The following is a 56,696-nucleotide window of genomic DNA, read 5'->3' as shown; positions in this document are numbered from 1 at the left end:
CTCCTGCCGGACGACGTGCTCTACAACCCCCGCCTGCGCCGCCGTTACCCGATCATCGACACCATCCCGCAGCTCCTCCCCTCCTCCGGTGAACAGGTCACCGAAACCGAACACGAAGCCATCCTGCGCCGCCTCCCCCCGGACGAACGGCCGTCCGACGAGCCGTGACGAGCCGCCGCGAGTCCTGGCAAGCCCCGTCCGCACCCGTCGGCCCCGCCGGATCCGCGACCATGTCCATCATGGACCCGACCACTGACAACGGATCTTCCGACGGACCCGGCGACGGCCCCGGCAGCGGACCCGGCGACCGCCCCGGCAACAGCCCCAACGGCCCCGGCGACGCATCCGGCGACCCCGTCAACGCATCCGGCGGCGGCCCCGACAACAGCCCGGACGCACCCACCGACGGCCCCCTCGCCTTCCAGCTCGTCCTGCTGCGCCGGATGGCCGACCACCAGCCCGGCCTGGTCGAGGACGCGCTGCGTACGCTCGGCGCCTCGCGTGCGGACCTGCGGGAGGCCAACCGCCGCTGGCAGGCATGGGCCCACTCGCCGCGCTCACGCGGCGCGGTGGGACGCTACCGCTCGCTGCTCGGCCGCCCCGAGTCCGTCACCACCCGCCGTATCGGCGACCTGACCTGCGAGGCGCTGACCTGGCCCGTACCGCTCTGGCCCGACCTGCGCTTCGAGGTGCTGACCGGCCCGCAGGGCACCGCGTGGAACGCGTGGCTCGTCCGGGCGCCGGGCGCCCCCGGCCCCGACCTGCGCACGACCGACGACCTCGTCCCCTGGTCCTGCACGGTCGACGAGGTGGCCCGCGCCTTCGCCCCGGCCCGCCCCATGGAGGGCACCGCCCCCACCCGCTGGCGGCTCGCCTTCACCGCGCCCGACGCGCAGGGCGAACGGCGCGCCACCGTCGCGGAGTTCACGTGGGGCCTGCTACAGCGCACCATCGAGTAGCGTCCCACGCAGTGAGGCCCGCAGGCATGCGGCGGTCGCCGAGCCGCGCGCGGCCACCAGTTCGCGCGGCGTCCCGGCGAACACGATCTCCCCGCCCCGCCGGCCGCCGCCGGGCCCCAGGTCGACCACCCAGTCCGCCCGCTTCACCACGTCCAGGTCGTGCTCGATCACCAGGACGGTGTTGCCGCCGTCCACCAGCCGGTCCAGCAGGTCCAGCAGCCCGTCGACATCGGCCATGTGCAGCCCGGTCGTCGGCTCGTCCAGCACGTACAGGCTCCCCGTACGGTGCAGCCGGGTGGCCAGCTTGAGCCGCTGCCGCTCGCCGCCGGACAGGGACGACACCGACTGCCCGAGCGTCAGATAGCCGAGCCCGACCTCGACCAGTGCACCCAACTTGCGCACCATCGTGAGCACTTCTGCGGCGTCGGCCACCGGCCCGGCACCGCCCGCGCCACTGAAGAACTCCCTCGCCTCCGTCCCCGTCATCTCCAATACGTCCGCTATCGACCGGCCGCCCAGGGTCAGCCCGAGCACCTCGTCCTTGAAGCGCCGCCCCCGGCACGCCTCACAGGTCGTGGTCACCGGATCGAGGTACGCCAGGTCCGTGTGGATCTCCCCGCGCCCCCGGCACACTTCGCACGCCCCGGCCGAGTTGAAGCTGAACAGCCCCGCCCGCACGCCGTTCGCCCGCGCGAACAGTGTCCGTACCGCGTCCATCACTCCGAGGTACGTGGCCGGTGTGGACCGCGCGGACACCCCGATCGCCGACTGGTCCACCACGACCGCCTCCGGATGCGCGCCCACGAACGCCCCGGACACCAGCGTGCTCTTGCCGGAGCCCGCCACGCCCGTGACCACCGTGAGCACCCCGGTGGGTACGGAGAAGTCCACGCCTTTCAGGTTGTGCAGCGTCACGTCCCGTACGGTCAGCCAGCCGCCGGGCGTACGGGGGTCCTCCTTCACGCCCGTCACCCGGCGCAGCCCCCGACCCGTCGGCGTGTCGGCCGCCGCCAGCCCGCGCACCGTCCCTGCGAAGACCACCTCGCCACCCTGTGTCCCGGCTCCCGGGCCCATGTCCACCACATGGTCGGCGATGGCGATCACGTCCCGGTCGTGCTCCACGACGAGCACGGTGTTGCCCTTGTCGCGCAGCCGTATCAGCAGGTCGTTGAGCCGTCGCACGTCGCTGGGGTGCAGCCCGGTGCTCGGCTCGTCGAAGATGTACGTCATGCCCGTCAGGCTGCTGCCGAGGTGGCGCACCGTCTTCAGCCGCTGCCCCTCACCTCCGGACAGCGTGTCGGTCGGCCGGTCGAGGCTGAGGTAGCCGAGGCCGATGTCCGTCAGCCGGTCCAGCGCGGTGACGGCCCGGGCCGCGATGACCGCGCCGACCGGGTCGTCGGCCGGGTCGATGCCCCGGAGGACCGCGCTCAGCTCGGTGACCTCCAGGGCTGCCATCTCGGCAATGGTCAGCCCGGCGACCTGCGACTTCAGCGCCGCCTCGGTCAGCCGGCCGCCCCGGCACCGCGGGCAGGTGCCGTCCTTGACGAAGGCGCGCACCATCTCCCTGGTCTTCTCGGGGAGCGCCTCCAGACCCCGCTTCACGTACCGCCGGTCGAAGTGCTCGACCAGTCCCTCGTACGTGTTGTTGTAGGCGCGCTCACCGCGCTTGACCTTGAAGCCCTTGCCGTACAGCAGCAGGTCCCACTCCTCGGGCCCGTACCGGTCCAGCGGCTCGTCCGGGTCGAAGAGGCCCGAGGTGGCGTAGATCTGCCAGCCCGCGGTGCCGACGGCGAGCGGCGGGAAGCGGATCGCGCCCTCGTTGAGGGAGCGGCCGGTGTCCAGGAACCGGTCCAGGTCGATACGGGTGGTACGGCCCAGCCCGGCGCACTCGGGGCACATTCCGGCGGGGTCGTTGAAGGAGTACGCGGTGGCCTCGCCGGCGGACGGTGTGCCGCAGCGCGAGAACAGCACCCGCAGGACGGCGTGGATGTCGGTCATCGTGCCGACGGTGGAGCGGGCGCCGCCCCCGACGGGCCGCTGGTCCACGACGATCGCCGGGGTGAGTCGCTCGATGGTGTCGGCCTTGGGCCGTTCGTGTTTGGGCAGCTGGTTGCGTACGTACCAGGTGTAGGTCTCGTTCAGCTGGCGCTGCGACTCCACCGCCACGGTGTCGAAGACCACCGAGGACTTCCCCGAACCGGACACCCCGGTGAAGACCGTGATCCGCCCCTTGGGGATCCGGATGTCCACGTCCTTGAGGTTGTGCTCGCGAGCTCCGGTGATGGTGATGCAGTCGATCCCTGTGGTGGCCGTGGTGTCGGCGGTGCCAGTAGCGCCGGCGGTACTCGTGCTTCGGTCGGCGTGCTCTGCTCCCATACCGGCCACGCTAGGAACGAATTAGGTCAGAACCCGGCCGCTTTCTGCGGCACCCTGGACGGCATGAGCGACACCCCGGCCCGCCTCCTGAAGCTCCTCACGCTGCTGCAGACCGGCCGCGAGCGGACCGGCACCGAGCTGGCCGACCGGCTGGGCGTCAGCCCCCGCACGGTCCGCCGCGACATCGACCGGCTGCGCGGCCTGGGCTATCCCGTGGACGCGGCCCTCGGCGCCATCGGCGGCTACCGCCTCGCCTCCGGCACCGCCATGCCGCCGCTCCTCCTGGACGACGAGGAGGCCGTCGCCATCGCGGTCGGCCTGCACGCCGCAGCGGGCGGCACGCTCGCCGACGTGGCGGAGACCTCCGTACGGGCCCTGGCCAAGCTGGAGCAGGTGCTGCCCGCCCGGCTGCGGGACCGGGTGACCGCCCTCCAGGAGGCCACCGTCCCGCTGTACGGCCTGCTCACCGGCGGCGGCGACGCCCCGGTCACCGACCCCGCCGTACTGACCGCCCTGGCCACCGCGTGCCGCCGCCGCGAGCGGGTCCGCTTCGCGTACGCCGCGGCGGACGGCGCCCCCAGCAAGCGGCACGCCGAGCCGTATCGCCTGGTCAGCGCGGATCGCCGGTGGTATCTGGTCGCGTACGACCTGGACCGCGCCGACTGGCGTACCTTCCGGGCCGACCGGATCGGCGCGCCGCGGGCCACCGGTGCCCGCTGCGTACCGGACCGGCGCCCGCCCACCCCGGACGCCGCCGCGTTCGTCGCCGAGTCCATCGTCAGCCATCGCGCCCGGTACCGGGCGCTGGTCACCCTGTGCACGCCCCTGGAGGACGCCGCCCGCCGCCTCCCCGCCGGCACCGGCCTCCTGGAACCGCTCACGCCGGGCTCCTGCCTGCTGCGGACGGGCGGTGACGCGCTGGACTGGCTCGCGTACCGGCTGGGCTTCCTCGGCGTCCCCTTCGAGGTGCACGAACCGCCGGAACTGATCGCCTACTTGCGCGACCTCGGCACCCGCCTCGTGGACGCCTCGTACGGCACCCCGGAGCCCCGCGGCCAGGAACCGTGACCACGGGCGTCCCCCAACCGGACCCTCCCAGCGCGCACCTGACGGCCCGTCGGCACACGATGGCTTTCGAGTGGCCTCCCACGGCCGCTCGTCCCGTACCGACGAACGCTCCTCGGGGAGGCCCCCTCCATGACCGCCAGCCTGGCCCAGCTGCACCGTTGCTCGGTCGCCGTCGACCTGGGCGAAGCCCGCACCCGGATGTACGTCAAGAACCAGGGCGTGGTGGTGAACCAGCCGACCGTCGCGGCCGTCAACATCCGCACCGGCGCGCTGATCGCCGTCGGGGACCACGCGGAGGTGATGGACGGCCGCACGCCGGACCATATCCGCGTGGTGCGCCCGGTCTCCGGCGGCACCGTCGTGGACATCGACATGGCGCAGCGGCTGCTGCGCAACCTGGTGGACGACAAGCTGCGCAAGGCGTGGCGGCGCAGACCCACCATGCGGGCCGCGATCTGCCTGCCGTACGGCAGTGAACCGCTGGCCCAGCGGGCCGCGGTGGAGACCCTGAACGGGATCGGCGCCCGCCGGGTGGAGATGGTGGATACCCTGGTCGCGGCGGCGGTCGGCTGCGATCTGCCGGTGGAGCAGCCGGAAGCCACCATGATCGTGGTGTGCGGCGCGGGCACCACGCAGATCGCAGTGCTCTCGCTCGGCTCGATCGTCGCGGCGGAGACCGTCCCGGTGGGCGGCAACGCCATCGACCACGCGGTGGTGCAGCACCTGAGGCTGCATCACAAGCTGATGCTGCCGGGCCAGTCCGTACGGCCGCTGCACCTGATGCTCTCCGGCGACGGCGACCTGGTGGCGGGCCCGACCGAGGTGCACGGCCGGGACGTGGTGAGCGGGCTGGCCCGCTCGGTCATGGTGGAGACCGAGCCGGTCCGGCGCGCCATCGCCTCACCGCTGACCGGCATCCTGGACGGGATCGGGTCGGTGCTGCGCCGCTGCCCGCCGGACCTGGTGGCGGACCTGGGCGAGCGCGGCATCATGCTGGCGGGCGGCAGCGCGCTGATCCCCGGCCTCCAGTCGATGATCCGGCAGGCCACGACCATGCCGGTGCACATCGCGGAGCGGCCGGACACCTGCGCGGTGCTGGGGCTGGGCGACATGATCGAGGGCAAGGTGGAGCCCCTGCACCTCGATCCGATGGCGACCTGAGCGGGCGCGCCGGGCGCGCCCTCGGGGGCGCACGTGCGAAGGCGCGCCCGCCCCGCCTACAGCGTCCGGGTGTTCCAGCCCACCACCGCGGGCCGCCCGTGCTCCTCGCCGAGTACGCCCACCGTGCCCGTCTCGAAGGTGAACAGCGCGCCCGCCGAGGCAGGCAGCCCCAGCCGACGGGCCGTCAGCACGCGCTGGAAGTGCCCGTGGCCGACCAGCACCACGTCGCCGTCGGCCGTACGCAGCAGCTCCTCGATACGGGCCAGCACCCGGTCGGCACGCGCGCCGACCTGCTCGGGCGACTCGCCCGGGTGCTCCGGCGGCCCGGCGGCCACGCCGTCGGTGAACAGGAACCAGTCGGGGCGGGTGCGGTGGATCTCGTCGGTGGAGATGCCCTCGTACCCGCCGTAGTCCCACTCGCTCAGATCGGCGTCGACCCGCGGGGCCGGGAGTCCGGCCAGCTCGGCGGTGTGGCGGGCCCGCTGGAGCGGGCTGCTGAGCACCGCGCCGATCTTCCGGTCCGCCAGGACCGGCCGCAGGGAGCGGGCCTGCTCCTCACCGCGGGCGGTGAGCGGCAGGTCGGTCCAGCTGGTGTGCTGCCCCGACCTGCTCCACTCCGTCTCGCCGTGGCGGATCAGGAGCAGATCATTCACCGGCGGCCTGCCCGTCCTGCTTCTGGGCCTCCTCCACGGAGGCGCGCACCTCGTCCATGTCCAGGTTGCGGGCCTGGCCGATGACGTCCTCCAGTGCGGCCTCCGGCAGCGCGCCCGGCTGCGAGAACACCGCGATGTTCTCGCGGACGATCATCAGCGTCGGGATCGACTGGATCTGGAAGGCGGCGGCCAGCTCGGGCTGCGCCTCGGTGTCCACCTTGGCGTAGACCAGGTCGTCGTTCTTCTCGGACGAACGCTCGAAGACCGGGCCGAACTGCTTGCACGGACCACACCACTCGGCCCAGAAATCGATCAGGACGAAATCGCTTCCGGAGACGATGTCGTCGAAGTTGTCCTTGGTGAGCTCTACCGTGCTCATGCGTACTTCCCTGCTTCCGGTTCCGGTCTGCTGTCGGTCCCGCTGCGGTAACGGGTTCATCGCATCACCTATTCCGCACGCCGGACCGTCCCGCACCCCTGCCCAGCAAACGCCGTCCTATCCATGCGAATTTCCCGGGCCGTCCGACGGCCTCCGGGACGCCTCGCCGGCCAGGGTCCGCCACACCCGGTCCCGGGTCAGCGGCAGCCGGGTGAAGCGCACCCCGGTGGCATCGCGGAGTGCGTTGGCCAAGGCCGGCGCGACCGGATTGAAGGGGCTCTCGCTCATGGACTTCGCGCCCGCCGGACCGATCGTGTCCGCGGTCGGCGTGCACCGTACCTCGGTACGGGGCACGTCGGCGAAGGCGGGCAGCCGGTACTCGCGGAACGCGGCGGTACGCACCCGGCCGCGCCCGTCCAGCCGTACGTCCTCGGACAGCGCCGATCCCAGGGCCTGGGCCACCCCGCCCTCGATCTGTCCCCGGCACTGCATGGGATTGATCACAGTGCCCGCGTCCGCCGCGTGCACGCTGCGCAGAATCCGGATCTCGCCGGTGTCCGGATCGACCGCGACACGGAACCAGTGCGCGTTGAAGGCGACGGTGCGGGGGGTGCCGGTGGCGTGGCCGTGGCCGGTGAGGGGGCCGTGGCTGGTGAGAGGATCGTGGTCGGCGAGAGGGCCGTGGTCGGCGAGAGGCCCGTGGTCGGTGAGAGGCCCGTTACGGGTGGCCCGCTCCCGGATCAGCGCGGCCAGAGACCGGGCCGCGCGCACCACGGCCCGGCCCGCCACCACGGTCCCGGCCGAGCCGAAGACCCCGGTGTCGTGCCCGACCGCATCGGTGTCGGCCTGCCGTACGGTGATCCGCTCCTCGCCGATGCCCAGTTCGGCGGCGGCGAGCTGGCGGTGCGCCGTGGTGGCGCCGCTGCCGGATTCGGTCGTGCCGACGGCCAGTTCGTACGCGCCGTCGGCGGTCAGCGTCATCCGGGCGTCGGCGAAGTGCCCGCCGGGCCCGCCTGCGGCGATCATCGTCAGGGCACTGCCCTCGCCCACCAGCCAGCCGTCCGGAGCGGCGGGCTCCCCGGCGCCTTGGGACGCGGATGCCGCACGCAGCACCTCCAGGCAAGCGTCCAGCCCGTAACTCCCGATACGCAGGTCGCTTTCCGCGCCGACCACCGTCTCCAGCTCGTCGCCGGGCCGCACCACATTGCGCTCCCGCACCGCCAGCGGATCGAGTCCCAGCTGCCGCGCCAGCTCGTCCAGCGCGCTCTCCAGCGCGAAGACGACCTGCCCGAGCCCGTACCCGCGGAAGGCACCGGCCGGGACGGTGTGGGTGTACGCGGCGAAACCGTCCGCCTTCTTGTTGGGACAGCGGTAGAGGGCCAGGGCGTCGCCGCAGCCGTGCATCAGGACGCTGCCGGCGTGGTTGCCGTACGCGCCGGTGTCGGACACCACGTACAGCTGGAGCGCGGTGAGTGTGCCGTCCCGGCGTGCCCCCACCTTGACCCGTACGGTGAACGGGTGCCGAGTGGTAGCGCCTGTGAACTGCTCCTCGCGGGTGAACTCCAGCTTCACCGGCCGCCCGGTACGCAGCGCCGCCAGCGCCACGACATCCTCGACGAGGAGCTCCTGCTTGCCGCCGAAGGCACCGCCGACCCGCCCCGCGACGACGCGTACCGACTCGGGCGGCAGGTCCAGCAGCGCGCAGAGGGAACGGCGCACGAGAAACGGCACCTGAGTACTGGTACGGACAACCAGCCGCTCTTGCGGCCCCGCCGACTTCTCCCCCGGCTCGAAGTACGCCAGCGCGCCGTGCGTCTCCAGGCTCGCGTGCTGCGCCCGCTGCGTTCGGAAGGTCTCCTCGTACACCACATCGGCCGCCGCGAACCCACGCGCCACGTCACCGGTCTCCCCGTGCACCTCACCCGCCACATTGGCACCGGGCCGCGCGATCCCCGCCCACTCCCCCTTGTCGTGCACGACCGGGGCGCCCGGCCGCATGGCCTCCTCCGCGTCCAGCACCGCGGGCAGCACCTCGTACGTCACCACCACCCGGCGGCAGCCCTCCTCCGCCGCCGCCTCACTGTCCGCGACCACCGCGGCGACCCGCTGGCCCACATGGCGCACCGTGTCGTCCAGGAGCCGGGTGTCGGACGGGTCGTCCTCCGGGTGCTCGTGCTGGGCGGTGGAGAAATGGCGGCCGGGCGCGTCATGGTGGGTGAAAACCGCGTGCACTCCGGGCACGCGCAGCGCGGCGCGCGTGTCGATGGCGGTGATCCGGGCGTGGGCGTGCGGCGAACGCAGCAGCTTCATGTGCAGCAGGCCGGGCAGGGCAGCGGTACCGAGGTCGATGTCGAAGGTGTAGCGCGCCCGGCCGGTGACCACGTCCGGAGCGCCGGGCGCGGGAACGTTACGGCCGACACCGCAGCCCGCCGCCGCGTCCTCCGTATGCCGGACACCTCGTACGGCATCCTCGATGGCCCGATAGCCGGTGCAACGGCACAGATTCCCCTTGAACGCGCGCGGCAGGTCGGCTGACAGATCGGCGTCGAGCGCCGCCGTGGTCATCAAAAAGCCTGCCGTACAGAAGCCGCACTGAAAGCCCTGCGCCTCCAGGAACCGCCGCTGCACGGCGTGCAGTTGACCGCTCACCGGATCGGCCAGCCCTTCCACCGTGGTGACCTTCCGCCCGTCGGCCCGCAGAGCCGGATACACGCAGCTGTGCACCGGCTCCCCGTCCACATGAACCGTGCACGCCCCGCAGTCCCCCGCGTCACACCCCTTCTTGACACCGCACCAGCCGCGCTCGCGCAGGTAGGTACGCAGACATTGGCCGGGGCGGGGTGGGGTGGGGGTGGGGGTGCCGTTGACTTCGGTGCGGAAGGGGGTGGGGGCGTCGTTGGCTGCGGTACGGAAGGGGGTGGAAGCACCGTTTGTTTCGGTACGGAAGGGGGCGGGGCGCGGGCGCGCGGGTGGGGACGGCGACGGACCGAGCGTCGCCTGCGGGACCACCGCACTCCCGCCCGCCAGCGTGACCAACGCATTCCCGCCCACCTGCGCCCCCAGCTCCTCCCGGATCTCCTCCCCCATCCGGTACGTCATGTGCCGCCGCCACTCGGGCAGCCCGTGGACGTCGTCGAACCAGCCGCCGTCCGGCACCGCCCGCCCGATCGCCGCCCGCAGGGCGCCGGCGTCCGGGAGGGCCGGGAAGCGCAGCCGGACCGGCCGTACGGTGGCGGCGGTGATCGTCAGGGTGAACGCGCCGTCCAGCGGCTCCCGCGTCCCGATCAGCAGCGCGGCCGAGCGCCCGAGCCCGTGCAGCGATGTCTGCCGGAATGCCGTACGGCGTTCCAGCGCTCGGGCCGGCAGCGTGACCGAGCGCAACAATTCGCCTTCGGCCAGGGCGTTGCGCCCAGCCCCGACGACAAGGTCAATAACCGGCAGCCGCCGGGCGGTTCCGTCGCGGGCCAGCAGCAGGCAACTGCCGTCCAGCGCCGCCGCCAGCGAGACCATCGGGGCGGCAGGCAGCGCGAGGCAGACGTTTCCCCCGACGGTGGCCGTGTTCCAGATCTTGAACGAGGCCAGGAAGGCGCGGCAGCACTGCTCGAAGAGCGGCCCCGCCAGCCGTCCGAGGCCCCGGCCGAAGCGGGACACCTCCGCGATGGTGCACGTCGCCGCGATCTCCAGCGTGCCGTCCGGCCGCCACCGCAGCGGCTCCCAGCCCGTCCGGCCCAGATCCAGCAGCCGCCGCACCCCGGGCTGCGGCTCGGAGAAGAGGTACGTACCGCCGCCGAGCCAGGCGTCCCCCGGCCGCCATTCCGGCCGTTCCCGGGCGTCCCGGACCTCCCGCACCGTATTCAGGTCCATGCACCGAGTGAAACAAGCACGCCCTCCGTACGGCCGCCGCAACGCACGGAAAGTCATCCCCCCGTAGGTCCACCCTTCCTGGCATCAGCGTGACTACCCCGCCCAATCCCCTGGCATTTACGATGCGATTCCGCGCTCTCACCTGGTGAGTGCGCACGGCCAAGCCCCGGGCCCGGCGCCCGGGACGGTACGAGGAGCACGTCCCATGCCGCACACCACCCCGCCGCTACCCGGGGAGGGCTCCGCCCCCGCCACCCTCGAACGGCTGCTCGCCGCCGTCCCCGCCGACGTGCGCGCCGTCTTCAGCGCCCGCACCCTGCGCCCCCTCCTCCCCGAACACGACCGGACCGGCACCCTGCTGCACACCCTGGAAACGTTCCTCCACCACGACGCCTCCTGGTCCCGCACCGCCGCCGCCCTCCACCTCCACGTCAACACCGTCCGCTACCGCATCCAGCGCATAGAACACCTCACCGGCCGCGATCTCACCCGCCTGTCCCACCGCCTCGACCTACGGGCGGCGCTGCTCTGCCGGGCGGGGGCGGGAGAGGGGGCGGCGTAAGCGCGGCGGGTATGTCGTGTTCGGGGGCGAGCTCACGCCAGGGCCGCTCACCGCGGCACCACATCGGGGGCAACCGGCCGACGGCACGTTCGAATCGGCATCCGGTCACGGCCGCGCCGAGCTGCCGGCCGAGTGCTTCATCCCGGGGGCGTGGCCAGGAGGCGGCGCCTTCACGGGTGCCCCTGTCTGCGGAAACGTCCCCGCGCTGGCTGAATCCGCCGGAACGGGTCCCGGTCATTGTGTGCCGCTTCAGGTGCGGCTCGGGGCCGGTCCGCGGGATACGTCGGGGGCGAGGGGGAGCCATGGGGCGGGCGGGGCGGTAATGCGGTGCTCATACGGGGCGCGTGTGACGCGTTTCGTCATCTGATGCGCGGCGGTACGGCTCCGTACCCGTGGCAGGGAACCACGGGCCCACACGTGAGCCCCTTTCACACGCTCCCCGTCCCGGGTCAGCCTTGTTCGACGCGGCGCACCGCATCATCACTTGTCCGCGGTCACATACGTGGTCCCGTACCGCATCGGACACATGGCGGGGACCGCGTCACATACCGGGCCGGGCACCCGCCAGGGCCAGACCTCGCGCAGGCCGCCCACGACGCGCCACCGGCAGCCGCCCCGGTGCCCGCCACGATCGCCACCCATCGAGAACGGACGCCACCAACCGCCAAGGAGCCGACCATGACCACTCCCGCGACAGCCGCCCCGGCCGACAGCACGGACCCGGAATGGACCGGCATCCGCACCCTCGGCCACGCGAACCGCTTCGCCGTCTGGGACAGCGAGTTCCGCTATGACGGGCGGATCCGCGTCCCGATGGGCGTGAAGATCAGTACGGTGCGCTACTCCTACACCGGCAACGGCCAGGCGGGCATGAACGCCGTCGAGGTCAAGCGCGGCCGCAGCGGCGTCGACCAGGAGTTCGAGGTCATCGACCTGACCTTCCTCGCCGACTCGGACCTGCTCACGTTCACCCTGCGCGGCGACCTCAACGTCGACGCCGACCCCCGCCCGGCCTACAGCCGCCGGTACCAGATCCGGGTCGACGTCACGCTCGACAACGGCGACGTGCGCACCGCGAACCCGGAGATCGAGGTGCTGGCCGGCGCTTGGGCGCGAACCGACCCGGAGAAGGTGGGACGGCCGTTCGTCCGGCTGCCGTACGACAACAACTGGGGCGGTACTCCCAACAGCCAGGCCGGATTCGGCTACGTATCGGACAACGGCCGTATCCCCGGCGACAAGTTCATCATCGATCTGGTCAATCTGCGCCAGGGCGAGCAGGACGTACCAGGCAACAACAGCGACCACGTGTACTACCAGCTCGTCCACGAGGACGGCACGCCGTCCCACTTCACCCCGACCCCGCAGCTCCAGAAGGCGGAGGGCCACCGCGACGCCGGTACCGGCCGCAAGGTGACGCTGCCCGCGATCGACCTGCGGCAACTGGGCGACAAACCCGGCTACTACCGGTTCCTGGTCTGGCCGCAGGCCGCCAACCCGGACGGCTCGCCCAGCTACCTCAGCTGGGACCCGGCCAAGGCCGAGGACGCGTTCCAGCTCGGCAGCGTCTACTACCGCTACACGGCGGGCCGCCGCCAGGGCCAGTTCGCGGTGTCGCCGGGCGGACCGGTGACGCTGGTACGCGGCGGCGAACCCCGCTACGCGGGCGTGGAACTCCAGGCCGTCGAGGACGGCGCCGTACCCCCGCAGCGCGTCCGCGTCACCCTCCCCGAGGGCAAGGGCCTGCGGCTCGGTGACCGGCTGATCGTAGGGGTCGTACAGAATTCCGAGTGGAAGGAAGTCGGCTCCTACAAGGGAACCCTGTCGCCGGACGGCCGGACGCTCACCTTCGACAGCGTCGACCTGGCCCTGGTCGGCAAGGGTTCAAAGTCCGGCGCCCTGGTCGAGGTGACCGCGTCCACCGCGGCCCCACTGGGCGACACGAGCCTGGGCTTCCAGGTGGGCGACCACACGTCGGCTTCGTCGCTGATCCGGGTTACGGAGATCTGAGCGGGGGCGCCGGACGGCGGTCGCATCCCCGCACGCTCCCGCGAGGCCGTACGGCGCCGTAGCCCCGCGCCCTCCCGCGCGGTGGGCAGCCCCCTGCCCACCGCGCGCCCGCACCATCCCCGACCGAAGGGAGTCCTCGCACGTGGACACGGTGGCATCCCGCCCGCTCAGGCCGGCCGCACCCCGTACGTCACGGCGCATGTCGATCACGGCCCGGGTCTACGGATACCCACCGGCGCACAACGCGGGCTCCGAGTGGATGCTCCACTCGATGCTCCGCCCCCTGGCCGAACGCGGCCACCGCGTCACCGTCTGGCTCTCCCACCCTGGCACCATCGACCGGACCTACGACATAGACGGCGTACGCGTCGTCCCCTTCCAGGAAGGCGCCGATTTCGCCGCCGAGGCGCAGCGGGCGGACGTCCTCCTGTCCCACTTCGAGAACGTCCCCCTCATCACCGGCCTCGCCAAGAGCCGACAGATTCCCGTAGTTGTCATCTGTCACGACAACTTCGCCACCAGCTTCCACAACGCGGCAGGCGCCGACCTCGTCGTCTACAACAGCGAGTGGATCCGCCGCGACGGCGAGATCCACTACGCCCGCTACCCGGCCGAGTTCCTGCCCCGGCGGTCCATCGTCGTCCGCCCGCCCGTGCTCGCCGAGGAGTACCGCACCGAGCCGGGCGACTGCGCGACCCTGGTCAACCTCAACCCGGACAAGGGCGGCGAGCTCTTCTGGCAGCTCGCCGCCTGGACCCCCGAGTGGCACTTCCTCGGCGTCCGCGGCGCCTACGGACAGCAGGTGATGCCCCCGCCCCGCCTGCCCAACTGCGAGGTCCTCGACAGCGTCACCGGCAAGGAGATGCGCACCCACGTCTACGGCCGCTCCCGCGTCATGCTCATGCCCAGCCTCTACGAGTCCTGGGGCCGCGTGGCGGTCGAAGCCTTCGCCTCCGGCATCCCGGTGATCGCCCACCCCACACCCGGCCTGGTCGAGTCCCTCGGCGAGGCCGGCATCTTCGCCTACCGCGACGACCTCAACGCCTGGACCCACGCCCTGATGTCCCTGCGCGACCCCGCCAACTGGGAACGCGCCTCCGCCCGCGCCAGGGCCCGCTCCGACGAACTGACCAAGAACTCCGATCTGGACGAGTGGTGCGCGGCGGTCGAAGCACTCGGCGAGGAGCGGCCCCGGACGTCCTTGCGCGTACGGGGACTCGGCAGCCTCGTCGAGGCCGACGCCATGGGCGGCGGCCCCGAGGACGGCATACGGCGTACGGGGGGCGAGCGCCGCGCGTGACCACGGCACGTCCTCGGCATGGGGTGCCACGCCCGCCCGGCCCCCGATGGGGGAACGCCCACGCACCTGCCGTTTCGGCGGACGCCGCACGAACCATGATGGAAGAACACGAATTCCCGCGGTCAGCAAGGAGAGGTCGTGTCACACCGCGCCACCCCCCGCTGCTATCTCATGTGCCGGCCGACCTATTTTGATGTCACCGACTCGGAAACGCCGTGGATGGATCCCGATGAACCGGTGAACACCGCCGAGGCCGTTTCGCAATGGGAGCGCCTGCGGGACCGCCTGCGCGGGCTCGGACACACCGTGGAGGAATTGCCGGCCCGGCCCGGGCTGCCGGACATGGTCTTTTCCGCCAACGGCGCCACCGTCATCGACGGCCGAGTGCTGGGCGCGCGCTTCTCGTACCGCAGCCGCGCACCGGAGACAGCCGCCCACCGCGCCTGGTTTCTGTCCCACGGAGTCGCCTTCCACGAACCGGAACACACGAACGAAGGCGAGGGGGACTACGCGGTCACCGCCTCCCACCTGCTTGCCGGATACGGATTCCGCACCCCCCTGGCCGCACATGCCGAGGCGCAGGAATTCTTCGGCCGCCCCGTGCTCAGCCTCGAACTCGTCGACCCCCGCTATTACCACCTCGACACGGCCCTGACGGTCCTGGACCGCGCCGCGGACGAGATCGCCTACCACCCCGACGCCTTCGCCCCGGCCAGCCGGGCGAAGCTGCGGCGGATCTTCCCCGACGCGCTCCACGCGAGCGCGTCCGACGCCGCGGCCCTCGGCCTGAACGCCGTCTCCGACGGCCTGCACGTCCTGCTGCCGCACACCGCCCACGGCCTCTTCCCGGCGCTGCGGGACCGGGGATACCAGCCGATCGGCGTGAACGTGAGCGAACTTACCAAGGGCGGCGGCGGAGTGAAGTGCTGCGTATTGGAACTCCGCGGTCTCGACCTGCACAAGAACACCGGGTGAATTCAGAACCCATCATCGGAACCCATCAGGTCGCTGACCTCATCCGCTCTCCCGGCACGGCATGATGACAGGCGTGACCCGGTCCCACGTAGTCGATTTGACGCATGCCTTCGCCCCCGGACAGCCGCACGGACCGCAATTCGACGACGAGCAGCGGTACTGCGGAATGACCATCGAACAGGACGGTTTCGACACGGCCTATCACCGCATCGCGGGCGCGTGGGGAACCCACGTGGACGCTCCGGCGGAAATGGTGGCCGGCGGCCGTACCATCGACGCCATCCCGGCCGGGGAACTCGTCCTGCCCCTCATCGTTTTCGACATCTCCGCGGAAGTCGCCGCCGACCCCGACCGCTGCCTCACCCTGCCCGACGTCCTGCAATGGGAACAACGGCACGGCCACGTCCCGGCGGGCTGCTTCGCCGCATTGCGCACCGACTGGTCGCGCCGCTGGCCCGACGCCGCGGCCATGCACAACCGTGACGCCCAGGGCATCTCCCACACCCCCGGCTGGACCCTGGAGGCGCTGCACCACCTTCTCGACGCCCGGTCGGTCACCGCGATCGGCCACGAGACGATCAACACCGACCCCGGCATGTGGACCACGGCCGAGCCCCCGGACGGCGGAACCGGCCCGGACAGCGCCCGGCGGCTCCACGCCTGCGAGGCATACGTCCTCGACCACGACCGCTACCAGGTGGAAATACTCACCAACCTGCACTCCCTCCCACCCACCGGAGCACACATCGTGGTAGGCGTCGGCAACGCCCAACAGAGCACCGCCTTCCCGGCACGCGTGCTTGCGCTGCTTCCTTACGACCGGCCGGCCGATCACCACTGAGGTAACGGGGAGTGTGGGACGCAGCGATCAGCCGCGAGGAGCTCACGTGACGGAGGCCACACGCACGGGCGCAGTGCGGCGCCGGGATGTGGCCAGACGGCCGGACCCCGGCGTTCCCGCAGCTCAGATCGATTCTTCTGGTGGGGCGGGTGGGACTCGAACCCACGGCCGACGGATTATGAGTCCGCTGCTCTAACCGGCTGAGCTACCGCCCCGAAACGGCGCGCCGCGCACATTTGTGCGCGCCGTCTGCCGCAGCATAGCCGCTCATACGATCTGCTGCGCGGGTGGGTCCTCGTTGGGCCGCCATGCTCGTCCAAGAGGACTTGGATCACCGGGCGTTCGGTTCCCTCCGCACAGGAAAAAGGCCCCCGAGGGGGCCTTCTCCCGTCCTGCTCCCCCGACTGGACTCGAACCAGTAACCCTCCGGTTAACAGCCGAATGCTCTGCCAATTGAGCTACAGGGGACCGAGCTCCCCCGACTGGACTCGAACCAGTAACCTGCCGGTTAACAGCCGGCTGCTCTGCCAATTGAGCTACAGGGGATTGCTCTGTGTGCCTCGAATGCACTCCGATCCGGGGCTCCGGACGGCGTGCGCTCGCTGCTGCACATACATTAGCGCAAGCGGGGGGGTGCTCCGCCAATCGGTATGCCTGCGGGCGGTCCCGGATGATCTTCCGGTCCGCGGGTAGGCGGGCAGCACCGACCGGCGGACCGGCGGGGAGACGTGCTGTACGGCCCGGCCGGTCCACGGGCGGGCGCGCAGTACAGACCGGCGGACCGACCGCACAGCGCGCGCGAGCGAGACCGACGAGAGGGAAGGTGGAGCGACGATGCGCTACCGGCTCACGTTCATGACGGGACTGGCCATCGGGTACGTGCTCGGCACCAAAGCCGGCCGGGAGCGGTACGAGCAGCTCCGCAAGAGTGCCCGGCGGATCACGCAGAACCCGGCCGTACGGAACACCGCCGAGTCAGCGGCGCTCGGCGGCCGCGAGGTGGCCACGAAGGCGTTCGACAAGGTGTCGGAGAAGGTCGGGGACCGGATGCCGGGGCCGGTGGCCGCGCGCATCCGTTCGCTGCGCGAGCAGCGTGGCGGCGATGCGGACGACTGGGGCACCAGCAATACGTGATCACCGGGGCCGGGCGGCCGCCGGGTTCCCACCCCGTACACCCCGGGAATCGGCCGCCCGCGCCCGCCTCCCCCGGCCACGGGGGTGTGAACCTGACGGCCGTCGCGTCCCGCGCATGGGGCATCATCTGGGGGCATGGGGATAGTCGCCGGGCTGGACAGTTCGTCCGAAAGCACACGGATCGTGGTCTGCGACGCGGACACGGGTGCCGTCATCAGGCAGGGGTACGCGCCGCACCCCGCCGAAAAGGGACACGAGATCGACCCGCAGGCGTGGCTGATGTCACTCGGCGAGGCCGCGGGCAACGGCCTTCTGGAGGGCGTACAGGCGATCGGGGTCTCCGCGCAGCAGCACGGGATGCTGCCGCTGGACGCCGACGGCGCACTCGTACGGGCCGCACTGGTCGGCAACGACAAGCGGGCGCAGAGCGCGGCGGCCGACCTGACCGACGCGCTCGGCGGGCGGGCCGCCTGGACGCAGGCCGTGGGCGCCGTGCCGCACGCCGCCCAGCCGCTGACGAAGCTGCGCTGGCTGGCCCGTAACGAACCGGCGAACGCGGCGCGCGTCGCGGAGGTCCTGCAGCCGCACGACTGGCTGGTGTGGCAGCTGCTGGGGCGGCCGGCGCGGCGTACGACCGACCGGGGCGGGGCCTCCGGGACCGGGTACTGGTCGGCGGCCGCCGGCGCGTACCGGCCCGATCTGGTGGAGCTGGCGCTCGGGCACCAGGTGCGGCTGCCGGAGGTGCTGGGTCCGTCCGGCACCGCCGGGTTCACGCCGGAGGGGCTGCTGATCTCCGCCGGTACGGGCGAGACGATGGCCGCCGCCTTCGGGCTGGGCGTCGGGGCGGGCGACGCGGTGGTGTCGCTGGGCGCCTCCGGCTCGGTCTTCGGCATCCACCACGAGGCGCTGGCGGACTCCAACGGCACGATCACCTCGTTCGCCGACGCGACGGGGATGCATCTGCCGGTGGTGCACACGAGCAACGCCGTACGCGTGCTGCGCGGCACTGCGGAGATGCTGGGCACCGATCTGACGGGGCTGTCCGAGCTGGCGCTGAAGTCGACGCCGGGCTCGTACGGGCTGGTGCTGCTGCCGTATCTGGAGGGCGAGCGGACGCCGCACCTGCCGCACACGGCGGGATCGCTGCACGGGCTGCGCCGCGAGAGCATGAAGCCGGAGCATCTGGCGCGGGCGGCCTTCGAGGGCATGCTGTGCGGCCTCGCGGACGCGCTGGACGTGCTGCGCGGGCGCGGTGTCGAGGTGCGCCGGGTGTTCCTGCTGGGCGCGGCGGCCGAGCTGGGCGCGGTGCAGGCGGCGGCGCCGGGGCTGTTCGGCGCGCAGGTCGTGGTGCCGCAGCCGGCGGACTACGCGGCGCTGGGCGCGGCACGGCAGGCGGCGTGGGCGCTGGGCGCGGCGCACGGCACGCTGGCGCCGCACGAGCCGCCGCGCTGGCCCGCGGCGGCCAGCCAGGTCTTCGAGCCGGGCGAGGACCTGCCGGTCGGGCAGGCGGTACGCCAGCAGTACATCGCGGTGCGGGAGGAGAGCTACGCCGGGGCGTTCTTGTCGAGTCAGTGACCGGCGGGGCAGGGACCGGCGGGACGGTGACCGGCAGGTCAGTGACCATCGGGCAGTAACCGTCGGGCCGGTGAGCCGCCCTCCATCTGGTGGCCTGTCCGCCCGGCGGCCACCGGCCCGGCCGCGACGACCTCGCCACCCCGCCGTCAAACCGTCCAGCCGTCCAGCCGCCAACCCGCCGACTAGTCCAGATATCCCCTGAGTTGATCGGCGAACGCGTGATCGCGCAGCTTGTTCAGCGTCTTGGACTCGATCTGGCGGATGCGTTCGCGGGTGACGCCGAAGATCCGGCCGATCTCCTCCAGCGTGCGCGGGCGGCCGTCGACGAGGCCGTACCGCAGCTGGACGACCTTGCGTTCGCGTTCGCCGAGGGTGGAGAGCACCGCTTCGAGGTGTTCGCGCAGGAGCAGGAAGGCGGCCGATTCGACGGGGGACGCGGCGTCGCCGTCCTCGATGAGGTCGCCGAGCGCGACGTCGTCCTCCTCGCCCACGGGGGCGTGCAGGGAGACCGGCTCCTGGGCGAGCCGCAGCACCTCGCTGACGCGTTCCGGGGGCAGGTCGAGCTGGGCGGCGACCTCCTCGGGCGCGGGCTCGTAGCCGCGCTCCTGGAGCATCCGGCGCTGTACCCGCACCACGCGGTTGATCAGCTCCACGACGTGTACGGGGACGCGGATCGTACGGGCCTGGTCGGCCAGCGCGCGGGACATGGCCTGGCGGATCCACCACGTGGCGTACGTGGAGAACTTGTAGCCGCGGGCGTAGTCGAACTTCTCCACGGCGCGGATCAGCCCGAGGTTGCCCTCCTGGACGAGGTCGAGCATGGTCAGGCCGCGGCCGACGTAGCGCTTGGCGACGGAGACGACCAGGCGCAGGTTGGCCTCGATGAGGCGGCGCTTGGCCATCCGGCCAAGGACGACGAGCTTGTCCAGGTCGAGGGCCAGCTGGGAGTCCAGGTCGGGGGCGAGCCGCAGCTTCTCCTCGGCGAACAGCCCGGCCTCGACGCGGCGGGCCAGTTCGACCTCCTCCACGGCGGTCAGCAGCGGTATCCGGCCGATCTCCCGCAGGTACTGGCGGAACAGGTCGGAGGAGGGGCCGCCCGCCTCGGGACGCGGCGGCGGCTCCGGGGCGATCTCCTCCACGAGGATTTCGGGCGCGGGCGGCTCGGCCTGCTGCGGCACGGTGGCCGTCTGCGCGGCCGGCGCGTCGGCGAGGGTCCGGGTCTGCACGGGGGCGACCTCCAGTGTGAACGCTGCTGAGGCGGCGGAAAGGCCGGGAGCGTCTGCGGCCGAGCCGCTGTCCGTCCCGTACATCAAGAGCGGTTCCGCGGGGGATTCCGGTTCGGTACACCCGGACCCGCCGCGCTCCGAGGACTCAGGCACCGCTCCTCAGTGTGGAGTACGACACACGCCCGCCACGAGGGGCGTGCGGGCACTTTTTGGGTCCGCACGGTGACCGAGCGGCTACGGCGGGGTAAGGACGGCCGGGTGCGGGCGGCCGGGACGGGACCGGACGGGCGGTACGGGCGCGGTTACGGCGAGGCGGACGCGGTCGCGCCCAGCGGGGGCGCCGAGCGCCGCCACAGCCCGCTACAGCGCCGCGTACCCCCGCTCGCGCAGCGCCTGGCCGTACTGCTGGAGGACCCACAGCTCGTTCTGGACGGCGGCCAGGTGCTGGGGGTCAGCGTTCGGGCCGAGGCGCTGGAGGGCGCCGCGGATCTCCGTGACGCGGTGGTTGACGGCGGCCAGCCGGACGGCGACCAACTGGACGCCGGCGTACGCCTCGTCGGGGTCGCGGCGGGTGTGCAGCGGCTCCACGGCCAGCTCGGTGACCAGGGAGCGGACGGTGTCGTCGGGGGCGGCCTCGCGGACCCGGGCGAGGTAGGTGTTGTCGCCGGCGGCCGACTGGACCCCGCCGGCGTCCTCGATGCAGCGGCGGACGGTGGCGTACGGGGGCGCGGTGAATTCGTCGGCGCCGTACGCGTCGAAGGCGGGCGAGACCAGGTCGGGGCGCTGGAGGGCGAGCTTGAGGAGTTCGCGCTCGACGCGGTGGGCGGGGCTGCGCAGGTTCAGCGCGGGGCCGCGCGGGCCGGCAGGCGGCTGGGTGGCTTCCGGAGCCTGCTGGGCGGCACGGCGGCCCGTACGGGACGGGTCCTGGCCGTCCCGGCCGCGCTCGCGCGCCCAGCGGGCGAGCTGGCCGACCCGGCGGACCACGAACTGGGTGTCGAGGATGCCGAGCATGCCGGCCAGCTGCACGGCGGACTCGTGCTGGATGGAGCTGTTCTTGATGTTGGCGACGATGGGCGCGGCCTCGTCCAGGGCGGCGGCGCGGCCCACGGTCGTGTCCAGGTTGTGCCGGGCGACGACCTGGCGCAGCGCGAACTCGAAGAGCGGTGTACGCGACTCCACCAGGTCGGCGACGGCCGCGTCGCCCTTGGCCAGGCGCAGGTCGCAGGGGTCCATGCCGCCGGGGGTGATCGCGATGGAGGTCTGGGCGGCGAACTTCTGGTCGTCCTCGAAGGCGCGCAGCGCGGCCTTCTGGCCGGCCGCGTCGCCGTCGAAGGTGAAGACGACCTCGGAGCCGGAGTTGTCCATCAGCAGCCGGCGCAGGATCTTGATGTGGCCCTCGCCGAAGCTGGTGCCGCAGGTGGCGATGGCGGTGGTGATGCCGGCGAGGTGGCAGGCCATGACGTCGGTGTAGCCCTCGACGACGACCGCGCGGTTGGTCTTGGCGATCTCCTTCTTGGCGAGGTCGATGCCGTACAGGACATGGGACTTGCGGTAGAGGGGGGTCTCGGGGGTGTTCAGGTACTTGGGGCCGTTGTCGTCGTCGCGCAGCTTGCGGGCGCCGAAGCCGACGACCTCGCCGGCGATGTCGCGGATCGGCCACATCAGGCGGCCGCGGAAGCGGTCGATGGGGCCGCGGCGGCCGTCCTGGGAGAGGCCGGAGAGGATCAGCTCCTTGTCGCTGAAGCCGCGGCCGCGCAGGAAGCGGGTGAGGTGGTCCCAGCCGGCCGGGCTGTAGCCGACGCCGAAGTGCTGGGCGGCGGCCTGGTCGAAGCCGCGGTCGGCGAGGAAGCGGCGGCCGATCTCGGCCTCGGGGCTGTCCAGCTGCTCCACGTAGAACTGGGCGGCGGCCTTGTGGGCCTCGACGAGGCGGGTGCGCTCGCCCTGCTGGCGGCCGGGGGCGTAGCCGCCCTCCTCGTAGCGCAGGGTGATGCCGGCCTGGGAGGCGAGGCGCTCGATGGTCTCGGCGAAGGAGAGGTGGTCGAGCTTCATGATGAAGTCGACGACGTCGCCGCCCTCCTGGCAGCCGAAGCAGTGGTAGAGCCCCTTGGCCGGGCTGACGTGGAAGGAGGGGGACTTCTCGTCGTGGAAGGGGCACAGGCCCTTGAGGTTGCCGCCGCCCGCGTTCCGCAACTGGAGGTACTCGGACACGACGGCGTCGATCGGGACCGCGTCCCGAACCGCCTTCACGTCGTCATCGTTGATCCTGCCTGCCACGCCTGAATTCTACGGGTGGGGTACGACAGTCCCGTCCGGACCCGTGCGGCGGGCGGGGCCGCCGGGCGCCGCGGGGACGGACCGGCGTGGCGGGAGCGCCTGGTCGTCGCCGGGGCGTACCGGCGCGCCGCTCACCCCATCAGCTCCAGGAACCGGTCCAGTCCGATGTTGCCGCCGGAGATCACCACGCCGACGCGGCGCGGCAGCGGCTCGACGGCTCCGGCCAGCAGGGCGGCCAGCGCGCTGGCCCCGCTCGGCTCGGTGACGATCTTCAGTCGTTCGAAGGCCAGCCGCATCGCGGCCCGGATCTCGTCGTCGCTGACCAGCACCACCGAGTCCAGCAGCCGCCGGTTGACCGCGAAGGTCAGCTCGCCGGGTTCGGACAGCGCCTGCCCGTCGGCGATGGTGTGCGGTACGGGGATGCGGACCCGCTCGCCGGCCGCCAGCGAGCGCCGGGTGTCGTCCCCGGCCTCCGGCTCGACGCCGATCATGCGGATGCCGGGCGACAGCGCGGTGGCGGCGAGCGCCGAGCCCGCCATCAGCCCGCCCCCGCCGACCGGTGTGAGCAGGGCGTCCAGCGGGCCGGTGTCCTCGATCAGCTCCAGGGCCGCGGTGCCCTGCCCGGCGATGACGTGCGGGTGGTCGTACGGCGGGATCAAGGCCAGGCCGCGGTCGGCGGCCAGCTGCGCGCCGAGCGCGGCCCGGTCGCCGGTGTAGCGGTCGTAGGTGACGATCTCCGCGCCGTACCCCTCGGTGGCGTCCCGTTTGGAGCGCGGTGAGTCCTCGGGCATGAGGATGACGGCGCTGCTGCCCAGTTCCCGGGCGGCCAGCGCGACCGCCTGGGCGTGGTTGCCGGAGGAGAACGCCGCGACACCGCGTGCCAGCTGCTCCGGTGCCAGCCGGGAGACGGCGTGGTAGGCGCCGCGGAACTTGAACGCGCCGACGCGCTGGAAGTTCTCGCACTTGAGGTGCACCTCGGCGCCGACCAGGCGGTCGAGGGTGCGGGACCGCAGCACGGGGGTGCGGTGGACGACGCCCTTGAGGCGGGCGGCGGCTTCCCGGACGTCGTCCGGCGTGACGGTGGCTTCGGGCATGGCTGGTTCTCTCCCTGGCGTCGGCTGCGCTACGGGTACCCCGTGCGGCGGGCGGATACGGCCGCCCCGCCCGCCGCACGGCGTACCGGACGCCCCGGGCTCAGAGCAGCGAGTCCAGCGCCACCTCCGGGTCGGCCAGCGCGTTCGGGTCGAGGACCCGGCCCGAGCGGATGAGCTTCTGGATCGGGTCGGTGACGTCCCACACGTTGACGTTCATGCCCGCCAGCAGCCGCCCCTCGGACAGCCAGAAGGCGATGAACTCGCGCTTGCCGACGTCGCCGCGGCACACGACCTGGTCGTAGGAGCCGGGGGGCGCGTAGCCGGAGTACTCCAGCCCGACGTCGTACTGGTCGGAGAAGAAGTACGGGATGCGGTCGTAGGTGACTTCCTGGCCGAGCATGGCGCGGGCGGCGGCGGGGCCGCCGTTCAGGGCGTTGGCCCAGTGCTCGACGCGCAGGACGGCCGGCTCGCCGTTCTCGGGGGCCAGCAGGGAGTACGGGAAGGCGGCGACATCACCCGCCGCGTAGATGTTCGGGTCGGAGGTGCGCAGCGCGGCGTCCACCGCGACGCCGCCGCCGTACGCCGGGTCGACCAGGGTCAGCCCGGCCTGTTCGGCGAGGGCGGTGCGCGGCGCGGCGCCGATCGCGGCGAGCACGTCGTGGGCCGGGTGCTCCTCGCCGTCGTCGGTGCGCGCGGCCAGCACCACACCGTCCTGTCCGGCGATCTCGGTGAGCCGGGCGCCGAAGTGGAAGCGGACGCCGTGCTCGGAGTGCAGGTCGGTGAAGAGGCTGCCCAGTTCGGGGCCGACGACGCTGTGCAGCGGGGTCGGCTCGGGCTCGACGACGGTCACCTCGGCGCCGTACGAGCGCGCGGCGGCGGCGACCTCCAGGCCGATCCAGCCGGCGCCGGCGATGACGAGGTGGCCGTTGTCGCGGCCGAGGGAGTGCAGGACGCCGCGCAGCCGCTCGGCGTGTGCGATGCGGCGCAGGTGGTGGACGCCGGCCAGGCCCGTGCCGGGGATCTCCAGGCGGCGCGGCTCGGCGCCGGTGGCGAGCAGCAGCTTGTCGTACACGATCAGGGTGCCGTCACCGAGCCGCACGGTGCGGGCCGCGCGGTCGAGGTGGACGGCGGGCTGGCCGAGGTGCAGTTCGATGTCCGCGCCGGCGTACCAGGCGGGCTCGTGGACGAAGACGCTCTCGCGTTCCTCCTTGCCGAGCAGGTACCCCTTGGAGAGCGGGGGGCGCTCGTACGGGTGGTCGCGCTCGTCACAGATCAGTATCACCCGGCCGGTGAAGCCTTCCGCACGAAGGGTCTCGGCGGCCTTTGCCCCGGCCAGGCCACCCCCGACGATGACGAACGTCTGGTGTGCGTCGACCACTTGCTTCCTCCTCGCTGCGGCGCGGTGCGTCCGCGTCCGTGAACGCCCCCCGATCGGTGTCCCCGTTCTACCCCCCGCAGTGCCGGGCGGCGTGCTGCCGCCCGCGTGTCCCCGCCCGGTCGTGTGACGCCGGGCGGGACACCCCCCAAGGCCCTTCGGGCACTGGAGGACATACCGCGTTCCGCGTCCGTCCACCCCGTTGTGCCCCTGATTTGTTTCCCTGGTTCGAAACACTCAAGCCCGAGCGTCCCGCACCCGGCGTGCCGCGGGAAGGGGGCCGGTTACCCAGGAGTCGCACAGGCCCCGCAACAAGCGGCGGCGCCGCTGGTCAGAGCGTGCCACGCGGCCGGGTGAGCCGGGCGTGCAGGGAGCGTGCCGAGGCGTCGGTCAAGGCGGCGATCTGGTCGATCAGGGCCCGCATCCGCGCGGTGTCGTCACCGGCCGCCTCCGCCCGGTCGTACAGGGCGCGGAACTGCGGGTCGAGGCCGTCCGGGGCGCGGGCGATGAGCGCCTCGGCGAGTTCGGCGATGACCACGCGCTGGTCGGCGCGGAGCGCTTCCTGGTCGGGGCGGCGCATGACGTACCGTTCCGCCACGGCCTTCAACACGGCGCATTCCAGCCGGGTTCCGGGCGGTACGACGAGCCGGGCGCGGTGCCGGGTCAGGCGGCCGGTGCCCCACTCGGCCCGGGTGGCGGTCTCCGCCGCGAGGCAGAAGCGGCCGATGAGCTGGCTGGTGGCGTCCTTCAGGCGGGCCTGGGCCACGGCCGTGCCGTCGTAGCCGTGCGGCCACCACTCCTGGTCGAGCAGGCGGTCGAGGGCGGCGCCCAGTTCCGCGGGGTCGGCGCCGGGCGCGTAACGTTCCGCGGCGATCGCGAACACTTCGGCACGTTCGGGCTCGGCGAGCAGGCAGTTGGGGTCCAGGTAGCCGGCGTGCAGCCCGTCCTCGACGTCGTGCACCGAGTACGCGACGTCGTCGGCCCAGTCCATGACCTGCGCCTCGAAGCTGCGCGCCGCCTCGGGAGCACCCTGCCGAAACCAGGCGAAGACCGGCAGGTCGTCCTCGTAGACCCCGAACTTGGGCGAACCGGGGTCGGTCGGGTGGCCGCCGCGCGGCCAGGGGTACTTGGTCGCGGCGTCCAGGGCGGCCCGGGTGAGGTTGAGGCCGACGCTGACGTCCGTACCGTCCGGTTCGGGCACGAAGCGTTTCGGTTCCAGGCGGGCGAGCAGCCGCAGCGACTGCGCGTTGCCCTCGAAGCCGCCGCAGGGCGCCGCGACCTCGTTGAGCGCCTGCTCGCCGTTGTGCCCGAACGGCGGGTGGCCCAGGTCGTGGGCGAGGCAGGCGGTCTCGACCAGGTCCGGGTCGCAGCCGAGGGCGGCGCCGAGTTCCCGGCCGACCTGGGCGCACTCCAGGGAGTGGGTCAGGCGGGTGCGGGGGCTGGCGTCCCACAGGTGCTCGGTGGTGCCGGGCGTGACCACCTGGGTCTTGCCGGCCAGCCGGCGCAGCGCGGCGGAGTGCAGCACCCGGGCCCGGTCGCGCTGGAAGGCGGTGCGCCCCGGGCGTTTGTCGGGCTCGGGGACCCAGCGTTCGGTGTCCGCGGGGCCGTAGCCCGTGCCGTTGTGGCCCGCTTCGCGGCCGGCCGTCGTTCGTGTGCCCGTCATACGGCGACGGTAGCCGCCCCGGTGGGGTCGTGGTCGTATGCGCTGCGCGCAGCGAGCGCCTGGTCGTAGCGGTGCAGCACCAGCCGGGCCAGCGCGGGGTGGTCGCCGAGCGGCGCGGCGGCGGGCCCGGGGGCCGCGGCGGCGCACTGGGCGGCGAAGCGGCCGGGCGCGGTGAAGCAGGAGGCGACGGCCGGGCGGTGGTGGCCGCGGGCGGCGAGGGCGCGCAGCGCGGCGGGGACGGAGAGCGGGGTGCCGGGCGGGCCGCCTTCGGGAGGCGCGGAGGCGTAGGCGGGCAGGACGGGTACGCCGCCGAGCCGGTCGGACAGGAGGCGCGCCGTACGGGCCGTGTCGGTGGCCGATTCGGGGGCGCGCGATCCGGCGGCGGCGAGGACGACGGCACTCGGCCGCCGGGCGCCGGCCTCTTCGAGGCGCGCGTGCAGGGCTTCGGCGAGCAGGGGGTGCGGGCCGAGGGGGCGGGCGAGGCAGGCCGTGAGGTGGGGCGCGTCGGCGAGCGCCGCGGGGATGTCGTGGCCGACGTGGTGGCCGCGGGCGAGCAGCAGGGGGACGGCGACGGCCGGGCCGTTCAGGCGGGCCAGCGTGTCGGGGAGCAGGGGCGCGTTCAGCTCGATGTGGCCGAGGCGGACGGTGAGACCGGGGCGCAGGGCGCGTACCCGGTCCAGGAGAGCGGTCACGGTACGCAGGGCGCGGGGGTCGCGGCTGCCGTGCGCCACCGCGACGAGCGGGGGTGCCTGCCGGGCCGTTGCGGCGCCGGGAGCGGGGCGGGGTGCGGCCGGGCCGCGGCGGGGCAGGCCGTGCAGCCGGACCCGGCCGAGCCGTTCGCCGAGCTGGGTGGTGATCTCCGTCATGATCTGCGCCGTACTGTCGAAGGGGACCTCGGTGCCGGAGGGGCCCGCGGGCGGTGGGGGCGGTGTCGACGCCGTCATGGAGGGAGCCTGGCAGCCGGTCGTTGCGGTGCCGTTGCGCGGACGTGACGGCGGGTTTCCGGTGGCTGTCGGGGCGCGCAGGCCGTACGTGAAGTACGGGCCGGGCTCCTCACCTCCTCGGTACGGGCACCGTGAGGCGCGCTTCCCCGGCCCGTAACGCCGCCCCGGACCAGCGGAAACACGCGCGCCGCAGGCTGGTCGCATGACTGCCGCCACCCCCCGCACCGCCCACGCCCCGGCGGCCCCGCCGCAGGAAGCGCACGCGAGCGCGCCCGTGGAGACGCACTGCCCGTACTGCTCCCTCCAGTGCGGCATGGGCCTGCGCCGCGCCCCGGCGGGCGCCGCCGGTCCCCCGGCCGAGGTCGTGGAGCGCCCGGCGTTCCCGGTCAACCGGGGCGCCCTGTGCGGCAAGGGCCGCACCGCCGCCGAACTGCTCGCACCGGGGGCCCGGCTGACCGAGCCGCTGGTACGGGACACGGCGACCGGCCGCCTCGTACCGGCGGACTGGGAGACGGCGCTGCGCCGGGTGGCCGACGGCCTGGCCCGTACCGGCGCCGCGTACGGCAAGGACGCGGTGGGCGTCTTCGGCGGGGGCGGTCTGACGAACGAGAAGGCGTACGCGCTGGGCAAATTCGCGCGGGTGGTGCTCGGCACCTCGCAGATCGACTACAACGGCCGGTTCTGCATGTCCTCGGCCGCCGCCGCGCACCAGCGGGCCTTCGGCCTGGACCGCGGCCTGCCGTTCCCGCTGGCGGACATCGCCCGTACCGGCTGCGTGCTCCTCGTCGGCTCGAACCTTGCCGAGACGATGCCGCCCGCGCTGCGCTATCTGACGGAGCTGAAGGAGAACGGCGGCCGGCTGATCGTCGTCGACCCGCGCCGTACCCGCACCGCCGAGCAGGCGGACCTGCACCTGGCGCCGCGCCCCGGCACCGACCTGGCGCTCGCGCTGGGGCTGCTGCATCTGGTGGTGGCGGAGGGGCGTACGGACGAGGAGTTCATCGCGGCCCGTACCAGCGGCTGGCCCGCGGCACGGGCCGCCGCGATGGCGCACTGGCCGGAACTGGTCGAGCGGATCACCGGCGTACCGGTGCCGCAACTACGTGCCGCGGTGCGCCTGTTCTGCGAAGCGGACGGCTCGATGGTGCTGACGGCACGCGGCCCCGAACAGCAGGCGAAGGGGACGGACACGGTCGGCGCGTGGATCAACCTGTGCCTGGCGACCGGCCGGGCGGGCCGCGAGCGCTCCGGATACGGGTGCCTGACCGGCCAGGGCAACGGGCAGGGCGGGCGCGAACACGGCCAGAAGGCGGACCAGTTGCCGGGCTACCGCAAGCTGGCCGATCCGGCGGCGCGGGCGCATGTGGCGGGCGTGTGGGGCGTACCGCCGGACTCCCTCCCGGGGCCCGGCCGCAGCGCGTACGAGCTGCTGGACGCGCTGGGCCGCGACGTGCGCGCCCTGCTCCTCATGGGCTCCAACCCCGTCGTCTCCGCGCCCCGCGCCGCCCACGTGGAGCAGCGCATCCGGGCGCTGGACTTCCTCGCGGTGGCCGATGTCGTGCTGTCGGAGACGGCGGCGCTGGCGGACGTGGTGCTGCCGGTCGCCCAGTGGGCGGAGGAGACCGGGACCACGACGAACCTGGAGGGCCGGGTACTGCTGCGCCGCCGCGCCCTGTCCCCGCCTCCCGGCGTCCGCACCGACCTCGAAGTCCTCAACGCCCTCGCCTCTCACCTGGGTTGGGAGAAGGGCTTCCCCGCCGACCCGGAAGAGGTCTTCGACGAACTGCGCCGCGCCTCGGCCGGCGGCCCGGCCGACTACGCCGGCATCACCTACCGGCGCATCGCGACCGAGGACGGCGTCTTCTGGCCCTGCGCCGACGAGGACCACCCCGGCACCCCACGCCTCTTTTTGGACCGCTTCGCGACCCCCGACGGCCGGGCCCGCTTCGTCCCGGTCACCCACCGCCCCGCCGCCGAGGAACCGGACGAGGCGTACCCGGTGGTCCTCACCACGGGCCGGGTCCTGGCCCAGTACCAGTCGGGCGCCCAGACCCGCCGCGTCCCCGACCTGAACACCGCCGCCCCCGGCCCGTACGTGGAGATCCACCCGCGCCTCGCCCGGCAGCACGGCATCGAGAACGGCCGCCCGGTGGCGGTCACCTCCCGCCGCGGCCGCGCGGTGGCCCCCGCCCGCTACAGCGAGGCGATCCGCTCCGACACGGTCTTCATGCCCTTCCACTGGCCGGGCCCCGGACGCGCGAACACGCTCACCAACCCGGCCCTCGACCCGACGTCGGGGATGCCGGAGTTCAAGGTGTGCGCGGTGCGGGTGGAGGCGGTGGCCCCCGAGGAAGAGGCATGACCGCACCTCACGGCCTGCACGCCTCCGCGATGGACAGGCTGTTCTCGTAGAGGTGGTGGCGGGTGATGCGTCCGTTCTCGACGGTGAGGCGGAGCGCGAAGGGGCCCTCGGAGGTCCCGCCCGTGGCGCGTACGGTTCCCGCGACGTGTCCGGTCACGACGGCGTCGGTGCCGTCGGCCAGGAAGGCGTCGAGTGAGGCGCGGGCTTCCTCGGGGACGGTGTGGGCGGCCGGTTCCTCCGCCTGGGCGGCGCATTCGGCGGCCGTGTGCCGGGGGCGGATCCACGGGACGGCGGGGTTCTCGGCGAGCTGCCGGTCGACCTCGTCGGCGAACAGTCCGGTGAGCCGCCCGGTGTCCCCGGCCGGCCGGGCGGCGAGGAACTGCCGCACGACGGACCGGGTGGCCTCGGCGACCGGGGCCCGGTCCGTGGCCGTACCCGGGGTGTCGGCGGTGGGGTCGGCGGTCATGGCGCTCTCCTCGCGGCTGCGGCCGGGTCCGGCGAGGGTTCCCGCCGGTGTACCCGATGCTGCCGTGGGCGGGGAGTCCGGTCGATTAACTCCGGGGGTAAGGGGCCGGTCGGCCGCTCAGTGGTGCCACATCTTGCCGTCCACGTTGTGGATCATGCGCTGGAGCACCTTGAGCGTACGGACGTACTCCTCATCGCTGATGCCGTCGTGGATCGTCGCGCGCATCTCCTTCTGGAGCGCGGCGCACCGGGCGTGCAGGTCCGCGCCCTCGGCGGTGATGTGCAGGCGCCCGCCGTCCGCGACGGCGAGGCCGCGGCCGAGGAGGGCGTCGACGGCCGCGCCGATGCCCTCGGCGCCGACGTCCAGGTAGCCCTTGAGCATGTCGGTGACCTCCGCCCGGTCGCGGCCGTCCGCGTGGCCCACGAGCTGGTTGAGCACCCACCACTGGGGCTGGTCCAGCCCGTGGCGGGCCAGCCCCGTGCGGATGTGCGTGACGGCTGCCGTGTGGGCGGCCCAGGCCCAGTAGCCGATGGGCTGGCCCGCGAGTTCGGCGTCGCTGTGCGAGTACTGCATGGTGTCCTCCTCCTGGAGCGCGGGCGCGGTGCCCGACGAGGAAGAACCTAGGAACTCAACCGGACTTGAGGTCAAGGGCGGTCACGACCGGCCCGGTCACCGCCCGTGCGCCTCGACCTCCTTGAGGTACGTCTCGCGGGTCGCCTCGTCCAGGAAGGACGCGCGGAAGGAGTTGCGGGCGAGGGTGCGCAGCGTCTCCTCGTCCAGGTCCAGGGCGTCGCGCACGGCGGTGAAGTTGTCGTCGGCGTAGCCGCCGAAGTAGGCGGGGTCGTCCGAGTTGACGGTGACCAGCAGGCCGGCGTCCAGCATCGCGGGCAGCGGGTGGTCGGCCAGCTCGTCGATGACGCGCAGCCGGACGTTGGACAGCGGGCAGACGGTCAGCGGCACCTGGTCGGCGACCAGGCGGGCGACCAGATCCGGGTCCTCCAGGCAGCGCACGCCGTGGTCGATACGGTCCACGCCGAGCACGTCCAGCGCCTCCCACACGTACGCGGGCGGGCCCTCCTCGCCCGCGTGCGCCACGCACTTGAGCCCGGCCTCCCGCGCCAGCGCGTAGACCTCCTTGAACTTCGACGGCGGGTGCCCGACCTCCGCCGAGTCCAGGCCGACGGCGGTGATCCGGTCCAGGTACGGGCGGGCCGCCTCGAAGGTGGCCAGCGCGGACTCGGCGCTCTCGTCGCGCAGGAAGCACATGATCAGGCGAGTGGTGATGCCGTAGCGCTCCTCGGCGGTATCCAGCGCGCGCGTCAGGCCCCCGATGACGGTGCCGATCGGCACACCGCGCGAGGTGTGCGCCTGCGGGTCGAAGAAGATCTCCGCGTGCCGGACGCCCTGGGCCTGCGCGCGGGCCAGGTAGGCGTGGGTGAGGTCGGCGAAGTCGTCCTCGGTGCGCAGCACGGCCATCAGCGCGTAGTAGAGGTTCAGGAACGACTGGAGGTCGCTGAAGGAGTACGCGCGGCGCAGCTCGTCCTCGGTGGCGTACGGGAGGGTGACGCCGTTGCGCTCGGCGAGGGCGAAGGCCAGCCCGGGTTCCAGGGTGCCCTCGATGTGGAGGTGCAGTTCCGCCTTGGGGAACGGGGTCGCCGGGGCCGGGGTGGTGGGGGGCACGCTGGGATCACACCTGTCTGCTGTTCGGTACTGCCGGGGCTGCCGGGACCGTCAGGGCCGCCGGGACTGCCGGGGCCTGTGTGGTTCGGGCAAGTGGTCCAGGTTAACGGGGCGGCCGCTTCCAGTCGCCGCCCGGGACCGGTGTGCCGGACGCGCGCAGCTGTCCGGCCAGCGGCTCGGCCGCCACGTACAGCCACGCGCGGACGCTCCGGCCGTCGGCGCACTCGGCCGGCCGCGCCACCCGCTCGTAGAGGTTGCCGGGGGCGCCCGGGACGTACCCCTCCAGCCGGTCCAGGGCCGCGCGCACGGCGTCGTACACGTCCTCCCGCGGCCGGACGAGATCGCCGTGCACGACCGCCTCGGCGGGCCCGGTCACGGCGTACGGATAGCCTGGCCCCTCGTACAGCGACACGCCTCTGACCAGCGCGGATTCCTCGGCCGCCGTCCGGCCGCGCAGGCAGCGGGCGTGGTTGGCCCGGCCGGGGCGCAGCGTTCCGTAGACGAAGAACGGCAGGCGCTCGGGCTCGGTGGTCATCCGGGCGGGCTCCTTCCTGTGCGGCGCCGTGCGGAGTGCGGTGCGGGGGCCGACGACTCACGTTCCCGCAACCATGCCAGGCCGCAGCGCGTCGCTGCTTGCGGCAGCAACAAGAACAACGGGGGCAACGGATGACACAGCAGACACAGCGGGAAGGGCGGCTGCGGCGCATACGGAGCCGGGTGCGCCTGCCCCGGGCGCGGCGCGGACAGCGGCGGGCCTTCCAGGTCACCGTGCTCGCCTGCGTGGCGGCACTGCTGCCCGCGACCTGGCTGAACGCCACCACGGGGTCCCGGGTCCGTACGGTCGAGGACGTCCCGGCGGCGCCGGTCGCCGTGGTCTTCGGCGCGGGTCTGTGGGACGGCGAGCCCTCCCCGTACCTGGCGCACCGGCTGGACGCCGCCGCCCGCCTCTACGAGCGCGGCACGGTCCGCGCGCTCCTCGTCACCGGCGACAACAGCCGCGAGGACTACGACGAGCCGGACGCCATGCGCGCCTACCTGGTCGCGCACGGCGTGCCCGGGAACCGGATCGTCAGCGACTACGCGGGCTTCGACACCTGGGACAGCTGTACGCGGGCCCGCCGGATCTTCGGCGTGGACCGGGCCGTCCTGGTCAGCCAGGGCTTCCACATCCGGCGCGCGCTGGCGCTGTGCGGCGCGGCCGGGCTGGACGCGTACGGGGTCGGCGTCGACGACCGGCACGACGTCACCTGGTACTACGGCGGGACCCGTGAGGTGTTCGCGGCGGCGAAGGCGGCGGTCGAGGCGACGGTACGGCCCGACCCCCACTTCCTCGGACCGCGGGAGGGCGGGGTGACGGCGGCGCTGAGGTGATGCGCCGCCGTCACCCCTGCGCCCTCAGCTCACGACGGCGCGGGCGTACAGCCGGAAGACCTCCGCGCCGAAGTACGGGCTGTAGGAGGTCCGGTGGCTGTCCGGGCCGGAGGGGCCGCCGCCGTTCAGGCCGCCGATGGTGCCGACCACGTAGCCCGTCTTCGTCCGCTCGTCGAAGCGGCTCAGCCACGGGCTGCCCGAGGTGCCGCCGTAGAACCCGCCGCACTCCATGCGCAGCTGCCGCTGTCCGGTGAGCCGGGTGGTCCGCACCCCGCACCGTACGGCCTGGTCGGCGGGATCGTTACGGGCCGTCGGGTAGCCGATGACGGTGACGTCGGTGGTGTAACCGGGCGTACGGGCCAGGAAGTTGCCGCCGGTCACCGACTCCAGCTTGCGGCCCGCACCGTCCGGTTTGACCGTCGCGAACGCGAAGTCAAGGTCCGATCCGGGGCCGGTGTCGGTGCGGTCCGGATGGGTGAAGCCGCGGTCGATGGCCCAGATTCCGTACGGCTGGGTCGTGGCGCCGGAACGATACTGCGGGACAAAAGCCGCGCGCTCCCCCGGATTGCAGTGCCCGGCCGTGAGGATCAGGTTGCGCCGCGGGCTGCGGACGACGCTGGCGGTGCAGTGGTGCGCCTTCGCGTCCTGGTCCACGGAGAAGAGCACGCCGACGGAGGGCACGCCCTCGAAGTGCCGCGCGGAGCCGGCGGCTCCCGGGGCGGCCGTGGTCCGGGTGGTGGGCGCGGCGGCGGCCTTGCCGCCGTCCGGGCCCGAGGGGACGGCCGAGGCCATCCGCCCGGCCGTCCAGTACCGCGCCGCGGCCTCGCTCGTCCAGCCGCGGCCGCCGTCTTCGCCGTCGGCGGACGCGCCGTTCGCGGGCGCCGTTCCGGCGGTCGCGCCGTTCGCGGGCACCATGAGGAAGCACAGCGCGAGCCCCACCCCCGCGGCGGCCGCCCCGCCCAGGACCAGTCGTCTGTGCCGGTGCTTGCGGCGGTGCCCCGGACCGTTGCCCGGCCCGCCTTCCGCCCCGCCGTCGCCGCCTCGCCGCATCACGGATCGCCGCCCCATCTCAGCTCGTCTCCTCGGCGACCCAGGCGAGGTACCCGGCCCCGCCGCGCGTGATCGGGGTCGCGATGATCTCCGGTGTGTCGTAGTCGTGCGCTTCGAGGAGGTACGCCTCCAGCGCCGCGTACCGGTCCGCCGCCGTCTTGAACAGCACCTGCCACTCCTGCGCCGTCTCGATCGCGTGCTCCCACCGGTACACGGACGTGACGGGCGCGCCGATCTGCGCGCACGCCGCCACCCGTGCCTCGATCGCGCCGCGGGCCAGCGCCTCCGCCTTCCCGGCGCTGTCGGTCGTCGTCATGACGGTCAGGAAGCCGGCCGGGCCGCCGCCGCCCGCCGCGGCTTCCTCGGGCCTTTCCCGCTCCGCCGGTTCGCCTCGCACCTGGACGTCCCCCTTCGGGCACTGGTCGTTGATCAGGTCCCTCCGCATCGTACGGACCGCCGTGATCATCCTGCCTCCGGCCACCGTCGCGCGCCGTGCGCACCGGCCATTCGGCAGCCGCCCGGCCACCCGTCAGGATGGACGCCGGCGGCGGCGCGGTTACCCGGGCCCGTACGGGTACCAGTACACCGGCACCGGTGCCGGTCGCGGCGCCGCGGACCCCGATCGAAAGGCCGCGTCATGGACGACCTCAGCTCGCTCACCCGCCGCCAGCTCGACGACGCCAGGGCCTCGGCGCACGGGCGCAGCGCCCATCTCTTCCTCCAGGACGGCCCGCTCCGGCAGACCGTGATCGCGCTCATCGAGGGCGCCGCGCTGGACGAGCACACCACGCCGCCGGCGGCCAGCCTCCAGGTGCTGCACGGCCGGGTACGGCTGACCGGGACGGGTGACGAGCGGGACCTGATCGCCGGTCAGGTCGTGCCGGTACCGCACGAGCGGCACGGCCTGAAGGCGATGCAGGACTCCGCCGTCCTGCTGACCGCCGTCACCGCGACGAAGACCATGAACTGAAAGGCGGCGGGCCGCGCCCCCGGCGGCCCGCCTCTCAGGCCACCCACTGGTCGAAGGCCAGCTTGCACAGCAGCGACACGACGACCACGACCAGCACCCCGCGCACGAACCCGGCGCCCCGCTTGAGGGCCATGCGCGCGCCGACCGTGCCGCCGACGAAGTTGAACGCCGCGAGCAGCGCGCCCAGTTGCCACAGGACCGTGCCCTGGTAGGCGAACATGGCCAGCGCGCCGACGTTGGTGCAGACGTTGACGATCTTCGCGGTGGCCGAGGACGTGACCAGGTCCATGTGCAGGATCGCGGCCAGCGCCACGACGAGGAAGGCGCCGGTGCCGGGGCCGATCAGCCCGTCGTAGAAGCCGATGCCCAGGCCCGCGACGAGGACCGCGGCCATCACGCGCCGCCGGGTGACGGGCCCGGAGGGCGGCGGCGCGGTGCCGAAGGCCGGGCGGAAGAGCACGAACGCCAGCACGCCCACCAGCACGGCCATGATGAGCGGGCGCAGCACCTCGCTGTTGATGCCCGCCGCGAAGAACGCCCCGCCCAGGGAGCCGCCGAGCGCGGCCAGTCCGATGCGTACGGCGGTGCGCAGGTCGACGGGGGCCTTGCGTACGTACGTGTACGCCGCGGCGGCGGTGCCGACGACGGCCGTGGACTTGTTGGTCCCCAGGACGTAGGCGGCGGGTGTGTGCGGGAGGCCGACGAGCAGCGCCGGCAGGAGCAGCAGTCCGCCGCCGCCCACGACGGCGTCGATCCAGCCGGCCGCGAGGGCGGCCACGCACAGCAGGAGGGTCGTCGTCAGCGTGATGTCTGCGGGCACCGGCCGATCTTATGGAGCCCGGCGGTGCGGGTGAGCCCCGCGTGGCGGGAGTCACAGGAGGGCCGGTGGCGGGCGGCCCGTGACCGCCGCCCGCCACCGGCCCGTACCAGGGCGCCCCGCCCCGGCACTGGCGGGGCGGGGCGCCGCGTCCGTCACCCGGCGAGGGCCTTGGTACGCCGGTGAGGACGGTCGGTGGCGGACCGCTGGGGGCGGTCCGGTGCGGGGCGCCGGGGGCTGGGCCCCGAGGGGGCGGGGCAGCGGTCGGCGGCGCGCCGTTGCGGACGGCCGGGAACGGGCCGACGGACCACTGAAGTCCGTTTCGGGCGTTCCGGCCGGCGCTCCTCCCCGACCGGCGCCACGGACTTGGCGGTACGGAAGCGGGGCGTCCGCAGAACGACCTGGTAGGCGCGGGACTTGAGGTGGCAGTAGGTGCGGTGCAGCACAACCGGAAGCAACATCACACACCGCCCTCCCTTGCCCCGTCGTCCGCCCGCCCCAGCAGGTCCACCAGCCCCTCCGCCAGTCCGCCCGCCCAGCAGGCGTAGTCATGCCCGCCGTTGTACTCCGTGTACGCCACGGAGTGCCCGAGGCCGCGCAGCGTGTCGCGCAACTCGCCGCACCGTTTGCGCATGTCCCCTTCGTAGCGGCCGACGCGCAGGTGCGCCCGCAGCTCGCGGGGGCCGCCGCCGGCGTACCGCTCCGCCAGCCAGGACGGCCCGTCCGCCGCGTCGGTTCCGTCCACGGGCCCCGGCCCCCCGGGCCGCCACCACAGCGAGGGTGACTGGGCCAGCACCTTGCCGAACCGGCGCGGCGCCGCGAGCCCGGCGTACAGCGCGGTGAGTCCGCCCAGGCTCTCGCCCGCGACGACCGTGCGCGACGGGTCGAACGTCACCGGCAGCCGCGCCGCCGCCCAGGGCAGCAGTTCGGCGGCGAGAAAGTTCACATACGCCGGCCGGCCGCCGAACTCGCGGGCACGGGTGGCATTGTCCACGGCGTCCGGCGCGAGCACGACCAGGGGCGGCAGCACACCGTCCCTGATCAGCCGGTCGAACAGCGCCTGCACACCGAGCCGTCCGCACCACATGTCGCCGTCCAGCAGCACCAGCGCGTCCGCGCCGCCGTCCGGAAGCGGGCCCGGCGGTACGTACGTCCATACGTCGCGCCGGGCCGCGAGGGCGGCGCTGGTCAGCCGGTGCCGCTCCACCAGGCCCCGACGCGCCGCCGCAGCCGTGGCGGCCGCGGGCGCCCACGGCCGCCACGGCTGCGGCGGCGCGTCGGGCAGCTCGAAGACCGAACTGCCGGCGCCCTGCCGGCGGCCGGGAACCGTACGGGGGTTGAGCGGGTCGGGACCGGCCTCGGCGAGCAGTGGCAGCAGCCGGGCCTGGAAGTCGTCCGCAGGGCCGTCTTCGGGCGCAGCCGCCGTACGGATACGCCCGCCTCCCGTGTCGGGCGCGATCGCGTACGACCCGCGGTGGTCGGACCGCAGCCGGTACGTGAGGTGCCAGACATCGGTGCCGTGGATGCGGCGCATCAGGCTGCCCACGAGGTGCGAGCGGTCCACGAGGCCGTTGACCAGGAGGAGCACCCGGCGGGTGTCCTCCGTGCCGCGCCACAGGAAAGTGACGGCCCGGTGCTCCGGGTCCCACGGGATCGGCTCGACGAGCGGGGTGCCCTGCCCCTCGGTCTCGGCCCAGAACTCCCGTACGGCGGCGTCCCGTCCGCCCGCCACGGAGGCGGCCAGCGCGACGATCCGCGGGCTGTCCACGGTTTCGGCCGGTGCCGGGCGCGACGTGCGCGGCGGGGCGGCGTGCACGGCGCCCGCCTCCCCCGTTCCCGCCGGCCCGCCGGAGGGAGCGCCCGGCACCGTCCCCCCTGCCGTACCCGTCGCCGTACCCGCCGCGGCGCCCGGCAGGGTTCCCCCGACCGCGCCCGTCGACGTGCCCACCGATGTCTTCATCGACGCTCCCATCGACAACCCGCTTTCCCGCCCGGCGCGTCGCGCGGGCACAGACGACTTCCGGCCGGGCCGTACACGACCGCGCCCGACCTCGACTTAGGTAAGCCTAAGCTAACCACGCGTGGCAGGGCCGGACAACATCCGGCGGCCTGGATCCGCCCGGCCGCCGCCCCGTCCCCTCTCTTCTCCGGGCTCCTCTTAGAGAGTTCTTAAGCCCGCTCACTATCCACGTGTCCATGGATTTCAAGATCGCCTCCAGGGGCAGCCGCACCCGCACCCGGGTGCTCGCCGCCTCCCTCGCCCTGACCGCCACGGCCTCCGTCGGCGCCTCCGGGTGCAGCAGCCAGGCCGTGGCCGGGCCCGCGACAGGGCGACACGTCGACATTCCCGTCCGGGGCGGCACGGTCACCGTGGACACCGGCACGCTGGCACTGCAGGCCCGTACCGCGGACGGCAAGAACCTGACCCTGTCGGCCCCGTCCGGCACCGCGCTCGGCACACCGGGCCCGGTCGAGCGCACCGGCGAAGGCGCCCGCTGGAGCTACCCGGACAAGGGCCTGACGGTGACCGCCGCCGCGGACCACGGGCGGCTGCGGGTCAGCGTGAAGGCGGACCGGGACGGGTCGCTCACCTGGCCGGTGACCGGAACCGACCGGGCCACCTCCTCCGTACAACTGCCGCGCGGCGAGGGCCTGGACATCCCCGTACGCGACACGTTCTGGAACTCCGGGAAGGGCGGGCTCACGGGCGACCCGATCGACGTGGGCGGGCTCGAACTGCCGCTGTGGGGCACCACGCTGGGCAAGGGCCACGGCGTCAGCTACCTCACCCCCACCGACCTCGGTACCTCGCTGAAGTTCCGCTCCGAGGGCGGACGGCTGAACTCGTCCACCACCCACGACTTCACCGCCGGTGACGGCACCCGCGACTACACCGTCACCTTCGCCCTCACCGACGGCAACCCCGTCGCGCCGGGCGCCGACTACCGTTCCTGGCTCGCCGAGCACGGGCAGCTCGGCAGCCTCCGCGAGAAGATCAAGCAGAACCCGGCGAACGGCAAGCTGCTCGGCGCCTTCCACGCCTACGTGTGGGGCGACGCGCGCAAGGCCGCGGGCGTCGAGGAGCTGCGCAAGCTGGGCGTGGACCGGATGTGGCTCGGCTACGACGCCGGGCCGGACCCGATGGACGCCGCCGCCGTCCGGGCCGCCAAAAAGGCGGGCTATCTGGTGGGCCCGTACGACACGTTCGCCAACGGGCAGGACCCGAAGACCGCCGACTCCCCCACCTCCAAGTGGCCCGGCACGGTCTACCCGGACTTCTGCGTACGCGACGCCAAGGGGAAGCCGCAGTCCGGCTTCGGCAACCGCGGCTGTTACCTCAGTTCACAGGCTTTCGAGCAGTCCGGGGCGGGCCGCGGCCACCTCGCGGACCGTACCCGTGCGATGACTGCCAACGGCGCCGACAGCTACTTCCTCGACGTGGACGCGACCGGCGAGCTGTTCCGCGACCACGACGCCGCCCACCCGATGACCAAGGCCGGGGACCGCACGAACCGGCTCGCCCGGATGCGTCGGCTGGCGCACGACAAGAAGCTGGTCCTGGGCTCGGAGAGCGCGCAGTCCTGGGCGAACGGGGTGCTGGCCTTCAACCATGGCGGGGCCACACCGGTCGCCGACGGCCTGTGGAAGTTCGAACGCGACAGGAAGAACTGGGGCGGCTACTACCCGGAGAACGCCCCCACCGCGTTCTTCAAGCCGGTACGGCTGCCGGCCGACCTGGCGAAGGCGATGTACGACCCGGCCTACCGGGTCCCGCTGTACGAGACCGCGCTGCACAGCTCGCTCGTCAACGCCGAGCGCTGGGAACTGTCGTACGAGAAGCTGCCCGAGCAGAAGACCGGCCGCGCGCTGCTCGCGATGCTCTACAACATCCCGCTGAACTATGTGCTCGACGGTGCTTCCCTGAAGAAGTCCGGGCCTGAAATGGCCGCCCTTCAGAAGTACTTCGCGCCGCTGCACAAGGCCACGGGCACCGAGAAGCTGACCTCGTTCCGGCGTCTGACCGCCGACAACCTGGTCCAGCGGACGGAGTTCGGCAACGGCAAGCTCACCGTCACCGCCAACTTCGGCAAGATTCCCTACGCCGGCCTGCCCGCCGGCTGCGTGGACGCCAAGCTGCGCGGCGACCGGCAGCCGAGGCGGCTGTGCCCGGCGAAGGCCGGGGGCTGAGCCCGGCCGGAAGCCGAGAGCCTGGTCGGGGACCGCTCCCGGCCGGGACCGATGACGGGGTGCGGGCGGACGTCCGGTGGACGTCCGCCCGCTGCGTTCCCGGTGGGCCGGTGGACCCGCCCCCGGACGCCTGCGGCACGGCCCGGCATCCGGATCGGCGAGGGGTCACCGCCCCGTCCGGCAGCTACTCGCCCTGGCGGCTTCGGCCGCCCTTCTGACCGGCGTCGGAGGCGCGCTGCGGGTCGTTGGCGAAGTTACCGCCACTTTCGTGGCCGCCCTTCTGACCGGCCTCGGACGCACGCTGCGGGTCGTTGGCGAAGTTACCGCCGCTCTCGTGGCCGCCCTTCTGACCGACTTCGGACGCACGCTGCGGATCGTTGGCGAAGTTGCCACCGCTCTCGTGCCCGCCCTGCCGGCCGGCGCGTGCGGCCTTCTCGCGGTCGTTGGCGAAGTTGCCGGGGTTGGTGGACTCAGCCATCATCACTCACCCTTACTCGGATCTTGACTGTGCCTTCCGGTCCACCGCGTAGCCGCTCTCCCGGACACTAAACACCTCGTACGGGATGGAATCCGACAGATCCGTTCCGGTTCCGGTTCCGGCCGGTCCCTGCCCGGGGCCGGCCGGACCGCCGCTCATCCGTTCTTGTCCAGCGCCTTGCGGACCGCGTCGCGGGTGCGGTCCACGACGGCCGCCATGGGGCCGAGCACGGCGTTCGCGGCGCCGGACTCGACGCCGGGGTGCGGATGTGTGGGCGCGATGGCCTCGGCCGCCTTGACGGCCTTGGCCATGGCGGCCAGCCGGCCGGGGTCGTTCAGCCGCCGCAGCTGCGAGAACTCGTAGCGCTCCTCCGCGCGGGCGTGCTCCATCACGTCCGTGCGCAAGGACAGCAGCCGCGGCAGGAACGCCGCGTCCTCGACATCCATGCCGTCCAGCGCGGACAGGGCCTGCTTGGCGGTCTTCTCCTCGGCCAGCCGGTCGGCGACGATGTCGTCACCGCCGTCCGCCGCCCGTTTGACGTACGGGTGGACGACCTCCTCCTCGGCCGTCTCGTGCACGGCCAGCATCCGCACCAGCCGGCGGAACGCGTCGCGCCGGGCGTCCCCCGTGCTCTGCTCGACCTCGTCGAAGAGATCGCGGATCTGCCCGTGCTGCGCCATCAGGAGGGCGACCACGTCCGTCTCCGGAGTGGGGTTGCGGTCGGCGGCCGGGTCGGTCGTCGGCGTTGCCGGGCCGTCGCCGGTACGGGCGTGCGGCGTCATGACCGGCCTCCGCGCAGGTCGGCGACCGGGTGCTCGCCCTCGGTCTGCAGCCGGTGGTCGCCGCCGATCAGCTTGTCGTGCTCGGCCAGCACCTCGTCGCTGGGCGGGGTGGCGCCGCCGTTGAGGGCCTCCTGCATCGCCTCGAACCGCTCGTGGGCCTCGCGGACGTACCCCGCGCCCAGGGTGGTCAGGTCCAGCTGGTCGGCGATCAGCTGGCGCAGATAGCCCTTGTTGGGCTCGAAGGTGAGCACGTTGGGCAGCGCGGGCGCCAGGATCTCGGCCGGCTCCCGGCCGTCGTGCCGGCGCATCAGGTCGCAGGCGAGGTGGAGGTGCTCCAGCTCCATGTTCAGGTGGAGCTCCCAGATGGCCTTCACCTTCGGGTCGCTCTCCTGCTCCATGAAGGAGTGGTAGAGGTAGCACTCGTTGTACTCGTGGTTGACCAGTTGCTCCCACCACGTCTCGCCCGGGTCCACCAGCGACTCGTAGTGGGTGACGTGCTCCTCCTCGATGAGCCCGATCTCCTGGTAGAGACGGCGGGCGATCGGCTCCATGTAGGTGGGGCCGGTGTTCATGTAGAAGTTCATCGTCTGCTGCTCGGCCGACATGATCGTCAGCGCGTGCAGCTTCGACAGCGGGTCGGTCTTCGTCCGGTCGTACGGCTCGCGCACGTTGTCCACCGGGTCGCGGTGGTGCAGCGGGGTGGGCCGGCCGGGCATGACCTCGGTGAGCCCGTCCACGACCGACTCCGCCTTGCGGTGCTCGATCATCTCGTACAGGTTCGCGTACCGGTACAGGTGGTCGAAGTCCTCCAGCACCCCGAACTGGTACGCCTGCTTCAGGTACGGGTCCGGCTCCATCCGCGCCACCCACGCGGTCAGGTCGACGGCCACCTGCTCGTAGGCGATGGTCGTCTCCAGCACCGACGAGACGCCGGGCAGCAGCCAGTTGACCGCCTTCTGCTGCTGCGCCTCGATGTAGCGGGTCCGCGCGAGCTGCTGCTTGATCTCCATGTCCGGACAGTGCCGGGCCAGCTGGTGGCTGAACAGGATCGCCTCCACCTCGATCCCGTTCATCGTGATGATCCGGCACCGGGTGTACGGGTCGCAGTGGTCCGGGTCGACCGGTGTCACGTTCAGCTCGCGCCAGTTGCGCACCTGCCGGTCCAGCGGAATGCCCCGCTGTTCCAAGGGATTGAACGACATCAGGCCCTCCAGCCCGGTCGAAGGCATATGGCGCAGCACGGGTGCCCCCGCTCCGGATACCAAACAGGGAGTCTCACGGGTCCGGTGCCGGACCGTCGGCGTTCGGGTGACGCGCGGGCCGCCGGCCACCCGGACGCCCCGCCGGCGGATGGTCCCGGCATACCGGGGTACCCCTCGCCCGTACGTACCGGCGCCGCCCCCGTGGCGACGCCCGTACGCCTCGCGTACCGGAGCGTCGGCAAGGAGTGAGCACACGGTTGACCACCGCACCGGACCTGCCCGAGCTGACCGCCCTGGACGAGGTGGCGGCCCTGGTCGGGCGGCACGACGATCTCTACGTCCGCTGGTCGCGCGGGCCGGGCATCGATCTGGAGGCCGCGTCCAGCCGGGACGACCTGACGGGCATCGCCCTGCCGGGCCTGTCCGCCAACGCGCTGGCCGTCGCTCCGTGGTGGGACGGGCGGCCGGTCCGCCTGTGGGTGGCCCGGCGGCTGTACGACTACTCGCATCTGCCCCGGGAGAAGGGCTCCGCGGTCCGGCCCTGGCTCCTGCACGGCCACGAGGCCGGTCGCGGCCCCGACAACGAACCGCTGGTCACGCAGGTGGAACCGGTCGGCTGGATCGCCCCCGAGGTGATGCGGGAGGCGACGGAGGAGGTCGCCCGGCAGGCCGGTGTCTGGGGCCCCCTCCGGCGCGTCCGCTGAGCGGCGGACGCGCCGGCTGTCTCCCGCCCCCTGCCGCGCCGCCCTACGGGCAGTCCACCACCTGCCCCGCGAACGACAGCCCGCCGCCGAAGCTCAGCAGCAGGACGGGGCCGCCGGGCGGCAGGTCGCGGCGTTCGACCAGCTTGGACAAGGCGAGGGGGACGGAGGCCGCGGACGTGTTGCCGGAGTCGATCACGTCCCGGGCGACCACCACGTGCTCGGGCAGGTCGAGCTGCTGCACCACGGACTCGATGATGCGCAGGTTGGCCTGGTGGGTGACGACACCGGCGAGGTCGGCGAGGCCGATGCCCGCCCGCTCGCACGCCTCCCGGGCCAGCGGGGCGAGTTCGGTGGTGACCCAGCGGAAGACCGTCTGCCCGTCCTGCTCGAAGTGCGGGTGCCAGTCGCCCATCAGGCGGACGGCCTGGGAGCGGGTCGGGTCCGAGCCCCAGACGACGGGCCCGATGTGCGCGGAATCGGCGGCGCTCACCACGGCGGCGCCCGCGCCGTCGCCGAGCAGCACGCACGTACTGCGGTCGGTCCAGTCGGTCACGTCCGACATCTTCTCCGCGCCGATGACCAGGGCGTGCCGGGCGGCGCCCGCGCGGACCGCGTGGTCGGCGGTGGCGAGCGCGGTGCAGAAGCCCGCACAGCCGTTGTTCAGGTCGTACGCGACCGCCGACGGGATGCCCAGTACGGCCGCGACCTGGGCGGCGGTCGACGGGCAGCGGTCGATGGCCGAGCAGGTCGCCACGGTGACCAGGCCGATGTCGGCGGGCTGCAGCCCGGCCGCGGCCAGGGCCTTGGCGGCGGCAGCGGCGGCCAGGTCGGTGACGGACTCCTCGTCGGCGATCCGCCGGGTGACGATGCCGGTACGCCGCCGGATCCACTCGTCACTGGTGTCGACCATCCCCGCCAGGTCGTCGTTGGTCAGGACGCGCGACGGCTGGTGGTGCCCCAGCGCGGCGATACGGGTTCCCGGCACGGCTGCTCTCCTCGGGTCCTCGGCCGGGCACACGGGCGCCCGGCCGGTACGGGTGATGCGGACGGTACGAACGGTGCGGACGGCGTCGGCGGCACCAGTGACACCGCAGACATCGGCGGCACCGGCCGGAAATATAGCAACCGATCGGTCGGAAGCTAATTCCGGGAGCCCTGGTGGTGTGCTGACTACGATGGCGGCATGAGCCCACGCAAGTCCGCCGCCGAGTCCCGCCGGACCCGGGACCGGATCATCGACCGCAGCATCGCGATCGCCTCGGTCGAAGGGCTGGACGGGCTGACCATCGGCCGCCTCGCCACCGACCTCGGCATGAGCAAGGCCGGCGTCCTCGGCCACTTCGGCACCAAGGAGGCACTCCAGCTCGCCTCCCTGGACGGCGCGTCCGCGATCTTCTCCAGGGCGGTGTGGGAACCGGCCGCCCGTACGGCCCCCGGGCTCGCCCGGCTCCGGGCCATCTGCGAGTACTGGATCACCTACCTGGAGCGCGAGCACGGCGCCTTCCCCGGCGGCTGCTTCTTCACCACGGCGGCAGTCGAGTTCGACGCGCGCGTGGGCCCCATCCGGGACGCGGTGGTGCGCCGTTCCACGCTCTGGCGCCGCCGCCTGGCCAACGAGATCCGGTACGCCGTCGAGGCCGGTGAGCTGCCCCGGGACACCGACCCCGATCAGCTCGTCTTCGAACTGATCGGCCTCTATACGGGCCTCAACCAGGCCATCCAGCTCTTCGCCGACCCGCTGGCCCAGGACCGCACCCGCCGCGCGCTCGACCGCCTGCTGGCGCCCGCGCCTCGACCGGAAGCCGCGCTGTCATCGGAAGCCGCGCCGCCGTCGGGCACCGCGCCAGGATCGGGAGCCGCCCGATGAGCGTCGCCGACCTGCTCAGGACCGAGATAGAGGTCATCTGGCCCACGGACGGCCGGGGCCGCTTCCGGGGCCCGCAGCACATGGTGATCTCCGTATCGGCCGACGGCCACCACCAGGTACCTGCGGTCGCCGACCACCTCCCGGACGCGCTCGCCGCCGACCTGCTCGCGTCCGTGGCGAAGGAGCCCGCCCCCGAGGGCCCGGGCTTACCGCCCCCGGCCCTCCCCCGCCTCCGGCACCTGCTGGAAGCCGTCGTCGGCCCCGTACACATCACCTCGGGCCCGAGCTACCTCATCCGCCCCGACCGCCTGCGCTTCACCCCGACCGCACCCGTCGTCCCCTCCGACACCGAGGACCCCGCGGCCCTCACGGCACTGCGCTGCGCCAACCCCGGCAACTGGGACACGGACGAATGGCACGACCTGCTCGACGGCAAACTCGGCCCGTGGGCCATGGCCCTCGACCCCGCCGACCCGGCCCGCGTCGTCTCGATCTGCCACACCCCCTGCTGGACCGACCACGGCGCGGAGGCCGGCACCTGGACCCGCCCCGGCCACCGCGGCCGGGGCCACGCCGCGACCGTCACCGCCGCCTGGTCCCGCCTCCAGGCCCCCACGGGCCGCCACCTCTTCTACAGCACCTCCGACACCAACCGCTCCTCCCGGAACGTCGCCGCCCGCCTGGGCCTCGCCCCCCTGGGCCACCTCTGGAAGCTGTCGCCGCCGGCGAGCATCGCGCTCTAGCCGCCCCCGCCCCTACCCCACCGCCTCCATGTACCGCAGCACCGCCAGCACCCGCCGGTGGTCCGTCTCCGACGGCGGCAGGTCCAGCTTGGTGAAGATATGGGCGATGTGCTTCTCGACGGCGCGTTCGGTGACGGTGCAGGCGGCGGCGATGGCCTGGTTGGTACGGCCCTGGGCCATCTGGGCGAGGACTTCGCGTTCGCGCGGGGTGAGGGTGTCCAGGGCGTTCGCGCGCCTCCCGGCGCCGAAGAACTGGGTGACGACCTCCGGGTCCAGCGCCGTACCGCCCGCCGCGACCCGCTCCAGCGCGTCCACGAACTCGCCGATGTCCACCACCCGTTCCTTGAGCAGATAGCCGACACCGGCCGCCCCGCCGCCCAGCAGCTGCGTCGCGTACTTGGTCTCCACGTACTGGGAGAAGATCAGTACGCCGGTGCCGGGGTGGTCCCGGCGGATGGCCACGGCCGCGCGCAGCCCCTCGTCGGTGTGGCCGGGCGGCAGCCGGATGTCGACGACGGCGGCGTCCGGGCGGTGTCCGGCGACCGCGGCCCGCAGCGATTCGGCGTCGCCGACGGCCGCCGCCACCTCCACCCCGCGCAGGGCGAGGAGTTGGACGAGGCCGTCCCGCAGGATCGCGGAGTCCTCGGCGATGACGACGCGCATGGGGCGGCCTGCTTTCGGTGCGGGAGGCGTGATCGGGATGCGTCATACGGGATGACGGCGGTCACGCGCGGGGGACGCGGACGGTGACCACCGTAGGCCCGCCGGGCGGACTGTCGCAGGTCAGGGTGGCGTCCACGGTACGCACCCGGGCGCGCAGTCCGGTGAGCCCGCTGCCCGCGCCGATCACCGCGCCGCCGCGCCCGTCGTCCCGTACGAGCAGCCGGAGTTCGCCCCCGGAGCCCGCCGCCGCATCCGGGTCCCGGTCCGGCCCGCTGGTCAGCTCCATCGTGACGCCCGAAGCGCCGCTGTGTTTCACCGCGTTGGCGAGCAGTTCGGCGGCGCAGAAGTAGAGAATGGATTCGACGGCCGGTGACGGGTGGCGGCGGGTCGCCGCGTCGACGGTGAGCGTGACCGGCAGGGCGCTGTCGGCGGCGAGCGTGGCGAGCGCCGCGTCCAGGCCCTGGTCCAGTACGGGCGGGTGGATGCCCCGTACGAGGTGCCGCAGGTCGGCCACGGCCTGCTTCGCGTTGCCCTGCGCGGTCTCCACCACGGCCAGCAGCCGGTCCCGGTCCGCGCCCGCGCCGATCAGCTCGCGGATCATCGTCAGGTGCATGCCCAGCCCGACCAGCCGGGCCTGCGTACCGTCGTGCAGGTCCCGTTCGATGCGGCGGAGCGTCGCCGCGGCGTCCTCGACGGCGTGCGCACGGGTCTCCTCCAGAGTGCGGATGCGCTGCGCGGACGGGTCGGGGCCGAGCAGCGAGCGCACCAGGAAGCGGTGCGGCGCCTGCGCCTGCCGCAGCAGCCACGGCGCGGCGAGCAGCAGCACGGCCCCGGTGGCGACGACCAGCAGCCAGCGCGGCCAGGAGTCGAACTCCACCCCGCCCACCTGGAGCGAGACATGGCGTTCGCTGCCGTCCGGGCCGCGTTCGGTGAAGTAGTTGACGTGCTTGAGGACCGGGTGGGCGAGGAAGAGCAGCCCGTACACGTACGCCACCAGGACGACCAGCAGCGGGGCGACGGCCGTGAACGGCGCGAGGAGGGCGCAGCCGACCGCCCGCCACCCGGCCTTGTCGCCGAGTACCGCGCGCCGCCACCCGAGCGGCCCGCCGCCCTCGCGTCGCGCGGGCGCTTCGATGTCCATCGCCAGCAGCCCGCGTGCCATGGCGCGCTGCGCGCCGCCGAGGGCCGCCGCTCCCCGTACGGTCAGCGCCATCAGCCACGGCCCCAGCGCGGTCCACGCGAGCACCGTGCTCACCAGCAGCCCTCCGACGACGAGCGCCATGCCGAGCAGCGCGAACGGCAGCCCGAGGACGGCGTGCAGCACCGCGGCCAGGCTCCGGGAGGTGAAGGGGGCGAGCACGCGGTGGCGCAGGCGAGGTGCGGAGGCGGCTGTGGGCATGGCCTTCAACTTACGGCCAGGCCCCTCACACCCCGCCCGCCCGCACGCTGAGGTCAGCGTTCCCCACGGGAAACAACGCAGATGCGGACGGGTAACAGCCGGACCGCACGCTGGCGGACATGACCTCGCAACAGCGTGTGGTGGTGATCGGCGGCGGCATGGCCGCGGCCCGGCTGGCGCAGCGCCTCGGCCGGGCGTCCGCCGACGGCGGCCCGGTGCTCACCGTCATCGGTGAGGAGCCGCACGCGCCGTACAACCGTGTTCTGCTCGCCGACGTACTGGCCGGCCGGTACGCGCAGGAGGTCATCACCCTGCCCGCCCCGCACAGCGCGGTGCGGTGGCTGGGCGGGGTGCGTGCGGAACGGATCGACCGGGAGCGCCGTACGGTGCTGTGCGACGACGGGCAGGCCGTGCCGTACGACCGGCTCGTCCTCGCGACCGGCTCCAACCCGGTGCTGCCGCCGCTGCGCGGCCTCTTCCCCCCTGGCCGGCCCGATCTGCCGGACGGCGGCCTGCCGCACGGCGTCCACCCGTTCCGCACGCTCGACGACTGCACCGCGCTCGCCGCGGCCGCCGCCCGCCCCGGCGCACGCGCCGTGGTGATCGGCGGCGGGCTGCTCGGGGTCTCGGCGGCCCGCGCGCTGGCCGAGCGCGGCGTACCGGTTCTACTGGCACAGCAGGGCGAGCACCTGATGGAACGCCAACTGGACGCCGAGGCCGCGGCCCTGCTGCGCGCGCACCTGGAGGCGCTGGGCGTCGAGGTCCATACGGAGTGCCGGGTGCGCGGGCTGCGCGTCGAAGACGGTGCCGTACGCGGTGTGGAACTCGCGGACGGGTATGCACCGGCCGCCGACCTGGTGGTCCTGGCCTGCGGAGTACGGCCGCGCGTCGGCCTCGCGCGCGCCGCCGGGCTGCCGGTCGACCGCGGCATCGTCGTGGACGACCAGCTGCGTACGGCCGATCCCCTCATTCACTCGATCGGCGACTGTGCGCAGCACGACGGCCTGGTGTACGGCCTGGCGGGCGCCGCCCTCGAACAGGCCGACCAACTGGCGCGCATCCTCGGCGCGGAGGCCGCCCGCTACCGCGGCACCCGCGCCCTCACCCGCCTCACCCTCACCGGCCCCGGCTCCGCTCCCCGATCGGCCGGCGCCCCCCTCGACCTGGCCGCCTTCGGCACCCCCTCCCCCCGCCCCGGCGACGACGTGATCCACCTGTCCGACGCCACCCGCGGCGCCTACCGCAAGGTCATCGTCCGCGGCGACCGGCTCGTCGGCGGCATCCTCCTCGGCGACCTGGGCGCCGTCGGCACCCTCGCGCGCACCTGGGAGGCCGACGACCCGCTCCCGCCGACGGCCCCGCTCCTGCACCTGCTCACCACCGAGACCGCCACCCCTTCCCGCACCGACGGAGGCTCCTGACCATGGCCGCAACCGCCGTTCCCACCCTTGTGCTCATCGGCCACGGCATGGTCGGCCAACGCTTCCTCGAAGCCCTCGCCGACCGCGGCGTGACGGGCCGGGCCCGGGTGGTCGTGCTGTGCGAGGAGCCGCGCCCCGCCTACGACCGGGTCCAGCTCACCTCGTACTTCTCCGGCCGCGCCCCGGACGACCTGGCGCTGGCCGACGCCGATTTCATGGCCCGGCACGGCATCGAACTGCACCTCGGCGACCCGGCCACCGCCATCGACCGCGCGGCGCGCACCGTCACCGCCCGCTCCGGCCTGACGGTCACCTACGACACGCTCGTCCTGGCCACCGGCTCGTACCCGTTCGTGCCGCCGGTGCCGGGCGCGGACAGCGCGGGCTGCTTCGTCTACCGGACCGTCGAGGACCTGCTCGCCATCGAGGAGTACGCCAAGAACTGCCGCACCGGCACGGTCGTCGGCGGCGGCCTGCTCGGCCTGGAGGCGGCCGGTGCGCTCAAGGGGCTCGGGCTGCGGACCCGCATCGTGGAGTTCCAGCCGCGGCTGATGGCCGTCCAGGTGGACGAGGGCGGCGGCAGCGCGCTGCGCCGTACCGTCGAGGAGATGGGCATCGACGTCCACACCGGCGTCGGCGGCAAGGAGATCGTCGCGGGCGGGGACGGGGCCGTACGGGCCATGGAACTGTCCGACGGCTCGCGCGTCGAGACCGACCTGGTGATCTTCTCGGCGGGGGTGCGCCCGCGCGACCGGCTCGCCCGCGACTGCGGGCTGGCGGTGGGCGAGCGCGGCGGCATCGTCGTGGACGAGCGGTGCCGTACCGGCGACCCCGCCGTGTACGCGATCGGCGAATGCGCGCTGGCCGCGGACGGCAAGGTCTACGGCCTGGTGGCGCCCGGTTACGAGATGGCGGAGACGGCGGCGGCCGCCATCGCCGGTGACCCCGAGGTCTCCGCCTTCACCGGCGCCGACACCTCCACCAAGCTCAAGCTCCTCGGCGTGGACGTGGCCTCCTTCGGCGACGCGCACGGCACATCCCCCGGCTGCCTGGACGTCGTCTACGCCGACTCCCGCTCCGGGGTCTACAAGAAGCTGGTCATCGGCGCGGACGGCGAACTGCTCGGCGGCGTCCTGGTCGGCGACGCCGAGTCGTACGGCCTGCTGCGCCCGCTCACCGGCACCGTGCCGCCGGTCGCCCCCGAACAGCTCGTCCTCCCCGCGGGCACCGGCGCACCCGCCGGCGCCCTCGGCCCCGCCGCGCTCCCCGACGACGCGGTGATCTGCAACTGCCACAACGTCACCAAGGGCACCATCCGCGCCGCGGTCTCCGAGCACTCCTGCACCACCGTGCCCGAGGTGAAGAAGTGCACCAAGGCCGGCACCGGCTGCGGCAGCTGCGTCAAGGCGCTGACCACCCTGGTCAACGACGAGCTGACGGCCGGCGGCGTGGTGGTCGACCAGGGCCTGTGCGGCTGCTTCCCGCACACCCGCGCCGAGCTGTACGAGATCGTCCGCACCCGCCGCCTCACCTCGTACGCCGAACTGCTGGACGGCCACGGCCGGGAGGAGGCGCGCGGCGGCGACGGCTGCGAGACCTGCAAGCCGGCGGTCGCCTCGATCATCGCCTCCCTCGCTCCCACGGTCGGCGCCGACGGCTACGTCCTGGACGGCGAGCAGTCCGCCCTCCAGGACACCAACGACCACTTCCTCGCCAACCTCCAGCGCAACGGCTCCTACTCGGTCGTCCCCCGCATCCCCGGCGGCGAGATCACCCCCGAGAAGCTCATCGTCATCGGCGAGGTGGCCCGCGACTTCGGCCTCTACACGAAGATCACCGGCGGCCAGCGCATCGATCTCTTCGGCGCCCGCGTCGACCAGCTCCCGCGCATCTGGGCCCGCCTGGTCGACGCCGGCTTCGAATCCGGCCACGCGTACGGCAAGGCCCTCCGCACCGTGAAGTCCTGCGTCGGCCAGACCTGGTGCCGCTACGGCGTCCAGGACTCCGTCCGTATGGCCATCGACCTGGAACTGCGCTACCGGGGCCTGCGCTCCCCGCACAAGCTCAAGTCGGCCGTCTCCGGATGCGCCCGCGAGTGCGCCGAGGCCCGCGGCAAGGACTTCGGCGTCATCGCCACCTCCAACGGCTGGAACCTCTACGTCGGCGGCAACGGCGGCGCCACCCCGCGCCACGCCGACCTCCTGGCCCAGGACCTCTCCGACGCCGAACTCATCCGCCTCATCGACCGCTTCCTGATGTTCTACATCCGCACCGCCGACCGCCTGGAGCGCACCTCCGCCTGGCTGGAGCGCATCGAGGGCGGCCTCGACCACGTACGCGACGTGGTCGTCCACGACTCCCTCGGCCTCTGCGACGAACTGGAGTCCCTGATGGCCGCGCACGTCTCGGCCTACCGCGACGAATGGGCCGACACCCTCGCCGACCCCGACCGCCTCGCCCGCTTCGTCTCCTTCGTCAACGCCCCCGAGGCCCCCGACCCGGCCGTCCGCTTCGTCCCCGAACGCGACCAGATCAAACCGGACCTCCCCCTCCTGTCCGGCCCCACCCTCCCCGTACGCACCCTGACCACCTCCCGCCCCCTGGAAGGAACCGCGGCCCGATGACACTCGCCATCGAACTCCCCGCAGATCAGCACGGCACCGGCAATTGGCTCCCGGTATGCGACCCGTCCACCCTCGTCCCCGGCCGAGGCGTCGCCGCCCTCCTCCCCGACGGCACCCAGGCAGCCCTGTTCCTGGACCGCACAGGCCATCCCTACGCCATCGACAACCGCGACCCCTTCACCGGCGCCTACGTCCTCTCCCGCGGCCTGACCGGCACGGCGAACGGCCGTCCGTTCGTTGCTTCTCCCCTGCTCAAGCAGCGTTTTGATCTGGAGACGGGGGTGTGCCTCGACGATCCTGGAGTTTCGGTGTCGGTCTATCGGGTGCGGGAAGTCGGCGGCGAGGGGTGACGGACCGGCCGTTCCGCTGCCGGCCTCCGGCTCACCCCACCCGGCCTGGGCGTACGCTGGGGCCCCCGATGCCCCGACGAAGGAGCGCAGCAGGCGTGACGCGTTGGAACACGAGCCATATTCCCGATCAGACGGGCCGTTCGGCGGTCGTGACCGGGGCCAACAGCGGTATCGGCTATGTCACCGCCCGCGAGCTCGCCCGGCGCGGCGCGCGGGTCGTGCTGGCCTGCCGTAACGAGTCGCGTGGTCATACGGCGCTCGCCCGGCTGCGGTCCGAAGTACCTGCCGCCAAGGCCGAGTTCCGGCAGCTGGATCTGGCCGATCTGAAGTCCGTACGGGCCTTCGCGGCCGGGCTCGACGACTTCGACGGCGAGCGCCTGGACCTCCTCATCAACAACGCCGGCGTCATGGCGCTCCCGGAGCGCCGTACCGCCGACGGCTTCGAGATGCAGTTCGGGACGAACCACCTCGGTCACTTCGCGCTCACCGGCCTCCTCCTGCCCAAGCTGCTCGGCACGCCCGGCGCGCGCGTCGTCACCGTCTCCAGTGGCTTCCACGCGCTGGCCAATGTGAAGCTGAGCGATCTGAACAGCGAGCGCGGGTATCACCGCTGGATCGCCTACGGCCGTTCCAAGAGCGCCAACCTGCTGTTCAGCCATGAGCTGTCGCGGCGCCTGGCGCGGGCCGGTTCGCAGGTCCTGGCGGTCGCCGCGCATCCGGGGTATGCCGACACCAACCTTCAGACGGCCGGCGTACGGATGGAGGGCCGTACGCGTACCGAGCGGGCCGTGACGCTGCTGAACCGCGTCGTCGCGCAGCCCGCCGAGTCCGGCGCGCTGCCCACGCTGTGCGCCGCCACCGCCCCGCACATGAAGCCGGACGCGTTCCTCGGCCCGCGGGGCGCCCTGCGCGGCGGGCCCGCGTCGTCCTTCCGCGCCCCGTGGACCACGGATGACGCGACCGGTGAACGGTTGTGGGCGGCGTCGGAGGAGCTCACGGGTGTGACGTATGAGTTCGGTGGGGTGAGGGCGGAGGGCTGAGCCGAGAGGGCGGGCGCTCACCGCCCGCCCGTCTCCTCGCCCCGGGCGCCCCGGGTACCTCGGTCACCTCATCCACGGACGCCCCGGGGTCCTCGGTCACCTCAACCCGGACGCCTCGAACACCCCCCGGGCCCCGTCCCCGTCGATACGCTCCCCCAGCTCCCGCAGCACCTCGCCGCCCGAGCGCAGCAGTCCGCGCTCGCGGGAGAGCCGGGCGCCGGTGTCCAGCAGGTGCCACAGGACCGGGTTGCCGGTGAGGGCCTTGGGGTCGAGTTCGACGCGGCTGCCCGTGACGTCGCGCAGGACCAGGCGGGGCGCCATTCCGTCACTGCGGTGTACGAGGACCAGCAGGTCGGTGCGGACGCGGTGCTCGCACAGCAGGCCGCGTACGGCGAGCCAGTCCGCGCCGGCCGTCACCCGTACCGGGAAGAGCGCCGCGAAGAGCACCAGCGCGATGGCCGTCCAACAGGTCGCGCGCAGCGGGTCGATGGTGTGTGCGGCCAGATCGACGGTGAGCATGATGGCGAGCACCGTGGCCGTACCGCAGGCCGCCGCGCGCAATTCGGGCGCCCAGTTGCGGTCCCGGTACGCCGCCGGGCCGTACACCGGGGGTGGAAGGGCGTACCCCTCCCGCGTATCCCGTCCATCGCACACCTCCCGGTCCCGCCGCGCGCCGTCGTCCGCGCGGGCGCCCCCGTCGTCTTCGCCACCCTCGCCGTGGGCCGTGGACCCGCCCCCGGGTTCGCTTCGCCGTCCCATGGCGTGAGGCTAGGACCGCGATGGCCGCACGGCGGGGACGTTGATGCGGTGCTGATGACGGTACGGCGAACCTTTACGCAGCGCTGACGACACGTATGCCATCCGTTCGTACCGGTTTCGGCCACGTCGCCACCCAGTGCCCCACCCACCCGGTGCTGGACCCACCCATCCGCGTCGGCCCGCCCCCACCGGGCATCAAGAACCCGTGAAGATGCCCGGACCACCCGCAAAGGCCACGCCAAGAACCGGCGCGTTCGTCCGCATCAGCACTCACGCTGGGCTGGCCCTGTCATCGGGGTTCTCCACCCGGTCACCGGGGGCCTTTCCTCGGTCATCGGTGGTCGCTCCCCGGTCATCGGAGTTCATTTCCCGATCAGGGTTCTCTTCCCACAGCGCACGGAGGTACGGCGAAAGATGTCGATGGTGTGGAAGGCCACGGGCCGGTCCGCAGGCCAGAAGCCACCGGATACCGGGGCCGCCGGCCACAACACCCCCCTGGGGACGGCGCCGCACGCACCGGCCCCCGAACCGGACGCCCGGCACCGTCTGACCTCCGTGCAGGGCCTCGCCGCCCTCTCCCTCGACGCGATGGCGTCGGTGGCGTACGGGCCCGAGTCGATCGTCCTGGTCCTGGCCACCGCCGGTGCCTACGGCCTCGGCTTCACCCTCCCCGTGACCCTCGGCATCGCGGCGCTGCTCGCGGTCCTGGTCGCCTCGTACCGCCAGGTGATCGCGGCGTTCCCGAACGGCGGCGGTTCGTACGCCGTCGCCAGGACCCACCTCGGACGCCGTACGGCCCTGGTCGCCGCGGCCTCCCTGATCCTCGACTACGTACTGAACGTCGCCGTGTCCGTGACGGCCGGCATCGCCGCGCTGACCTCCGCCTTCCCGGCGCTGTACGGCCAGCGGCTGTGGCTGTGCCTGGCGGTGCTCGTCCTGGTGACCGCGGTGAACCTGCGCGGCATCGTCGACTCGGCGAAGGCGTTCCTCCTGCCGACCGCCGTCTTTGTCGGCTCGATCCTCGCCGTCGTCGCGGTCGGCCTCTTCCGCGACGCGCCCGCCTCCACGGTCTCGGCCGACGGCCACGCCTCCGTCCTGTCCGGCAACGCCACCTCCGTCGGCGCGCTCCTGCTCCTGAAGGCGTTCGCCTCCGGCTGCTCGGCGCTGACCGGCGTCGAGGCGGTGGCCAACGCCGTACCGTCCTTCCGCGCCCCCGCCGCCAAGCGCGCGCAGCGCACCGAGGTCGCCCTGGGCGCGCTGCTCGGCGTGATGCTGATCGGCCTGTCGGTGCTCATCGGACGCTTCCACCTCCAGCCGGTCGAGGGCGTGACCGTCCTCGCGCAGCTCGCGGACGCCTCGCTCGGCCACAACTGGGCCTTCTACGTGGTCCAGTTCGCCACCATGGTGCTGCTCGCGCTGGCCGCCAACACCTCGTTCGGCGGGCTTCCCGTCCTGATGAGCCTGCTGGCCCGCGACAACTACCTGCCGCACGTCTTCGGCCTCAAGGCCGACCGGCAGGTGCACCGGCACGGCGTCCTCGCGCTGGCCGCCGTCGCCGCCGTGCTCCTCGTCTTCTCCGGCGGCGACGTGAACACCCTGGTACCGCTCTTCGCCATCGGCGTGTTCGTCGGGTTCACCATCTGCCAGGTGGGCATGGTGCGGCACTGGCTGCAGGAACGTTCCAGGTCCGCCGGCTGGCGCGGCAAGGCCGTGCTGAACGGTTTCGGCGCGCTGCTGACCGGCGTCTCGGCGGTCGTCGTGACGGCCACCAAGTTCACCGAGGGCGCCTGGCTGATCGTCATCGCCCTGCCCGCCCTCGTCCTCGGCTTCGGCGCGGTCCACCGGGCGTACGCCCGGATCGCGGACCGCCTCCAAATGGGCCGCATCCCCGAACCCCCGCACCGCGACCGCTCGCTGGTCGTCGTCCCCGTCTCCCACCTGTCCAAACTCACCTGCGAGGCCCTGAACGCGGCGGTCTCGCTCGGCGACGAGGTGGTGGCCGTCACCGTCACCTACGCCGCCCCCGAGGACCGCCGCGCGGCCGAGTCACTGCGCCGCGACTGGGAACTGTGGAACCCCGGCGTCGACCTCCTCGACCTGCCCTCCGCGACCCGTACGGTGGGCCGCCCGATCGCCGCCTACGTACGCGAACTCCGCGACCGCGACCCCCGAACCCGCGTCACGGTCCTGATCCCCGAGGTCGAACCGGCCCACCTGTGGCAGCGCCTCCTCCAGAACCAGCGCGGCGCGGTCGTCGCGCACGCGGTGCGGCGGACTACGGATGCGACTATTTGTCGGTTGCGGTTCCGGTTGTCGGCATAGACATC

Annotated in this window: 49 protein-coding genes, 3 tRNA genes and 1 pseudogene (1 of these 53 cut by a window edge); 23 read left to right on the top strand and 30 right to left on the bottom strand. The window is 73.2% G+C overall.

From position 1 onward, the window contains the following. Together CP984_RS27890 and CP984_RS27885 are read left to right on the top strand one after the other, a co-directional pair. On the top strand, positions 1-168 hold the 3' portion of the coding sequence (locus CP984_RS27890) for a Trm112 family protein (RefSeq protein WP_003985208.1). The gene continues 66 nt to the left of window position 1, outside the view; the window shows 168 of its 234 coding nt (coding positions 67-234); the start codon falls outside the window, past its left edge; it ends in the stop codon at positions 166-168. A 62-nt stretch (positions 169-230) separates the two neighbouring features. Continuing rightward, on the top strand, positions 231-959 hold the full coding sequence (locus CP984_RS27885) for a hypothetical protein (protein WP_003985207.1): 729 nt from the start codon (positions 231-233) through the stop codon (positions 957-959). Here the strand turns inward: CP984_RS27885 and CP984_RS27880 are convergent. Further along, the gene (locus CP984_RS27880; RefSeq protein WP_003985206.1) at positions 939-3,335 is read right to left on the bottom strand and encodes an ATP-binding cassette domain-containing protein; all 2,397 of its coding nucleotides are present in this window, start codon (positions 3,333-3,335) and stop codon (positions 939-941) included. The two genes, CP984_RS27885 and CP984_RS27880, sit on opposite strands and share 21 nt — an antisense overlap. A gap of 63 nt (positions 3,336-3,398) precedes the next feature. Here CP984_RS27880 and CP984_RS27875 point away from each other — a divergent pair, with 63 nt between their 5' ends. Together CP984_RS27875 and CP984_RS27870 are read left to right on the top strand one after the other, a co-directional pair. Beyond that, complete coding sequence (locus CP984_RS27875) at positions 3,399-4,403, top strand: helix-turn-helix transcriptional regulator (protein ID WP_003985205.1); 1,005 nt, start codon at positions 3,399-3,401, stop codon at positions 4,401-4,403. A gap of 129 nt (positions 4,404-4,532) precedes the next feature. Continuing rightward, positions 4,533-5,564: a rod shape-determining protein gene (locus CP984_RS27870; protein ID WP_003985204.1), complete on the top strand. Its 1,032-nt coding sequence runs from the start codon at positions 4,533-4,535 to the stop codon at positions 5,562-5,564. A 56-nt stretch (positions 5,565-5,620) separates the two neighbouring features. On the opposite strand, the gene CP984_RS27865 is transcribed toward CP984_RS27870, so the two are convergent. From CP984_RS27865 to CP984_RS42245, 4 genes and pseudogenes are all read right to left on the bottom strand, one after another. Further along, the gene (locus CP984_RS27865; RefSeq protein ID WP_003985203.1) at positions 5,621-6,217 is read right to left on the bottom strand and encodes a histidine phosphatase family protein; all 597 of its coding nucleotides are present in this window, start codon (positions 6,215-6,217) and stop codon (positions 5,621-5,623) included. Next, the gene (gene trxA, locus CP984_RS27860) at positions 6,210-6,596 is read right to left on the bottom strand and encodes a thioredoxin (protein ID WP_030183116.1); all 387 of its coding nucleotides are present in this window, start codon (positions 6,594-6,596) and stop codon (positions 6,210-6,212) included. Before trxA ends, CP984_RS27865 begins: the two co-directional genes overlap by 8 nt. Before the next feature lie 117 nt (positions 6,597-6,713). Next, a complete protein-coding gene (locus CP984_RS27855) occupies positions 6,714-9,419 on the bottom strand; it encodes a molybdopterin-dependent oxidoreductase (RefSeq protein ID WP_043978559.1) in 2,706 nt (901 codons plus the stop codon). A 234-nt stretch (positions 9,420-9,653) separates the two neighbouring features. Further along, positions 9,654-10,460: pseudogene (locus tag CP984_RS42245) on the bottom strand (FAD binding domain-containing protein); the annotation flags it as partial. A gap of 205 nt (positions 10,461-10,665) precedes the next feature. On the opposite strand from CP984_RS42245, the gene CP984_RS27850 reads away from it, so the two are divergent. From CP984_RS27850 to CP984_RS27830, 5 genes are all read left to right on the top strand, one after another. Further along, positions 10,666-11,022, top strand: a complete 357-nt coding sequence (locus CP984_RS27850; protein WP_003985200.1) for a PucR family transcriptional regulator — start codon at positions 10,666-10,668, stop codon at positions 11,020-11,022. 678 nt (positions 11,023-11,700) lie between these two features. Further along, a complete protein-coding gene (locus CP984_RS27845; protein WP_003985199.1) occupies positions 11,701-13,032 on the top strand; it encodes a hypothetical protein in 1,332 nt (443 codons plus the stop codon). A gap of 199 nt (positions 13,033-13,231) precedes the next feature. Next, positions 13,232-14,332: a glycosyltransferase family 4 protein gene (locus tag CP984_RS27840; RefSeq protein WP_003985198.1), complete on the top strand. Its 1,101-nt coding sequence runs from the start codon at positions 13,232-13,234 to the stop codon at positions 14,330-14,332. A 138-nt stretch (positions 14,333-14,470) separates the two neighbouring features. Further along, positions 14,471-15,307, top strand: coding sequence for a dimethylargininase (ddaH, locus tag CP984_RS27835; protein ID WP_032921790.1), 837 nt, complete (start codon positions 14,471-14,473; stop codon positions 15,305-15,307). 73 nt (positions 15,308-15,380) lie between these two features. Then, complete coding sequence (locus CP984_RS27830; protein WP_197049340.1) at positions 15,381-16,148, top strand: cyclase family protein; 768 nt, start codon at positions 15,381-15,383, stop codon at positions 16,146-16,148. A gap of 138 nt (positions 16,149-16,286) precedes the next feature. On the opposite strand, the gene CP984_RS27825 is transcribed toward CP984_RS27830, so the two are convergent. The 3 genes from CP984_RS27825 to CP984_RS27815 all read right to left on the bottom strand — a co-directional run bounded on the left by CP984_RS27825 (position 16,287) and on the right by CP984_RS27815 (position 16,694). Beyond that, positions 16,287-16,363: transfer RNA gene (locus tag CP984_RS27825), tRNA-Ile, on the bottom strand. A 180-nt stretch (positions 16,364-16,543) separates the two neighbouring features. Continuing rightward, positions 16,544-16,616 (bottom strand) — tRNA-Asn (locus CP984_RS27820). A gap of 5 nt (positions 16,617-16,621) precedes the next feature. Further along, a tRNA-Asn gene (locus CP984_RS27815) sits at positions 16,622-16,694 on the bottom strand. A 288-nt stretch (positions 16,695-16,982) separates the two neighbouring features. Here CP984_RS27815 and CP984_RS27810 point away from each other — a divergent pair. Together CP984_RS27810 and CP984_RS27805 are read left to right on the top strand one after the other, a co-directional pair. Next, entirely contained in the window at positions 16,983-17,282 is a 300-nt protein-coding gene (locus tag CP984_RS27810) for a hypothetical protein (protein WP_003985195.1), read from the top strand. Positions 17,283-17,417: 135 nt separating this feature from the next. Further along, positions 17,418-18,857, top strand: coding sequence for an FGGY family carbohydrate kinase (locus CP984_RS27805; protein ID WP_030183108.1), 1,440 nt, complete (start codon positions 17,418-17,420; stop codon positions 18,855-18,857). Between the two features lie 182 nt (positions 18,858-19,039). Here CP984_RS27805 and CP984_RS27800 read toward each other — a convergent pair whose 3' ends face one another. The 6 genes from CP984_RS27800 to CP984_RS27775 all read right to left on the bottom strand — a co-directional run bounded on the left by CP984_RS27800 (position 19,040) and on the right by CP984_RS27775 (position 27,433). Then, a complete protein-coding gene (locus CP984_RS27800) occupies positions 19,040-20,236 on the bottom strand; it encodes an RNA polymerase sigma factor (RefSeq protein WP_003986866.1) in 1,197 nt (398 codons plus the stop codon). A 207-nt stretch (positions 20,237-20,443) separates the two neighbouring features. Next, a complete protein-coding gene (dnaG, locus tag CP984_RS27795; RefSeq protein WP_003986865.1) occupies positions 20,444-22,357 on the bottom strand; it encodes a DNA primase in 1,914 nt (637 codons plus the stop codon). A 131-nt stretch (positions 22,358-22,488) separates the two neighbouring features. Next, positions 22,489-23,451, bottom strand: a complete 963-nt coding sequence (locus tag CP984_RS27790; RefSeq protein ID WP_003986864.1) for a pyridoxal-phosphate dependent enzyme — start codon at positions 23,449-23,451, stop codon at positions 22,489-22,491. 100 nt (positions 23,452-23,551) lie between these two features. Beyond that, complete coding sequence (locus CP984_RS27785) at positions 23,552-24,829, bottom strand: NAD(P)/FAD-dependent oxidoreductase (RefSeq protein WP_003986863.1); 1,278 nt, start codon at positions 24,827-24,829, stop codon at positions 23,552-23,554. A gap of 328 nt (positions 24,830-25,157) precedes the next feature. After that, positions 25,158-26,489 carry a deoxyguanosinetriphosphate triphosphohydrolase gene (locus tag CP984_RS27780; protein ID WP_003986862.1) on the bottom strand — a complete coding sequence of 444 codons (1,332 nt, stop codon included), beginning with the start codon at positions 26,487-26,489 and terminating at the stop codon, positions 25,158-25,160. Next, entirely contained in the window at positions 26,486-27,433 is a 948-nt protein-coding gene (locus CP984_RS27775; protein ID WP_030183103.1) for a sirohydrochlorin chelatase, read from the bottom strand. The genes CP984_RS27780 and CP984_RS27775 overlap by 4 nt, the downstream gene beginning before the upstream one ends. 202 nt (positions 27,434-27,635) lie before the next feature. Between CP984_RS27775 and CP984_RS27770 the strand changes: the two genes are divergently transcribed. Further along, entirely contained in the window at positions 27,636-29,795 is a 2,160-nt protein-coding gene (locus CP984_RS27770; protein WP_003986549.1) for a molybdopterin oxidoreductase family protein, read from the top strand. 7 nt (positions 29,796-29,802) lie between these two features. Here the strand turns inward: CP984_RS27770 and CP984_RS27765 are convergent, their stop codons facing one another. From CP984_RS27765 to CP984_RS27750, 4 genes are all read right to left on the bottom strand, one after another. Further along, positions 29,803-30,261 (bottom strand): nuclear transport factor 2 family protein, encoded by a 459-nt coding sequence (locus CP984_RS27765; protein ID WP_003986550.1) that lies wholly within the window; start codon positions 30,259-30,261, stop codon positions 29,803-29,805. Positions 30,262-30,378: 117 nt separating this feature from the next. Then, the gene (locus tag CP984_RS27760) at positions 30,379-30,834 is read right to left on the bottom strand and encodes a MarR family winged helix-turn-helix transcriptional regulator (RefSeq protein ID WP_003986551.1); all 456 of its coding nucleotides are present in this window, start codon (positions 30,832-30,834) and stop codon (positions 30,379-30,381) included. A 96-nt stretch (positions 30,835-30,930) separates the two neighbouring features. Continuing rightward, on the bottom strand, positions 30,931-31,941 hold the full coding sequence (locus CP984_RS27755; RefSeq protein WP_003986552.1) for an adenosine deaminase: 1,011 nt from the start codon (positions 31,939-31,941) through the stop codon (positions 30,931-30,933). Positions 31,942-32,044: 103 nt separating this feature from the next. Beyond that, a complete protein-coding gene (locus CP984_RS27750; RefSeq protein WP_003986553.1) occupies positions 32,045-32,476 on the bottom strand; it encodes a gamma-glutamylcyclotransferase family protein in 432 nt (143 codons plus the stop codon). A gap of 131 nt (positions 32,477-32,607) precedes the next feature. Here CP984_RS27750 and CP984_RS27745 point away from each other — a divergent pair, with 131 nt between their 5' ends. After that, a complete protein-coding gene (locus CP984_RS27745; protein ID WP_043978518.1) occupies positions 32,608-33,312 on the top strand; it encodes a SanA/YdcF family protein in 705 nt (234 codons plus the stop codon). 24 nt (positions 33,313-33,336) lie between these two features. Here CP984_RS27745 and CP984_RS27740 read toward each other — a convergent pair whose 3' ends face one another. Then, entirely contained in the window at positions 33,337-34,380 is a 1,044-nt protein-coding gene (locus CP984_RS27740) for a trypsin-like serine peptidase (protein WP_003986555.1), read from the bottom strand. A gap of 1 nt (position 34,381) precedes the next feature. Then, positions 34,382-34,678, bottom strand: a complete 297-nt coding sequence (cutA, locus tag CP984_RS27735; protein WP_030183091.1) for a divalent-cation tolerance protein CutA — start codon at positions 34,676-34,678, stop codon at positions 34,382-34,384. A 321-nt stretch (positions 34,679-34,999) separates the two neighbouring features. On the opposite strand from cutA, the gene CP984_RS27730 reads away from it, so the two are divergent. Further along, entirely contained in the window at positions 35,000-35,332 is a 333-nt protein-coding gene (locus CP984_RS27730) for a cupin domain-containing protein (protein ID WP_003986557.1), read from the top strand. Positions 35,333-35,366: 34 nt separating this feature from the next. Here CP984_RS27730 and CP984_RS27725 read toward each other — a convergent pair whose 3' ends face one another. The 3 genes from CP984_RS27725 to fes all read right to left on the bottom strand — a co-directional run bounded on the left by CP984_RS27725 (position 35,367) and on the right by fes (position 38,109). Beyond that, a complete protein-coding gene (locus tag CP984_RS27725; RefSeq protein ID WP_003986558.1) occupies positions 35,367-36,152 on the bottom strand; it encodes a sulfite exporter TauE/SafE family protein in 786 nt (261 codons plus the stop codon). 152 nt (positions 36,153-36,304) lie between these two features. Continuing rightward, complete coding sequence (locus CP984_RS41460; protein WP_003986559.1) at positions 36,305-36,610, bottom strand: hypothetical protein; 306 nt, start codon at positions 36,608-36,610, stop codon at positions 36,305-36,307. Further along, entirely contained in the window at positions 36,610-38,109 is a 1,500-nt protein-coding gene (gene fes / locus CP984_RS27715) for an enterochelin esterase (protein ID WP_078627364.1), read from the bottom strand. The genes CP984_RS41460 and fes overlap by 1 nt, the downstream gene beginning before the upstream one ends. A gap of 236 nt (positions 38,110-38,345) precedes the next feature. Between fes and CP984_RS27710 the strand changes: the two genes are divergently transcribed. Continuing rightward, on the top strand, positions 38,346-40,337 hold the full coding sequence (locus tag CP984_RS27710; RefSeq protein WP_003980699.1) for a glycoside hydrolase: 1,992 nt from the start codon (positions 38,346-38,348) through the stop codon (positions 40,335-40,337). Between the two features lie 184 nt (positions 40,338-40,521). Here the strand turns inward: CP984_RS27710 and CP984_RS43045 are convergent, their stop codons facing one another. From CP984_RS43045 to CP984_RS27695, 3 genes are all read right to left on the bottom strand, one after another. After that, on the bottom strand, positions 40,522-40,815 hold the full coding sequence (locus CP984_RS43045) for a con-10 family general stress protein (protein ID WP_003980700.1): 294 nt from the start codon (positions 40,813-40,815) through the stop codon (positions 40,522-40,524). Between the two features lie 155 nt (positions 40,816-40,970). Continuing rightward, positions 40,971-41,597 (bottom strand): hemerythrin domain-containing protein, encoded by a 627-nt coding sequence (locus tag CP984_RS27700; protein WP_003980701.1) that lies wholly within the window; start codon positions 41,595-41,597, stop codon positions 40,971-40,973. Continuing rightward, positions 41,594-42,799 (bottom strand): hypothetical protein, encoded by a 1,206-nt coding sequence (locus CP984_RS27695; protein ID WP_003980702.1) that lies wholly within the window; start codon positions 42,797-42,799, stop codon positions 41,594-41,596. The genes CP984_RS27700 and CP984_RS27695 overlap by 4 nt, the downstream gene beginning before the upstream one ends. 257 nt (positions 42,800-43,056) lie before the next feature. On the opposite strand from CP984_RS27695, the gene CP984_RS27690 reads away from it, so the two are divergent. Then, complete coding sequence (locus CP984_RS27690) at positions 43,057-43,503, top strand: DUF6098 family protein (RefSeq protein ID WP_003980703.1); 447 nt, start codon at positions 43,057-43,059, stop codon at positions 43,501-43,503. A gap of 43 nt (positions 43,504-43,546) precedes the next feature. On the opposite strand, the gene CP984_RS27685 is transcribed toward CP984_RS27690, so the two are convergent. Continuing rightward, a complete protein-coding gene (locus CP984_RS27685) occupies positions 43,547-44,488 on the bottom strand; it encodes a beta-ketoacyl-ACP synthase III (RefSeq protein ID WP_003980704.1) in 942 nt (313 codons plus the stop codon). A gap of 198 nt (positions 44,489-44,686) precedes the next feature. On the opposite strand from CP984_RS27685, the gene CP984_RS27680 reads away from it, so the two are divergent. Together CP984_RS27680 and CP984_RS27675 are read left to right on the top strand one after the other, a co-directional pair. Beyond that, positions 44,687-45,370 carry a TetR/AcrR family transcriptional regulator gene (locus tag CP984_RS27680; protein ID WP_003980705.1) on the top strand — a complete coding sequence of 228 codons (684 nt, stop codon included), beginning with the start codon at positions 44,687-44,689 and terminating at the stop codon, positions 45,368-45,370. Continuing rightward, positions 45,367-46,113 (top strand): GNAT family N-acetyltransferase, encoded by a 747-nt coding sequence (locus tag CP984_RS27675; RefSeq protein WP_003980706.1) that lies wholly within the window; start codon positions 45,367-45,369, stop codon positions 46,111-46,113. Before CP984_RS27680 ends, CP984_RS27675 begins: the two co-directional genes overlap by 4 nt. Positions 46,114-46,125: 12 nt before the next feature. Here CP984_RS27675 and CP984_RS27670 read toward each other — a convergent pair whose 3' ends face one another. Both CP984_RS27670 and CP984_RS27665 read right to left on the bottom strand, forming a co-directional pair. Further along, positions 46,126-46,776, bottom strand: coding sequence for a response regulator transcription factor (locus CP984_RS27670; protein ID WP_003980708.1), 651 nt, complete (start codon positions 46,774-46,776; stop codon positions 46,126-46,128). Between the two features lie 61 nt (positions 46,777-46,837). Beyond that, entirely contained in the window at positions 46,838-48,175 is a 1,338-nt protein-coding gene (locus CP984_RS27665) for a sensor histidine kinase (protein WP_003980709.1), read from the bottom strand. A 119-nt stretch (positions 48,176-48,294) separates the two neighbouring features. On the opposite strand from CP984_RS27665, the gene CP984_RS27660 reads away from it, so the two are divergent. The 4 genes from CP984_RS27660 (at position 48,295) to CP984_RS27645 (ending at position 53,610) form a co-directional block, all read left to right on the top strand. Continuing rightward, positions 48,295-49,596: an NAD(P)/FAD-dependent oxidoreductase gene (locus CP984_RS27660; RefSeq protein ID WP_003980710.1), complete on the top strand. Its 1,302-nt coding sequence runs from the start codon at positions 48,295-48,297 to the stop codon at positions 49,594-49,596. Between the two features lie 2 nt (positions 49,597-49,598). Then, positions 49,599-52,220, top strand: coding sequence for a nitrite reductase large subunit NirB (gene nirB / locus CP984_RS27655; protein ID WP_003980711.1), 2,622 nt, complete (start codon positions 49,599-49,601; stop codon positions 52,218-52,220). Further along, positions 52,217-52,570: a nitrite reductase small subunit NirD gene (gene nirD, locus CP984_RS27650; protein ID WP_003980713.1), complete on the top strand. Its 354-nt coding sequence runs from the start codon at positions 52,217-52,219 to the stop codon at positions 52,568-52,570. The genes nirB and nirD overlap by 4 nt, the downstream gene beginning before the upstream one ends. A gap of 95 nt (positions 52,571-52,665) precedes the next feature. After that, on the top strand, positions 52,666-53,610 hold the full coding sequence (locus CP984_RS27645) for an oxidoreductase (protein ID WP_030183079.1): 945 nt from the start codon (positions 52,666-52,668) through the stop codon (positions 53,608-53,610). Between the two features lie 96 nt (positions 53,611-53,706). On the opposite strand, the gene CP984_RS27640 is transcribed toward CP984_RS27645, so the two are convergent. After that, positions 53,707-54,369, bottom strand: coding sequence for a hypothetical protein (locus CP984_RS27640; protein WP_226048705.1), 663 nt, complete (start codon positions 54,367-54,369; stop codon positions 53,707-53,709). Positions 54,370-54,783: 414 nt separating this feature from the next. Between CP984_RS27640 and CP984_RS27635 the strand changes: the two genes are divergently transcribed. After that, positions 54,784-56,691 carry an APC family permease gene (locus CP984_RS27635; protein WP_003980718.1) on the top strand — a complete coding sequence of 636 codons (1,908 nt, stop codon included), beginning with the start codon at positions 54,784-54,786 and terminating at the stop codon, positions 56,689-56,691. Positions 56,692-56,696 lie beyond the last annotated feature (5 nt).

This window comes from Streptomyces rimosus (genome assembly GCF_008704655.1).
GTDB classification, from domain to species: Bacteria; Actinomycetota; Actinomycetes; order Streptomycetales; family Streptomycetaceae; genus Streptomyces; species Streptomyces rimosus.
Note: the sequence above shows the minus strand (reverse complement) of the source record. Positions and strands in the feature narration are given on the sequence as shown.

Bases quoted from the DNA above. Each gene is read 5' to 3' on its own strand.
- CP984_RS27680 (WP_003980705.1), top strand. From the start codon at position 44,687: ATGAGCCCACGCAAGTCCGCCGCCGAGTCCCGCCGGACCCGGGACCGG.
- CP984_RS27640 (WP_226048705.1), bottom strand. From the start codon at position 54,369: ATGGGACGGCGAAGCGAACCCGGGGGCGGGTCCACGGCCCACGGCGAG.
- CP984_RS27635 (WP_003980718.1), top strand. From the start codon at position 54,784: ATGTCGATGGTGTGGAAGGCCACGGGCCGGTCCGCAGGCCAGAAGCCA.
- trxA (WP_030183116.1), bottom strand. From the start codon at position 6,596: ATGAGCACGGTAGAGCTCACCAAGGACAACTTCGACGACATCGTCTCC.
- CP984_RS27740 (WP_003986555.1), bottom strand. From the start codon at position 34,380: ATGGGGCGGCGATCCGTGATGCGGCGAGGCGGCGACGGCGGGGCGGAA.
- CP984_RS27695 (WP_003980702.1), bottom strand. From the start codon at position 42,799: ATGTCGTTCAATCCCTTGGAACAGCGGGGCATTCCGCTGGACCGGCAG.
- CP984_RS27880 (WP_003985206.1), bottom strand. From the start codon at position 3,335: ATGGGAGCAGAGCACGCCGACCGAAGCACGAGTACCGCCGGCGCTACT.
- CP984_RS27710 (WP_003980699.1), top strand. From the start codon at position 38,346: ATGGATTTCAAGATCGCCTCCAGGGGCAGCCGCACCCGCACCCGGGTG.
- CP984_RS27700 (WP_003980701.1), bottom strand. From the start codon at position 41,597: ATGACGCCGCACGCCCGTACCGGCGACGGCCCGGCAACGCCGACGACC.
- CP984_RS27730 (WP_003986557.1), top strand. From the start codon at position 35,000: ATGGACGACCTCAGCTCGCTCACCCGCCGCCAGCTCGACGACGCCAGG.
- CP984_RS27670 (WP_003980708.1), bottom strand. From the start codon at position 46,776: ATGCGCGTCGTCATCGCCGAGGACTCCGCGATCCTGCGGGACGGCCTC.
- CP984_RS27660 (WP_003980710.1), top strand. From the start codon at position 48,295: ATGACCTCGCAACAGCGTGTGGTGGTGATCGGCGGCGGCATGGCCGCG.
- CP984_RS27665 (WP_003980709.1), bottom strand. From the start codon at position 48,175: ATGCCCACAGCCGCCTCCGCACCTCGCCTGCGCCACCGCGTGCTCGCC.
- nirB (WP_003980711.1), top strand. From the start codon at position 49,599: ATGGCCGCAACCGCCGTTCCCACCCTTGTGCTCATCGGCCACGGCATG.
- CP984_RS27840 (WP_003985198.1), top strand. From the start codon at position 13,232: ATGTCGATCACGGCCCGGGTCTACGGATACCCACCGGCGCACAACGCG.
- CP984_RS27845 (WP_003985199.1), top strand. From the start codon at position 11,701: ATGACCACTCCCGCGACAGCCGCCCCGGCCGACAGCACGGACCCGGAA.
- CP984_RS27810 (WP_003985195.1), top strand. From the start codon at position 16,983: ATGCGCTACCGGCTCACGTTCATGACGGGACTGGCCATCGGGTACGTG.
- CP984_RS27885 (WP_003985207.1), top strand. From the start codon at position 231: ATGTCCATCATGGACCCGACCACTGACAACGGATCTTCCGACGGACCC.
- CP984_RS27870 (WP_003985204.1), top strand. From the start codon at position 4,533: ATGACCGCCAGCCTGGCCCAGCTGCACCGTTGCTCGGTCGCCGTCGAC.
- CP984_RS27850 (WP_003985200.1), top strand. From the start codon at position 10,666: ATGCCGCACACCACCCCGCCGCTACCCGGGGAGGGCTCCGCCCCCGCC.
- cutA (WP_030183091.1), bottom strand. From the start codon at position 34,678: ATGACGACGACCGACAGCGCCGGGAAGGCGGAGGCGCTGGCCCGCGGC.
- CP984_RS27750 (WP_003986553.1), bottom strand. From the start codon at position 32,476: ATGACCACCGAGCCCGAGCGCCTGCCGTTCTTCGTCTACGGAACGCTG.
- CP984_RS27780 (WP_003986862.1), bottom strand. From the start codon at position 26,489: ATGACGGGCACACGAACGACGGCCGGCCGCGAAGCGGGCCACAACGGC.
- CP984_RS27805 (WP_030183108.1), top strand. From the start codon at position 17,418: ATGGGGATAGTCGCCGGGCTGGACAGTTCGTCCGAAAGCACACGGATC.
- CP984_RS27675 (WP_003980706.1), top strand. From the start codon at position 45,367: ATGAGCGTCGCCGACCTGCTCAGGACCGAGATAGAGGTCATCTGGCCC.
- CP984_RS27765 (WP_003986550.1), bottom strand. From the start codon at position 30,261: ATGACCGCCGACCCCACCGCCGACACCCCGGGTACGGCCACGGACCGG.
- CP984_RS27760 (WP_003986551.1), bottom strand. From the start codon at position 30,834: ATGCAGTACTCGCACAGCGACGCCGAACTCGCGGGCCAGCCCATCGGC.
- CP984_RS27770 (WP_003986549.1), top strand. From the start codon at position 27,636: ATGACTGCCGCCACCCCCCGCACCGCCCACGCCCCGGCGGCCCCGCCG.
- CP984_RS27745 (WP_043978518.1), top strand. From the start codon at position 32,608: ATGACACAGCAGACACAGCGGGAAGGGCGGCTGCGGCGCATACGGAGC.
- CP984_RS43045 (WP_003980700.1), bottom strand. From the start codon at position 40,815: ATGGCTGAGTCCACCAACCCCGGCAACTTCGCCAACGACCGCGAGAAG.
- CP984_RS41460 (WP_003986559.1), bottom strand. From the start codon at position 36,610: ATGTTGCTTCCGGTTGTGCTGCACCGCACCTACTGCCACCTCAAGTCC.
- CP984_RS27875 (WP_003985205.1), top strand. From the start codon at position 3,399: ATGAGCGACACCCCGGCCCGCCTCCTGAAGCTCCTCACGCTGCTGCAG.
- nirD (WP_003980713.1), top strand. From the start codon at position 52,217: ATGACACTCGCCATCGAACTCCCCGCAGATCAGCACGGCACCGGCAAT.
- CP984_RS27775 (WP_030183103.1), bottom strand. From the start codon at position 27,433: ATGACGGCGTCGACACCGCCCCCACCGCCCGCGGGCCCCTCCGGCACC.
- fes (WP_078627364.1), bottom strand. From the start codon at position 38,109: ATGAAGACATCGGTGGGCACGTCGACGGGCGCGGTCGGGGGAACCCTG.
- CP984_RS27790 (WP_003986864.1), bottom strand. From the start codon at position 23,451: ATGCCCGAAGCCACCGTCACGCCGGACGACGTCCGGGAAGCCGCCGCC.